At 69.3% G+C, this 56,929-nt stretch carries 56 protein-coding genes and 1 riboswitch (2 of these 57 running past the window's edge); of the genes, 25 read left to right on the top strand and 31 right to left on the bottom strand.

All coding sequences use genetic code 11. The features are described 5' to 3' along the window. Window positions 1–188, top strand: the 3' portion of a protein-coding gene (locus tag QM714_RS04680) for a type II toxin-antitoxin system Phd/YefM family antitoxin (RefSeq protein WP_415098062.1). Its footprint begins 76 nt before the window's first position; only the last 188 of its 264 coding nucleotides appear in the window; the start codon falls outside the window, past its left edge; its stop codon occupies window positions 186–188. Continuing rightward, window positions 185–448 carry a type II toxin-antitoxin system RelE family toxin gene (locus QM714_RS04675; RefSeq protein ID WP_415098060.1) on the top strand — a complete coding sequence of 88 codons (264 nt, stop codon included), beginning with the start codon at window positions 185–187 and terminating at the stop codon, window positions 446–448. The genes QM714_RS04680 and QM714_RS04675 overlap by 4 nt, the downstream gene beginning before the upstream one ends. Before the next feature lie 11 nt (window positions 449–459). Here QM714_RS04675 and QM714_RS04670 read toward each other — a convergent pair whose 3' ends face one another. The 4 genes from QM714_RS04670 to QM714_RS04655 form a co-directional block, all read right to left on the bottom strand. Beyond that, window positions 460–1,089 carry a hypothetical protein gene (locus QM714_RS04670; protein ID WP_415098058.1) on the bottom strand — a complete coding sequence of 210 codons (630 nt, stop codon included), beginning with the start codon at window positions 1,087–1,089 and terminating at the stop codon, window positions 460–462. Window positions 1,090–1,192: 103 nt separating this feature from the next. Further along, window positions 1,193–2,164, bottom strand: a complete 972-nt coding sequence (locus QM714_RS04665) for an SRPBCC family protein (RefSeq protein ID WP_415098056.1) — start codon at window positions 2,162–2,164, stop codon at window positions 1,193–1,195. A gap of 16 nt (window positions 2,165–2,180) precedes the next feature. Further along, window positions 2,181–2,480 (bottom strand): ArsR/SmtB family transcription factor, encoded by a 300-nt coding sequence (locus QM714_RS04660; RefSeq protein ID WP_415100975.1) that lies wholly within the window; start codon window positions 2,478–2,480, stop codon window positions 2,181–2,183. A gap of 300 nt (window positions 2,481–2,780) precedes the next feature. Then, on the bottom strand, window positions 2,781–3,344 hold the full coding sequence (locus QM714_RS04655; RefSeq protein ID WP_415098054.1) for a sigma-70 family RNA polymerase sigma factor: 564 nt from the start codon (window positions 3,342–3,344) through the stop codon (window positions 2,781–2,783). 43 nt (window positions 3,345–3,387) lie between these two features. Here QM714_RS04655 and QM714_RS04650 point away from each other — a divergent pair, with 43 nt between their 5' ends. Genes QM714_RS04650 through QM714_RS04640 form a run of 3 tightly spaced genes read left to right on the top strand, consistent with a single transcriptional unit; the run spans window position 3,388 to window position 5,525 of the window. Continuing rightward, a complete protein-coding gene (locus QM714_RS04650; RefSeq protein WP_415098052.1) occupies window positions 3,388–4,599 on the top strand; it encodes an inorganic phosphate transporter in 1,212 nt (403 codons plus the stop codon). A gap of 11 nt (window positions 4,600–4,610) precedes the next feature. Next, a complete protein-coding gene (locus QM714_RS04645) occupies window positions 4,611–4,901 on the top strand; it encodes a hypothetical protein (RefSeq protein WP_415098050.1) in 291 nt (96 codons plus the stop codon). A 6-nt stretch (window positions 4,902–4,907) separates the two neighbouring features. Continuing rightward, window positions 4,908–5,525 (top strand): DUF3349 domain-containing protein, encoded by a 618-nt coding sequence (locus QM714_RS04640; protein WP_415098048.1) that lies wholly within the window; start codon window positions 4,908–4,910, stop codon window positions 5,523–5,525. A gap of 11 nt (window positions 5,526–5,536) precedes the next feature. Here QM714_RS04640 and QM714_RS04635 read toward each other — a convergent pair whose 3' ends face one another. Next, window positions 5,537–5,746, bottom strand: coding sequence for a hypothetical protein (locus tag QM714_RS04635; protein ID WP_415098046.1), 210 nt, complete (start codon window positions 5,744–5,746; stop codon window positions 5,537–5,539). Here QM714_RS04635 and QM714_RS04630 point away from each other — a divergent pair. Further along, on the top strand, window positions 5,739–5,930 hold the full coding sequence (locus QM714_RS04630) for a hypothetical protein (protein ID WP_415098044.1): 192 nt from the start codon (window positions 5,739–5,741) through the stop codon (window positions 5,928–5,930). The two genes, QM714_RS04635 and QM714_RS04630, sit on opposite strands and share 8 nt — an antisense overlap. Before the next feature lie 15 nt (window positions 5,931–5,945). On the opposite strand, the gene QM714_RS04625 is transcribed toward QM714_RS04630, so the two are convergent. Both QM714_RS04625 and QM714_RS04620 read right to left on the bottom strand, forming a co-directional pair. Beyond that, window positions 5,946–7,370 carry a trimethylamine methyltransferase family protein gene (locus QM714_RS04625; RefSeq protein ID WP_415098042.1) on the bottom strand — a complete coding sequence of 475 codons (1,425 nt, stop codon included), beginning with the start codon at window positions 7,368–7,370 and terminating at the stop codon, window positions 5,946–5,948. Next, window positions 7,367–9,079, bottom strand: coding sequence for an NAD-dependent malic enzyme (locus QM714_RS04620; RefSeq protein ID WP_415098040.1), 1,713 nt, complete (start codon window positions 9,077–9,079; stop codon window positions 7,367–7,369). The genes QM714_RS04625 and QM714_RS04620 overlap by 4 nt, the downstream gene beginning before the upstream one ends. A gap of 58 nt (window positions 9,080–9,137) precedes the next feature. Here QM714_RS04620 and QM714_RS04615 point away from each other — a divergent pair, with 58 nt between their 5' ends. Beyond that, window positions 9,138–11,612, top strand: coding sequence for an FAD-dependent oxidoreductase (locus QM714_RS04615; RefSeq protein WP_415098038.1), 2,475 nt, complete (start codon window positions 9,138–9,140; stop codon window positions 11,610–11,612). Between the two features lie 137 nt (window positions 11,613–11,749). Beyond that, the gene (aqpZ, locus tag QM714_RS04610) at window positions 11,750–12,472 is read left to right on the top strand and encodes an aquaporin Z (protein WP_415098036.1); all 723 of its coding nucleotides are present in this window, start codon (window positions 11,750–11,752) and stop codon (window positions 12,470–12,472) included. Window positions 12,473–12,492: 20 nt separating this feature from the next. On the opposite strand, the gene QM714_RS04605 is transcribed toward aqpZ, so the two are convergent. The 3 genes from QM714_RS04605 to QM714_RS04595 all read right to left on the bottom strand — a co-directional run bounded on the left by QM714_RS04605 (window position 12,493) and on the right by QM714_RS04595 (window position 14,410). After that, window positions 12,493–13,107, bottom strand: coding sequence for an energy-coupling factor transporter transmembrane component T family protein (locus QM714_RS04605; RefSeq protein WP_415098034.1), 615 nt, complete (start codon window positions 13,105–13,107; stop codon window positions 12,493–12,495). Window positions 13,108–13,120: 13 nt separating this feature from the next. Beyond that, the gene (locus tag QM714_RS04600) at window positions 13,121–13,750 is read right to left on the bottom strand and encodes an energy-coupling factor ABC transporter ATP-binding protein (RefSeq protein ID WP_415098032.1); all 630 of its coding nucleotides are present in this window, start codon (window positions 13,748–13,750) and stop codon (window positions 13,121–13,123) included. A 66-nt stretch (window positions 13,751–13,816) separates the two neighbouring features. Next, complete coding sequence (locus tag QM714_RS04595; RefSeq protein WP_415098030.1) at window positions 13,817–14,410, bottom strand: biotin transporter BioY; 594 nt, start codon at window positions 14,408–14,410, stop codon at window positions 13,817–13,819. Between the two features lie 48 nt (window positions 14,411–14,458). Between QM714_RS04595 and QM714_RS04590 the strand changes: the two genes are divergently transcribed. The 14 genes from QM714_RS04590 to gcvP all read left to right on the top strand — a co-directional run bounded on the left by QM714_RS04590 (window position 14,459) and on the right by gcvP (window position 27,662). Further along, window positions 14,459–15,046: a TetR/AcrR family transcriptional regulator C-terminal domain-containing protein gene (locus QM714_RS04590; protein ID WP_415098028.1), complete on the top strand. Its 588-nt coding sequence runs from the start codon at window positions 14,459–14,461 to the stop codon at window positions 15,044–15,046. 21 nt (window positions 15,047–15,067) lie between these two features. Then, window positions 15,068–16,441, top strand: a complete 1,374-nt coding sequence (locus QM714_RS04585) for a hemolysin family protein (protein ID WP_415098026.1) — start codon at window positions 15,068–15,070, stop codon at window positions 16,439–16,441. Continuing rightward, window positions 16,438–17,487 (top strand): hemolysin family protein, encoded by a 1,050-nt coding sequence (locus QM714_RS04580; RefSeq protein WP_415098024.1) that lies wholly within the window; start codon window positions 16,438–16,440, stop codon window positions 17,485–17,487. The genes QM714_RS04585 and QM714_RS04580 overlap by 4 nt, the downstream gene beginning before the upstream one ends. 57 nt (window positions 17,488–17,544) lie before the next feature. Continuing rightward, entirely contained in the window at window positions 17,545–18,147 is a 603-nt protein-coding gene (locus QM714_RS04575; protein ID WP_415098022.1) for a CDP-alcohol phosphatidyltransferase family protein, read from the top strand. After that, on the top strand, window positions 18,140–19,003 hold the full coding sequence (locus QM714_RS04570; protein ID WP_415098020.1) for a DUF881 domain-containing protein: 864 nt from the start codon (window positions 18,140–18,142) through the stop codon (window positions 19,001–19,003). Before QM714_RS04575 ends, QM714_RS04570 begins: the two co-directional genes overlap by 8 nt. Next, window positions 19,000–19,332: a small basic family protein gene (locus tag QM714_RS04565; RefSeq protein WP_415098019.1), complete on the top strand. Its 333-nt coding sequence runs from the start codon at window positions 19,000–19,002 to the stop codon at window positions 19,330–19,332. The genes QM714_RS04570 and QM714_RS04565 overlap by 4 nt, the downstream gene beginning before the upstream one ends. Beyond that, a complete protein-coding gene (locus tag QM714_RS04560; protein WP_415098017.1) occupies window positions 19,325–20,053 on the top strand; it encodes a DUF881 domain-containing protein in 729 nt (242 codons plus the stop codon). Before QM714_RS04565 ends, QM714_RS04560 begins: the two co-directional genes overlap by 8 nt. A gap of 43 nt (window positions 20,054–20,096) precedes the next feature. Beyond that, a complete protein-coding gene (gene gcvH / locus QM714_RS04555; protein WP_415100973.1) occupies window positions 20,097–20,483 on the top strand; it encodes a glycine cleavage system protein GcvH in 387 nt (128 codons plus the stop codon). A gap of 39 nt (window positions 20,484–20,522) precedes the next feature. Then, the gene (locus QM714_RS04550; protein ID WP_415098016.1) at window positions 20,523–21,050 is read left to right on the top strand and encodes an FHA domain-containing protein; all 528 of its coding nucleotides are present in this window, start codon (window positions 20,523–20,525) and stop codon (window positions 21,048–21,050) included. 3 nt (window positions 21,051–21,053) lie between these two features. Further along, window positions 21,054–21,788 (top strand): MerR family transcriptional regulator, encoded by a 735-nt coding sequence (locus QM714_RS04545; protein WP_415098015.1) that lies wholly within the window; start codon window positions 21,054–21,056, stop codon window positions 21,786–21,788. Between the two features lie 36 nt (window positions 21,789–21,824). Beyond that, a complete protein-coding gene (locus tag QM714_RS04540) occupies window positions 21,825–22,292 on the top strand; it encodes a bifunctional nuclease family protein (protein ID WP_415098014.1) in 468 nt (155 codons plus the stop codon). Between the two features lie 163 nt (window positions 22,293–22,455). Then, window positions 22,456–23,778 (top strand): IS4 family transposase, encoded by a 1,323-nt coding sequence (locus QM714_RS04535; RefSeq protein WP_415097970.1) that lies wholly within the window; start codon window positions 22,456–22,458, stop codon window positions 23,776–23,778. 210 nt (window positions 23,779–23,988) lie between these two features. Then, entirely contained in the window at window positions 23,989–24,585 is a 597-nt protein-coding gene (locus QM714_RS04530) for a MerR family transcriptional regulator (protein ID WP_415098012.1), read from the top strand. A gap of 39 nt (window positions 24,586–24,624) precedes the next feature. Then, a riboswitch (glycine riboswitch) is annotated at window positions 24,625–24,732 on the top strand. Between the two features lie 98 nt (window positions 24,733–24,830). Then, entirely contained in the window at window positions 24,831–27,662 is a 2,832-nt protein-coding gene (gene gcvP / locus QM714_RS04525) for an aminomethyl-transferring glycine dehydrogenase (protein ID WP_415098010.1), read from the top strand. A gap of 11 nt (window positions 27,663–27,673) precedes the next feature. Here the strand turns inward: gcvP and QM714_RS04520 are convergent, their stop codons facing one another. The 6 genes from QM714_RS04520 to QM714_RS04495 are packed head-to-tail and all read right to left on the bottom strand — an operon-like array spanning window position 27,674 to window position 38,907. After that, window positions 27,674–30,640, bottom strand: a complete 2,967-nt coding sequence (locus QM714_RS04520) for an AAA family ATPase (RefSeq protein ID WP_415098008.1) — start codon at window positions 30,638–30,640, stop codon at window positions 27,674–27,676. Next, window positions 30,640–31,803 carry an exonuclease SbcCD subunit D gene (locus tag QM714_RS04515; RefSeq protein WP_415098006.1) on the bottom strand — a complete coding sequence of 388 codons (1,164 nt, stop codon included), beginning with the start codon at window positions 31,801–31,803 and terminating at the stop codon, window positions 30,640–30,642. The genes QM714_RS04520 and QM714_RS04515 overlap by 1 nt, the downstream gene beginning before the upstream one ends. 51 nt (window positions 31,804–31,854) lie before the next feature. Next, a complete protein-coding gene (locus QM714_RS04510) occupies window positions 31,855–32,691 on the bottom strand; it encodes a formate dehydrogenase accessory sulfurtransferase FdhD (RefSeq protein WP_415098004.1) in 837 nt (278 codons plus the stop codon). Next, window positions 32,688–35,138 carry an aminopeptidase N gene (gene pepN, locus QM714_RS04505; RefSeq protein WP_415098002.1) on the bottom strand — a complete coding sequence of 817 codons (2,451 nt, stop codon included), beginning with the start codon at window positions 35,136–35,138 and terminating at the stop codon, window positions 32,688–32,690. Before pepN ends, QM714_RS04510 begins: the two co-directional genes overlap by 4 nt. Window positions 35,139–35,147: 9 nt before the next feature. Beyond that, window positions 35,148–37,322 carry an MMPL family transporter gene (locus QM714_RS04500; RefSeq protein WP_415098000.1) on the bottom strand — a complete coding sequence of 725 codons (2,175 nt, stop codon included), beginning with the start codon at window positions 37,320–37,322 and terminating at the stop codon, window positions 35,148–35,150. Between the two features lie 58 nt (window positions 37,323–37,380). Continuing rightward, the gene (locus QM714_RS04495) at window positions 37,381–38,907 is read right to left on the bottom strand and encodes a gamma-glutamyltransferase (protein WP_415097998.1); all 1,527 of its coding nucleotides are present in this window, start codon (window positions 38,905–38,907) and stop codon (window positions 37,381–37,383) included. Between the two features lie 90 nt (window positions 38,908–38,997). Between QM714_RS04495 and QM714_RS04490 the strand changes: the two genes are divergently transcribed. Together QM714_RS04490 and QM714_RS04485 are read left to right on the top strand one after the other, a co-directional pair. Continuing rightward, window positions 38,998–40,752: a hypothetical protein gene (locus QM714_RS04490; protein WP_415097996.1), complete on the top strand. Its 1,755-nt coding sequence runs from the start codon at window positions 38,998–39,000 to the stop codon at window positions 40,750–40,752. 31 nt (window positions 40,753–40,783) lie between these two features. Further along, window positions 40,784–41,422: a pyridoxamine 5'-phosphate oxidase family protein gene (locus tag QM714_RS04485; protein ID WP_415097994.1), complete on the top strand. Its 639-nt coding sequence runs from the start codon at window positions 40,784–40,786 to the stop codon at window positions 41,420–41,422. A 677-nt stretch (window positions 41,423–42,099) separates the two neighbouring features. Here the strand turns inward: QM714_RS04485 and QM714_RS04480 are convergent. From QM714_RS04480 to QM714_RS04445, 8 genes are all read right to left on the bottom strand, one after another. After that, window positions 42,100–42,393, bottom strand: a complete 294-nt coding sequence (locus QM714_RS04480) for a DUF4242 domain-containing protein (RefSeq protein ID WP_415097992.1) — start codon at window positions 42,391–42,393, stop codon at window positions 42,100–42,102. Between the two features lie 68 nt (window positions 42,394–42,461). Next, window positions 42,462–42,719 carry a LuxR C-terminal-related transcriptional regulator gene (locus tag QM714_RS04475; RefSeq protein ID WP_415100971.1) on the bottom strand — a complete coding sequence of 86 codons (258 nt, stop codon included), beginning with the start codon at window positions 42,717–42,719 and terminating at the stop codon, window positions 42,462–42,464. Window positions 42,720–43,944: 1,225 nt separating this feature from the next. Next, complete coding sequence (locus QM714_RS04470; protein ID WP_415097990.1) at window positions 43,945–45,042, bottom strand: AAA family ATPase; 1,098 nt, start codon at window positions 45,040–45,042, stop codon at window positions 43,945–43,947. A gap of 45 nt (window positions 45,043–45,087) precedes the next feature. Next, window positions 45,088–45,756 (bottom strand): peptidylprolyl isomerase, encoded by a 669-nt coding sequence (locus QM714_RS04465; RefSeq protein ID WP_415097988.1) that lies wholly within the window; start codon window positions 45,754–45,756, stop codon window positions 45,088–45,090. A 28-nt stretch (window positions 45,757–45,784) separates the two neighbouring features. Next, window positions 45,785–46,732: an ABC transporter ATP-binding protein gene (locus QM714_RS04460; protein WP_415097986.1), complete on the bottom strand. Its 948-nt coding sequence runs from the start codon at window positions 46,730–46,732 to the stop codon at window positions 45,785–45,787. A gap of 1 nt (window position 46,733) precedes the next feature. Continuing rightward, window positions 46,734–47,558, bottom strand: a complete 825-nt coding sequence (locus tag QM714_RS04455) for an ABC transporter permease (protein ID WP_415097984.1) — start codon at window positions 47,556–47,558, stop codon at window positions 46,734–46,736. After that, window positions 47,551–48,354 (bottom strand): ABC transporter permease, encoded by an 804-nt coding sequence (locus tag QM714_RS04450; protein ID WP_415097982.1) that lies wholly within the window; start codon window positions 48,352–48,354, stop codon window positions 47,551–47,553. Before QM714_RS04450 ends, QM714_RS04455 begins: the two co-directional genes overlap by 8 nt. After that, a complete protein-coding gene (locus QM714_RS04445; protein ID WP_415097980.1) occupies window positions 48,351–48,881 on the bottom strand; it encodes a YbhB/YbcL family Raf kinase inhibitor-like protein in 531 nt (176 codons plus the stop codon). Before QM714_RS04445 ends, QM714_RS04450 begins: the two co-directional genes overlap by 4 nt. 41 nt (window positions 48,882–48,922) lie before the next feature. Here QM714_RS04445 and QM714_RS04440 point away from each other — a divergent pair, with 41 nt between their 5' ends. Further along, complete coding sequence (locus tag QM714_RS04440) at window positions 48,923–49,744, top strand: TrmH family RNA methyltransferase (RefSeq protein ID WP_415097978.1); 822 nt, start codon at window positions 48,923–48,925, stop codon at window positions 49,742–49,744. On the opposite strand, the gene def is transcribed toward QM714_RS04440, so the two are convergent. From def to QM714_RS04405, 7 genes are all read right to left on the bottom strand, one after another. Continuing rightward, complete coding sequence (gene def / locus QM714_RS04435) at window positions 49,722–50,327, bottom strand: peptide deformylase (RefSeq protein ID WP_415097976.1); 606 nt, start codon at window positions 50,325–50,327, stop codon at window positions 49,722–49,724. The two genes, QM714_RS04440 and def, sit on opposite strands and share 23 nt — an antisense overlap. A gap of 34 nt (window positions 50,328–50,361) precedes the next feature. Further along, entirely contained in the window at window positions 50,362–50,652 is a 291-nt protein-coding gene (locus tag QM714_RS04430; RefSeq protein WP_415097974.1) for a YiaA/YiaB family inner membrane protein, read from the bottom strand. 90 nt (window positions 50,653–50,742) lie between these two features. After that, window positions 50,743–51,915, bottom strand: coding sequence for a galactokinase (gene galK, locus QM714_RS04425; protein WP_415097972.1), 1,173 nt, complete (start codon window positions 51,913–51,915; stop codon window positions 50,743–50,745). Between the two features lie 30 nt (window positions 51,916–51,945). Next, window positions 51,946–53,268, bottom strand: a complete 1,323-nt coding sequence (locus QM714_RS04420) for an IS4 family transposase (protein WP_415097970.1) — start codon at window positions 53,266–53,268, stop codon at window positions 51,946–51,948. A 662-nt stretch (window positions 53,269–53,930) separates the two neighbouring features. Beyond that, window positions 53,931–54,605, bottom strand: coding sequence for a VIT1/CCC1 transporter family protein (locus QM714_RS04415; protein WP_415097968.1), 675 nt, complete (start codon window positions 54,603–54,605; stop codon window positions 53,931–53,933). 54 nt (window positions 54,606–54,659) lie between these two features. Beyond that, entirely contained in the window at window positions 54,660–56,444 is a 1,785-nt protein-coding gene (locus tag QM714_RS04410; RefSeq protein ID WP_415097966.1) for an acetyl/propionyl/methylcrotonyl-CoA carboxylase subunit alpha, read from the bottom strand. After that, window positions 56,441–56,929, bottom strand: the 3' portion of a protein-coding gene (locus tag QM714_RS04405; RefSeq protein WP_415097964.1) for an aldolase/citrate lyase family protein. 1,932 nt of this gene lie beyond the right edge of the window; only the last 489 of its 2,421 coding nucleotides appear in the window; the start codon falls outside the window, past its right edge; the stop codon is at window positions 56,441–56,443. The genes QM714_RS04410 and QM714_RS04405 overlap by 4 nt, the downstream gene beginning before the upstream one ends.

Genomic DNA, 56,929 nt, shown 5'->3' with positions numbered 1-56,929 from the left:
CGATCTACCTGACCCGACGTGGGCGGCGGGTTGCCGCCGTGATCGATGCCGAGGATCTCGACAAGCTCATCGCAGCGGCAGAGGACCTGGCGGACATCGAGGCCGCTCGGGCGGCTCGTGAGGAACTGGCCACAGGCGACGAGCCGGTCCCGTGGGAGCAGGTCAAGGCTGACCTTGGACTTTCGTGACATATCGGACCGAGGTTGCCCCGGCCGTACTGCGACAGTTGCGCAAGCTCGATCGTGCCGCACAGCGGCGTGTCCAAGCCGCGATCGATCTGCTCGCTGACGAACCGCGCCCGCGCGGCGCGAAGAAGTTGGGCGGCGGAGCAGGGGAGTGGCGAGTCCGGACGGGTGAGTATCGGATCGTCTACGAGATTCATGACGGAGTGTTGCTGGTGCTTGTGGTGGCGGTTGGTCATCGGCGGGACATCTATCGACGGCGTTGAGGCAGCCCGACTCACATCATCGGCGGTTGACCGAGTTCAACGACGCCGTGGCGATGCCGGCTTCGGCCGCGACACCTCGCACCGAGAGGCCCGAGAGTCCGTCGCGCTCGAGCACGCGCAGCGAGGCCGCCGCGTGGCACCGCCGCGGGCTTCCTCGGCCAGATGGTGTAGCTCACGGCCCACACGGTGTCGAAGCCGAGGATCAGCCCGAGGATCTGGAACACCGCCACGAGCTCCGAGGTGCGCTCTGGGTCGCCGACGAGCAGGATGAGCGCCCCGATCAGGGCCGCAGCCACGGCAGCCGCCAGCATGGTGAGCAGCACGTCTTGCCAGCACTTGAGGGTGTAGCGGAGCCCGGTCAGGCGTTCGGGCTCGGGCACGCCGGCGAAGTAGTGGTCGAAGCGGAGGTCGGTCCAGGCGACTATGCGCTTGCCGTAGGCGACGGAGATCCCGATGTAGATCGCCGCGAGGCCATGCTGCCAGGAGGCGGTGCCGCCTCCGAGCAGGTCCACCGCGACCAGGGCGAGTAGCGCCACGTCGATCACCGGCGCGAGGATCAGCAGCGTCGCGCCCAGCCGAGGGCGTCGCAGCAGATAGCGCGCCACCAGTCCGGCGAGGATCGTCACCCAGAACGCGACCACGCACACCACGATCGCGGTCAGAATCGCCCCTCGCCCCTCGCTTCGTCTCTACGGCAGGTATTAGCACGAATGTACTAGCAAGACTTGCCGCAGGTGCGAGGTGCTAGCCGAGCGCGGTGCTCTCCAGCCGCTGGTAGCTGGTCTCCATGCCGTCGGTCATCCCCGTGGCGAGGATGGTGTCGCGGAGCTCGACGTTCGGGTAGGTGATCAGGATCGAGAGAAGTGTGCCGCCCTCGACCGGGATGAGGGTGAGCTCGTTCGTCGTACCCTCCCCGGGCATGCCGATCATGCGTTCGGTGGTCACCGAGCGGTACGGCGCCGCCGACTCGAGCACCTCGCCCTCGAAGCCGAACCTGTCCTCGCCGCCCTCCCGCTCCCACTCGTAGCGGTAGGAGCCACCGACCTGCTCACTGGTCTCGCAGACGGGCATCGTCCAGCCGTCCGGGCCGAGCAACCACTGCTGCAGCAGCTTGGGATCGTGGTGCGCCCGCCAGATCGCTTCCGGCGTGCCCTTGATGACGCGGCTGACTCGCACCTGGGTGTCGGACAGGATCTGCGCGAGCACGGGCAGCTCGGCGGCGAAGGTCCGCAGGTCGGCGAGCACGGCGTCGATCTGCGACATGGCATGTCTGGTGCCGTCCTCGATACCCATCGCGACGAGCTGCTCGAGGTCCTCGAGGCTGTCGAAGTGGGTGACCATGGTCAGCCGCGAGCCGGAGTCGGTGGTGGAGAAGTCGAAGACCATGCGCGTGGTCGGCATCTCCTTGTTGGGTTCGCCATCGACCGCGGCAAAGCCGTCGACGATCTCGAAGGAGTCGATCGGGTCCACCGAGAGGAACTCCCAATAACCGCCGTGCTGGTCGCCCTCGGGGCCGGTCATCGTGTAGAGACTCCTGCCGCCGGGGTAGAGATCGTGGCGAGTGAAGGTCGCGGGATAGGTCGGCGGGCCCCAGAACTTCTCCAGTTGGCGAGGGTCGGCGTAGGCGTCCCACAGCCGCTGCTGTGGCACGGCGAAGTCGGCCACGATCGTCATCGTGAGTGCGGCCGGGTCCTTGCTGATCGAGGTGACGGGCATGGTCTCGCTTTCTGTTCTACGAGGGGTCGTCCAGGAGAAGTGCATCGAGGCGGTCGATCCGCGACCGCCAGATCTGTTCGTAACGATCCAGCAGGCTCTGTGCGCGCCGGAGCTGTTCGGGGTTGCCGCGAACGAGACGCTCTCGCCCGCTCTTGTGCTTGGTCACGAGCCCGGCCCCCTCCAACACGGCGATGTGCTTCTGCACCGCCGCCCAGGACATGTCGTAGGCGACGGCCAGCTCTGACACCGACGCCTCGCCTGCGAGCGTTCGGCGGACGATGTCGCGGCGGGTGGCGTCGGCGAGCGCCCGGAAGATCCGGTCAACCTCGTCGTCGGAGAAGCTCAGTAAGCTGATCTACAACCATTTGGTTGTACGTTATGCTGCAAGCGAACGACCGTCAACCCGCGCGGAGGTCAGCCCTCTTGCTGGACGACCTCGAACCCGAGCACGTCGACGCCGGTCCCTCGGCGGCGGGATAGTCCGAGAGCATCGCCACCAACCCGCGGGCTACCACCTCTTGGCGGCTGATGACGGCCACGCGCACTGGCGCCGCCGGATGCTCCACTCATGCACTCCTTCACACGGGCCCTCGCCTCGGTGTCGTCGCCGAGGAGATCACGGCGCAGGTCGCCCACGGTCCGGGAGAGCAGGCGAGAGACCTGCATCTGCGTCACCCCGATGCGCTTGCCGATCTGCTGTGGGGTGAGGTGGTCCTCGGGTCTGGAGGGCGCGGGCCTGGAGCTCCTGGATCCAGCGAGGTGGGCGCACCATCCAGCCGCGGTCTCGGAAGTAGCGGCGCAGCTCGCCGCGGATGGTCGGCACGGCGTAGGTGAGCAGGTCCTTGCGCATGGTGGGATCGAAGTGGGCGACCGCCTTGGTCAGGCCCTCGTAGGCGACCTGGACCAAGGCGTTCAGCGGGACACCGCGATTGCGATACCGCTGCGCGACAGCCTCGACCCCCCGACGATTGATCAGCACTAGCCGCTCGCGGAGCTCGTGCGCGGCCTCCGCATCGCCGGTCCTCGAGCAAGGTCGGTTCGACCACGCCGCCGTGCGAGGTGTTTCGGCGCCGGGCCTTCCCCTAGCGCGTACCCCTGGCGAAGGCGGTGAAACCCCGAACGGGGAACGGCAGGCAAGAGCCCGGCGAACACTGGGTGAACGACCGCTCGAAGAGCCCATTTCGGCTTGTCCCGGCGTGGGCTGCGCTCCGAGACTGGGGCCCGTGGAGGCACACATTCTGCTTGCTCTGGTCATCATCGTCGCGCTGAGCTTCGACTTCACCAACGGGTTTCACGACACCGCGAACGCGATGGCGACCTCGATCGCCACCGGTGCGCTGCCGCCTCGGGTGGCTGTCGCACTGTCAGCGGTGCTGAACCTGGTGGGTGCGTTCCTGAGTGTCGAGGTGGCGCTCACCGTGACCAATGCGGTGATCAAGATCCAAGATTCGACGGGCGCGCCAGACCCCTCGCTGACGGCCGGTGGCGGGGGAGCGCTGCTGCTCATCGTGCTGTCCGGCCTGATCGGTGGCGTGGTGTGGAACCTGCTCACCTGGCTGTTGGGCCTCCCGTCGAGCTCGTCCCATGCACTGTTCGGCGGGATGATCGGGGCGACCGTCGCTGGGCTCGGTTGGACGGGGGTCAACTGGGCCGGCGACGGTTCCAAGCTCGACGGGGTCATCGGCAAGGTGATCTTGCCGGCGGTGATGTCGCCGGTGCTCGCGGCGCTGGTCGCCGCGGTCGGCACTTGGTTGGTGTTCCGGGTGATCGCGAATCTCGCCATCGGTCGCACCGAGCGGGGCTTCCGCTGGGGACAGGTCGGCAGCGCGTCGCTGGTCTCCCTCGCCCACGGCACCAACGACGCCCAGAAGACGATGGGCGTGATCACCCTCGCCCTGCTCGCCTCGGGCTCGTGGCATGACACGACCGCGGTGCCGCTCTGGGTGAAGGCAGCCTGCGCGCTGGCGATCTCGCTCGGCACCTACTGCGGAGGCTGGCGGATCATCCGCACGGTCGGCAAGGGCCTGGTCGAGATCAGCACTCCGCAGGGCATGGCCGCCGAGAGTTCGTCGGCTGCGGTGATCCTGGCCTCGAGCCATCTCGGCTTCGCCCTGTCGACCACCCACGTCACCTCTGGATCCATCCTCGGCTCGGGCCTTGGTCGTCCTGGCGCGAAGGTTCGCTGGGGTGTCGCCGGGCGGATGCTGGTCGCCTGGCTGATCACGCTTCCAGCAGCCGGGACGGTGGGCGCGTTGATGTGGTTCATCGGGCACCTGTTCGGCCACGTGGTCGGCCCGGTGGTGATGGTCGGCCTCTTGATCGGCACCTCACTGCTCATCTGGCGGCGCTCGCAGCAGAAGCCCGTCGGTGCCCACAACGTCAACGACGCCTGGGACGAGGAGTCCCAGCCCACCAGCCCCACCATGGCGGCGTGAGGAGCTAGACGATGTTCGACTTGTTCATGGAGGCCGCCTGGCAGGTGGCGATCGCCGGCCTGGTGTTGGGTGTAGGACTGCCGTTCGTCTTCGCCCTCGGCGTCCGCCAGATGGTGCTCGCCGGACCAGGCCAGGACGGTTTGCCCGCAACCGCACCGGGACTGCACCGTGCGCTAGGCGTGCTCTGCTTCTTGCTGGTCGCGCTGGCTGTTCTGCTGGGACTCGCCGTCATCCTCGCCGGCGGCTTCGGCAAAGAGGTGAGCTTCGAGCACATCTACCCGACCCTGGTCCCGAAGGGCTGATCTGAGATGGCCGTTCTCGAAGACGTCGTACGCCGCGTGCTGGGTTGGCTTCGCCAGGGTTACCCCGACGGCGTGCCCAGCCAGGACTATGTGGCGCTCTACGGGATCCTGCGCCGCCACCTGACCCTGGAGGAGATGGACCATCTGGTTCATGCCCTCGAGGCCGAAGCGCAGTCTGGCTACACCCACCTGTCGGCTGCGCTGATCGAGAATCGTGCCGAGGACGTCCTCCAGGGACCGGTGCTGGAGGACGACCTCGCTCGCGTCTCGGCCCGACTCGCCGCAGCTGGCTGGCCGCTGGCCACGCCAGATCGACCGATCGCCCCGCCGGCGTCCGGCGGTATGGTCGCTCGGGTCTTGTCCTGGCTCCAAGAGGGCTATCCCAGCGGCGTCCCGTCACAAGACGTCACCCCCCTGCTGGCCTTGCTCCGGCGTCGACTCAGCGATGAAGAAGTGGCGACCGTCAGCCACGCGCTGATCGACGCTGGCACGATGCCTCCCGACCGCGTGGACGTCGGCACCGCGATCGCGTCGGTCACCTCAGAGTTGCCGTCCGAGTCCGACATCCAGCGTGTGCGGCGCTACCTGCTTGAGCACGGCTGGCCCACGGACCTCGCTGTTTGACCTTCAGCCCTTCACCTTGGCGAGGAACTCAGTGAGCAACTGGTGGACTGCGTCGGGCACGATGCGCCGGCTCCGATCGCCACAGCTGCATCAGGCCCAGCCGGAGTGAGTCGGGCATAGGCCTCGTCCTCGGGATCCTCCTCGGACTGGTCGCTCTCCGGCTCGTCTTCCTCCGAGTCGTCGACCAGGCCACCCGGGTCGAGGTTCGCGCTGATGGACATCAAGGAGCGGGTGGGTCATGGCCACCAGGAGGCCGACGATGGCGCCGTCGCTGAAGCCGACCACGTGCGTGCTGGCGATGCCTGTGTGTTCGCCGGTGTGACGGGGCTGTGGCTGGTGCCGGTGCTCGCGGTGGGGATCGCGCTCGCCTTCGTGGCCGCGCTGCTGATCGACGTCCGTTCCTGACCCGCGCCGGAGGCCTTAGCCCTCCAGCTCGGCGCTGCGCCGGTCGACGTACTCCCGCAGCTCGGCGTCGACGTCGTCGGGGATCCCGGGGTCGACGTAGGAGGCCAAGACCTTCTTCCACTCCTGGGTCGCCACCTGCTCGGCCCGCAAGGAGCCCTGCTTCTCCCAAGTGGGGAACGCCTGGGAGCGGAACAGCGGGCTCATGAAGACATCGGTGCGAAAGCGAGCCAGGGTGTGCTCGTGAGCGAGGAAGAGGCCCCCCGGCCCGACCTCGGCGATGGTGTCGAAGGCGAGCTCGTCGTCATCGACGGTCAGCCCATCGCGGAGTCGCTCGAACATCCGGATCACCTCGAAGTCCAGCGCGAACTTCTCGTACGACGCCACCAGGCCGCCCTCAAGCCAGCCCGCTGCGTGGACGACCAGGTCGCAGCCGGCCAGATAGGTCGCCCATAGCGACATGGTGCTCTCGGTGGCGGACTGGGCGTCGAGCGGGATCCCCGAGCAGAGCCCGCCGCCCCCGCGCAGGGGGAGGCCGTAGCGGCTGGCCAGTTGACGGCCCGCGAGGGTGGTGAGCACCGACTCGGGCAGGCCCAGAGACGGACCGCCCGAGCGCATGTCGACACCGTTGAAGAAGCAGCCGAGCACACACGGAGTCCCCGGGCGGATCAGTTGGGCCATCGCCACGCCGGCGAGGGTCTCGGCCACGAGCAGGGACAGACCCGCCGCCAGCGTGACCGGAGCCGAGGCGCCGGCCAGAAGGAACGGGGTGATGGCCACCGGCTGGCCGACCTCGGCGCAGGCCGCGAGCGTCTGCACCATCAGCTCGTCCCAGACCAGCGGACTGTTCGGGTTGACGATGCCGATCACCATCGGCCGGTCGATCAGGGCCTCCCGACCGCCCGCGGCGATGGTGGCGAGGGTGAGGGAGTCGCGGGTCTTGGGTCCGCTGGTGCCGTAGAGGATGAACGGACGATCGCTCCAGCGAAGGATGGAGTAGTCCATCTCCAGGTGCCGGCTGTTGTAGTCCAGGTCCTGCGCCTCCGTGGTCCCGCTCTGCAGGACGGGAAGCACGTCGGAGGCGTGGGCAAGGCGCACCAGCTCGATGTGGTCGGCGATGCTGCCGTCTCGTCTGCCGCGCTCGTTGTCGTGGGCGAAGGGTGGCCCGCCGACAGGGGAGTGCACCAGGCTGCCGCCGCCGATCTCCACCCTGCGCTCGGGGTTGCGGCCCTGCAGGGTGAACCGGTCGGGCGCGAGCTCGAGCTGCGTCACCACCCAGTCCGGGTCCCAGCGCACGCGGGTGCCGTCCACGCTCTGGCCGGCCTCCGTCAGGCGGCGGCACATGTCCTCGTCATGCACCTCGATGCCGACCTCGGTCAGGATCCGCATCGCCTGGGCGTGCACCCGGTCCAGGTCGTCCTCGCTGAGCGGGGAGAGGTTCATATCGGCTCGACCTCGGGGTAGTCGGGTTGCCACATCCGGGCATAGACCTGCTGGATCGGATCGTCGAGGGGGCGCTCGGCGACACCCTCGTCGGCCGCGGCCCGCGCGACGGCGACCGCCACCGTTGCCGAGACCATGCGTAGCTCGCTGATGCCAGGCAGCAGGGAGGCGCCGGGCCGGTAGGCGTTGACCAGCCCGGCGAGCGCGTCGGCGGCGGCGTCGACCATGCCTTCGGTGACCCGCTGCGCCTGGCAGGCAGCGACGCCCAGGCCGAGCCCAGGGAAGATCAGCGCGTTGTTGGCCTGGGCGATGGTGTAGCGCACGCCGTCGTGGTCGACCCGGTCGAACGGGCTGCCGGTTGCGATCAGAGCCCGGCCGTCGGTCCAGGCGAGCAGGTCGGCGGGGGTCGCCTCCGCGCGGCTGGTCGGGTTGGACAGCGGCATGATGATCGGCCGCGCACAGTGGGCGGCCATCTCCTTGACGACGTCCTCGGTGAAGGCGCCGCCTCGCGTGGAGGTGCCGATCAAGATGGTGGGTCGGACCTGATGCACCACCTCGGCCAAGGTGATCTGGCTCGGGTCGGCCACCTGCCAGGAGGCGACCTCGCTCCGGGTGCGGGCGTAGGGCCGCTGGAAGTCCAGCAGCTCGGGCTGGTCGTCGACGTAGAGACCGTTGATGCCGATCGCATGGAACCGGCTATAGACCCGCGCCGGGTCGCTCTCCGAACGCAGCATCCGGTCGCGCACCAGGTTCGCGATCCCGATGCCGGCGCTGCCGGCCCCGAAGATGACGACACGATGGTCGGCCAGATCCATCCCGGTGACGTCGACGCCGGCCAGGATCGCGGCTAGGACGACTGCCGCCGTGCCTTGGATGTCGTCGTTGAAGGTGCAGATCTGCTCGCGATAGCGGGCCAGGATCTTGTGCGCATTGCCGGGCCCGAGGTCCTCCCAGTGCAACATCGCCCGAGGGAACAGTCGGGTAGCGCAGCGGACGAAGTGGTCGACGAAGTCGTCGTACCGCTGACCGCGCACGCGTGCATGCCGATCGCCGAGATAGAGCTCACTGCTGAGCAGGCCGAGGTTGTCGGTCCCCACGTCGAGGACGATCGGGATCGCCCGACGCGGATGGATGCCGGCGGCCGCCGTGTAGAGGGATGCCTTGCCGATCGCGATCTGGATGCCGCCGATGCCTTGGTCGCCGATGCCGAGGATGCCCTCGGAGTCGGTGACCACGAGCAGGTCGACGTCGTCGGAGCCGAGGCCGTAGTTGAGCAGCGACTGCTCGACGTCCTCGGGCCGATCCAGCGACAGGAAGACCCCGCGCGGTCGGTTGTACTCGTGGCTGAACCGCTCGATCGCCTCGCCGATCGTCGGGGTGTAGACGATCGGCAGCATCTCCTCCAGATGGTCGCTGAGCAGGCGGTAGAAGAGCACCTCGTTGCGGTCTCGGAGGTTCGACAGGTGCAGATACTTGCCGAGAGGAGTCGTGGTCCGCCGGAACTGCTCGTAGACCCGACGCGTCTGCAGCTCGAGCGGGGTGACGCCACTGGGCATCAGCCCGACCAGGCCCAGTGCCCGGCGCTCCTCGTCGGTGAAGGCCGTGCCGCGGTTGGTCATCGGGTTCGACAGCACAGCTCGGCCTCGGGTGCGGATCTTGAGGATGCTGGCTCCGGAGGAGGTGTCCTGCTCGTAGTCGCGAAGAGCCACGAGGAACAGCCTAGCCAGGCTGGGCCTGGTGAAAGAGGCCTGGTGAATACTGTTCGCCGTGGCCCGGATCCCCAACGCTCAGACCAGCGAGTTGCCCCAGCGTGCCCGTGTCGTCATCGTCGGAGGCGGGGTGATGGGAGCCAGCGTCGCCTATCACCTGGCCCACCTCGGCGTCACCGACGTGCTCCTCCTCGAGCGGCACCAGCTCACTGCTGGTACGACGTGGCACGCGGCGGGTCTGATCACCAGCGCTGGGATGACTGACGAGACCGCTGTCTGGATGGCGCGCTACTCCCGGGACCTCTACACCAAGTTGGAGGCGGAGACCGGGCACTCGACCGGCTTCCGGTCGATCGGCCACCTGCATCTGGCGTGCACACCCGAGCGGCTCGAGACGCTGCGCCGCGAGCGAGCCTTCCAGCGTGGCTTCGGCGTGGACAACGTCGAGGTCTCCGCGGCCGAGGTCGCCGAGCTCAGCCCGATCACCCGGGTCGACGACATCCTTGCCGCGTCGTACGTCGCCGACGAAGGACGCGCCGACCCGGTCGGTGTCGCGACGGCCCTAGCCAAGGGCGCCCAGGCGCTCGGTGTCACCGTCCGGACCGGCATCTCGGTGACCGGGATCCGGGCTGACGAAGGTCGGGTGACGGCCGTTCTCACCGACCACGGCGAGGTCGAATGCGAGACCGTCGTGCTGGCCGCGGGCCTGTGGACGCGGGAGTTGGGGCGGCGTTGCGGCGTCGACGTACCCCTGCAGGCAGCGGAGCACTACTACCTGCTGACCGAACCGATGGAGGGAGTTCACCGCGATCTCCCGGTCGTGGAGGACCCGGACCGCTACGGCTACTTCCGTGAGGAGACCGACGGCCTGCTGGTCGGGCTGTTCGAGCCGCGTGGTGCGGTGTGGCACCTCGACGGCGCGCCCCCCGACTTCGCGTTCGGCACTATCGAGCCGGACTGGGATCGGATGATGCCGTTCCTGGAGAGCGCGATGTGGCGCTACCCGGGGCTCGAGGGAGTGGGGCTGCGGACGTTCTTCTGCGGACCGGAGTCGTTCACCCCGGATGTGCATCCGCTGCTCGGCCCGACGCCGGAGGTCGAGGGGGTCTTCGTGGCCGCCGGCATGAACAGCCTCGGCATTCTCAGCGGAGGCGGCGCGGGCAGTGTCGTGGCGCAGTGGATCCTGGACGGCCGCGCACCGGTCGATGTCACGCACTACTCCGTCGAGCGAGCGCTGCCCTACGAGACCACCCGCCGCTTCCGTGGGGAGCGGGTGGAGGAGTCGCTCGGCGTGCTGTTCGGTGACGGCGTCTGGCCGACGTTCCAGTGGCGCAGCGGTCGCGCCGTACGCCGTTCGGTGCTGCACGACAAGCTCGCCGCCTGCGGAGCGCGATTCGGCCAGTCGGCGGGCTGGGAGTACCCCCTCTACTTCGGCGATCCCGCCGAGCCACCCGCCGATCCCGAGCCCACCTGGCAGCGCACCCGGGCCTTCCCAGTCGTCGCCGAGGAGCACCGCGCCATCCGGGAGGCGGTCGGCGTGATGGACATGTCACTGATGTCGAAGTTCCTGGTCCAGGGACCCGACGCCGGCGGTGTCCTCAACCGGCTCTCGGTCAGCGAGGTCGACAGCGACCCGGGCCGGGTCGTCTACACCCAATGGTGCGACGAGGACGGCGGCCTGCTGGCCGACCTGACCGTCACCAAGCTGGCTGCCGACCGGTTCCTGGTCGTGGTCAGCGACGTCATCCATCGTCGGGTCGAGGCCATGCTGCGTCGCGCGCCTCAGCCCGGCGAGGTCGCGATCACCACCGACGTCACCGCCGGCATCACGCTGCTGTCGGTGCAGGGGCCGCGCTCGCGCGACCTACTCGCCTCCCTGTCCCCCCACGACTGGTCCGATGCCGAGTTCCCCTACCTGACCGCACGGGAGGTGGAGGTCGCCTCGTCACGATTCACCGCCCTGCGGGTCACCTATGTCGGCGAGCTCGGTTACGAGCTGCACGTCCCCGCCGACCAGGCGGCGTCGGTGTGGGAGGCGCTGGTCGAGGCCGGAGAGGAGTTCGGACTGCGCCCCGTCGGGCTGCTCGCGATGTCGTCGCTGCGTCTGGAGAAGGGCTACCGCGACTACGGCGTCGACATCGAGAACACCGACGACCCGCTCGTCGCAGGCCTCGCCTTCACCGTCGCCTGGGACAAACCCGGAGGCTTCGTCGGCCGCGACGCGCTAGTGGCCCGTCGAGGTGACCGGAGCGCTCGGATGGTGCAGGTCCAGGTGGACGACGCCGAGCCACTGCTGCACGGCGGTGAGCCACTGCTGCGCTCGGGGGAGTGGGTCGGCTACGTCCGAGCCGGGGACTTCGGGCACACGCTCGGCTGCTCGGTCGGCCTCGGCGTCGTCGAGCATCCTGGGGGAGTGACCGGCGACTGGCTGCGCGAGGGCGGCTTCGAGGTCGACGTCGCCGGCACCCGCTACCCCGCCACCTTGTCGCTCCGCCCGTTCTACGACCCGGGCCGGGAGCGCATCCTGAGCTGACGGATGGTGGATCCCGACGAATTGCACGGCACTCCGGCCACGTCGCTTGCTCCCATCGGTTGAGAACCGTCACGATTATCGCGAAGGCGCCGGAACCAGCTCGGAGAAGGGCGCCCCATGACACGGAGGGGACAGCTATGCACACGATGTCTCAACGCTTGGCCGCGGAGTTCTTCGGCACATTCTGGCTCGTCTTCGGTGGCTGCGGCGCCGCGATCTTCGCCGGGAGCGCGATCGGGTTCTACGGCGTCGCACTCGCCTTCGGCCTGACTGTGGTGACGATGGTCTACGCCGTCGGCCACATCTCCGGCGGACACTTCAACCCGGCTGTCACCCTCGGGCTCGCCATGGGCAAGCGGTTCGAGTGGAAGGACGTCGTCTCCTACGTCGCCACCCAGGTCGTGGCGGCGATCGTGGCCGCGACGGTGCTGTGGGTGATCGCCCACGGCGTGGATGGGTTCTCCTCGACCGACTCCGGCTTTGCCGCGAACGGGTACGGCGACCACTCGCCCGGCGGCTATGCCTGGTGGGCGGTGCTCATTGCCGAGGTTGTGTTGACGATGTTCTTCCTGCTGGTGATCCTCGGCGCCACCGACACCCGTGCTCCCAAGGGCTTCGCGCCCTTGGCGATCGGCCTCGCGCTGACCCTGATCCACCTGATCAGCATCCCGATCTCGAACACCTCGGTGAACCCGGCCCGATCGATCGGACCAGCCCTTTTCGCCGGCGGCGACGCGATCGTGCAGCTGTGGCTCTTCATCCTCGCCCCGGCCGTGGGTGCGCTGATCGCAGGCTCGATCTACGGCACCCTCTTCGGTGGCGAGGACGCGGTGCCGCTCGAGGCCGCCGAAGAGGGCTGAGGTCAGGGCCTGGAGCGGCGTCAGTCGTCGCCCAGCCCGCGGGCGTGCAGGGCGTCGCCGGTCTCTTGGGCGCGGGCGACGACCCGGATGACGAACGGTGCGAGGTAGGCGCGCGGGCTGCGGCTCAGGCCGCGCGCCCGGGCTGCGTCCCGCGTCTCCAATGCGAGCGCCAGCATGCCCGGCAACGACTGGATGGCCAGCCCGATTGTCAGGGAGACCCGCTCTGGTGAGACCCCGACCCGACGGAACGGCCGCAGCCAGCGGACCACGGCGTCGAGCATCGCATTGACCGGGGTGGTCACACTGACCACGACCGCGGCCAGCGCAAGCGCGAGCAGGTCGACGAGGGTCTCGATCGCCTTGTCCCGCCCGAACAGCCACCATTGGAATGCCGCGACGAACGCCGCGAACACCAAGATCGCTCGGGAAGCCCGGACCAGGGTCGCCACCCGCACCCTGGCCACGGCAGCGAGGAGGAGCGCCACTCCGAGGAAGACCCAGGCCGCCGGCATGCTGCGGACCAGCACGATGGCGAGGCTGAAGAGGGCGAGCCCGATCAGCTTGACCCCGACCGGCAGTCGGTGCAGGAGGCTGTGCCCGGGCTGATAGACCGTGGCCAGGATCGGGCTGCTCACCGCTGGTGTCCGCTCATCCCACGAGCGCCTGGTAGTGCTCGACGGCATCGTCGGCCGCGCCGTCGTAGGCGAGATCGCCCTCGGCCAACACCAGCACCCGGTCGCAACGGCCGGCGAGCTCTAGATCATGGGTGACCAGCACCAGTTGCTGGTCGAGACCGAAGAGCAGGTCTGCCACTCGCCGGGTGTTGGCCAGATCGAGCAGCGTGGTGGGTTCGTCGGCCACGAGTACGGCGGGCTCGACGGCCAGCACTCCCGCCAACGCGAGGAGTTGACGCTGCCCACCGGAGAGAGTGTGCACACTGGCGTGCGCATGGTCGGCGAGTCCGAACCGGTCCAGCACGGCCAGCGCCCGGTCACGCCGCTGACTGGCCTGTCGCTCGGTCCGGCGCAGTGAGAGCTCGACGTCCTCCACGCAGGTCGGCATCACGATCTGGGCAGCCGGGTCGGTGAAGCAGAAGGCCACCCGCCGTCGCACCTGGCTGCCCTGACGTGCCACGTCCAGGCCGTCGACGAGCACCTGTCCGGAGGTTGGCGTCGTGAGCCCGTTGAACAGCCTGGCCAGCGACGACTTGCCGGAGCCGTTGGCGCCAACGACGCCGATCCGGTGCTCGGTCAGGGTGAGGGTCAGCGGCGCGAGCACGACCCGGTCTCCGGTGGGAGAGTCGACCGTCAGGCCGGCGTCTCGGAGCTTCGAGGACCGGCACGGTCAGCGCGGGTGCAACAGCCGGGGGAAAGCCCGGTGCACCTCGGCGGCGATGAGCGCAACCAGGGTGGTCTTGATCAGGTCGCCCAACCAGAACGGCAAGTCGTAGAGCACCGCCTGGCGCAGGCTGACGTCGAAGTAGAGCTTCATCCCGATGATGCCGAGCGGGTGGATGACCAGCACGCTGCCGGCGAAGGAGCAGAAGAAGACCACCAGGGCACGGGTCTTGCCGGTCCGCCCGGCGACGTACTTCACCAAGAACCCACCGAGCAGCGCGGCGAGCGGGAAGGCGTACAGATACCCCGCCGTGGGGCCGGTGAAGACCCCGAGCCCGGAGGAGTGCTCGGCGAACACGGGCAACCCGACGGCGCCGAGCACCAGATAGAGGGCGACCGCGAGGAAGCCGCGCAGCGGCCCGAGCAGGCAGCCGGCCAGCATCACGCCGAAGGTCTGCAACGTGATCGGGGTGCCGCTGCCACCCACGGGGATCGCGCCGACATAGGCGCACACCGAGATGAAGGCCGCGAACGCGGCGATCAGGGCGAGGTCGGTGGTGCTGAAACGTCGAGCGGTGGTGGGGGCCGTGGTGTCGGTCATTGTCATCTGCTTCCTCCTGAACGGTGTTCAGGTTAGAGTCGAGGACCGATGACGCGCAACAACCGGCACGATGTGGTGGCGCAGGCCCTGCGGATCTTGGACGACTACGGCCTGGCCGATCTGACCATGCGCCGGTTGGCCGGTGAGCTGGGGGTCCAGCCGAGCGCGCTCTACCACCACTTCCCCCACAAGCAGCAACTGCTCGGTGCGGTGGCGGACGAGCTGCTGGATCGGCGGATGCCGGAGTGGCCACGGCCCACCACGCTCGACTGGGCCGAGCGGGCCAGCGCGATCTGCAGGGAGTTGCGGGAGGCGATGCTGGCCTATCGCGACGGTGCGGAGCTGGTGTCCACGGTGCATGCCTTCGGGCTCGGAGCGGCGCGGCCGGGCGAACAGCTTGCCGAGGTCCTGCTCGACGCCGGGCTCAGCGACCAGACGGTGCCGACCGCCACCCGCACCCTGCTCCACTTCGTCTTCGGCCACACCCTGGACGAACAGACCCACCTCCAGGCCGCGGCGGCCGGCGCGCTCACCGATCAGCCCTGGGTCGACTCCGACTTCGAGCTCGGCCTGGCGATCGTGGTGGATGGTGTCCGTCTGCGGGTCGAGGTAGCGTTCCCTGGGTCGCCCCGCTAGAGAAGGACCACCACCCCGGCCATGATCGCCGCTCTCCTGCTGGTCGCCTCCGTCGTGTTGGTGCTCGCCGCCGGTGTCTTCGTGGCCGCCGAGTTCGCCTTCGTCACCGTGGATCGCAGTGCGGTGGAGCGGGAGGCCGAGGCCGGCGACCCCAAGGCTCGCGGGCTGCTCAGTGCGCTCCGGTCACTGTCCACCCAGCTGTCGGGAGCGCAGATCGGCATCACCATCACCAACCTCGCCATCGGCTATCTCGCGGAGCCGGCGATCGCCGATCTGGTCGACACTCCGCTCGAGGCGCTCGGCGTGCCGCCGGGGGGAGTGCGCCCGATCGCACTGGCGATCGGACTGGTGACGTCCAGCCTGGCCACCATCTTGTTCGGCGAGCTCATCCCGAAGAACCTCGCCATCGACCGGCCGATGGCGACCGCGCGGGCGACTCAGGGCTTCCAACGCAGGTTCACCCGGGTGATGGCCTGGCCGATCAAGGTCCTCAACGGCTCCGCCAACGCCGTGGTCCGCAGGCTCGGCATCGAGCCGCAGGAGGAGCTCCGCTCGGCGCGCAGCTCGACCGAGCTGGCGAGCCTGATCGCTCGCTCAGCTGACCAGGGCACCCTGGACGCCGGGACCGCGGAGCTGTTCGAACGATCCGTGGAGTTCAGCGGCCGCACCGCAGGCGAGATCATGACGCCTCGCGTGCGGACCCACTCGGTCGAGGACGGCGACCGGGTCAGCACCGTGCTGGAGCTGGCCCGGGAGACGGGCCATTCGCGCTTCCCCGTGCTCGACGCCGAGGACGACGTGGTCGGCACGGTGCACGTCAAGCATGCGGTGGCGCTGCCCGTGCCGGAGCGTGCCACGACCCGGGTGCGACACATCATGGTCAAGCCGATCCTGGTCCCGGACTCGCTGCGACTCGACCCGTTGCTGAGCCTGCTGCGCGACGACGGCTTCCAGATGGCCGTCGTCTTGGACGAGTACGGCGGCCAGGCCGGCGTCGTCACCCTCGAGGACGTCGTGGAGGAGATCGTCGGCGACATCGCCGACGAGCACGATCCGCGTGGCGACCGGGCCCACCAGCTGCGCGACGGATCGTGGTCGCTGTCCGGGTTGCTGCGGCCCGACGAGGTGGAGGACATCGCCGACGTGGAGCTCCCACAACACGACGACTACGACACCATCGCGGGCCTGGTGCTGCAGACGCTGGGCCGCATCCCGCTGGTGGGTGATGTCGCCGAGGTGCCGCTCCAGCCGGAGGCGGCCGACGAGGACGACGAGGACGACGAGCCCGAGCCACGGGTGGCACTGCTCCGGGTGGAGCGGATGGATGGGTTGCGCATCGACCGTCTGCGCCTCACTGTGCGCACGGTTTCTCGTGAGCAGGGGGAGCCGTCATGACCGGCGTCGGTGCCCTGGTGCTCTCCTTGGGCCTGCTGATCGGCAACGCCTTCTTCGTGGGTGCGGAGTTCGCCTTGATCTCGGCCCGGCGCAGCCAGATCGAGCCACGAGCGGCGGCCGGCTCCAAGCTGGCCAAGTCGACGCTCAAGGCGATGGAGAACATCGCCTTGATCATCGGTGTCAACCAGATCGGCATCACGGTCTGCAGCCTGGTCCTCGGTGCGGTGGGGGAGCCCGCGGTGGCACACCTGCTCGAGCCGGTCTTCGACTGGATCCGCCTCCCCGCCGAGGCGGTCCACCCTACGTCCTTCGTGATCGCCCTGCTGATCGTCGTCTCCCTGCACGTCGTGATGGGGGAGATGGTGCCGAAGAACATCGCCCTGGCCGGCCCGGAGCGCGCCGCACTCGTCCTCGGCCCGGCGGTGTGGGCGATCGCCCAGGCGCTGCGCCCCGTCGTGGTCGTCATCAACCAGATCGCGCGGTGGTTCTTGCGCCGGATGGGCGCCGAGCTGCAGGACGAGGTGAGCTCCACCTACACCCGCGAGGAGGTGTCCGCCCTGGTGGAGCAGTCCCGCGGTGAGGGACTGCTGGCTCAGCATGAATACGACCGCCTCTCCGGCGCGCTGGACTTCACCGAGAAGACCGTCGCCACCGTGGTGATGCCGAAGGACACCCTGACCACCGTGCACCGTGGCGCGACGGCCGCCGAGGTCGAGGAGGTCTGCGCCGCCACCGGCTACAGCCGCTTCCCGGTGGTCGGTGACGACGGTGAGCTGCAGGGCTACTTGCACATCAAGGACGTCCTGCAGTACGACGACGCGCACCGCGACGACCCCATCGCCGACTCGTGGATCCGACCGTTTGCGGTGGTGTCCTCCGACGAGTCGCTGCGAGCCACCCTGGAGGCGCTCCAGCGACGCGAGGCACACATGGCCAGGGTGGTCGACCAACAAGGGGTCGAGCTCGGCCTGGTCGCGCTCGAGGACGTCATCGAGGAGCTGGTCGGCCAGATCAAGGACGCCGTGCACCACGAGGATAGGGTGTGAGTCGCGCTCCCGACCCCCACGGAAACGACAGGTTCTCCCGGAAACGACAGGCTCTCCGTGCCCGACACCCCTCCCCGCTCGACCCGGGTCTGGACCGTGCCCAACACGCTCAGCATGGCCCGGCTCCTCGGCGTACCCCTCTTTTTGTGGCTCGTGCTCGGGCCAGAGGCCGACGGCTGGGCGCTGGCGCTGTTGGCCCTCTCCGGGGTGACCGACTTCCTGGACGGCTACCTTGCTCGCAAGCTCGACCAGCGGTCGGCGTTGGGAGAGGTGCTCGACCCGGTCGCTGACCGGCTCTACATCTTGGCGGTGGTCATCGGCCTCGCCTTGCGCGACATCATCCCGTGGTGGCTGGCGATCATCTTGCCGCTGCGTGATCTGCTGTTGTGGGTGCTGGTGCCGTTCCTCCGCACCCGCGGTTACAGCGCACTGCCAGTGCACTTCTTGGGCAAGGCCGCCACGTTCAACCTGCTCTACGCCTTCCCGCTGCTGCTCTTGGGCGACGGCCAGGGATCGGTGGCGGTGCTGGCCCGCGTGTTCGGCTGGGCGTTCGCCATCTGGGGCGTGGCGCTCTACTGGTGGGCCGGCATCTTGTACGCCTACCAGGTCTACCGCCTGCTCAGTGACGACCAGCGGAGGGCTCCCGAGGCCCATGCCTGAGCCTCCTCCCACTCCGCTGCCCGAGCACGTCACCATGCCCTTGTTGACCCTGGTGACACGGAACTCCTTGGACCAGGACTACGCCTACGTCGCGGCTCGGCGAGCGGGCTCAGCGAGCGGCCCGCCGAACCGTCGCACCGTGATCGCCTTGATGGTGGTGCTGGCCGGCTTCGGTGCGCTCGTCTCCACCGCGGCCGCGCAGCGGACCCGGGAGGCGGCCGTCGACGAGACCAGCCGGGACTCACTGGTCGCCCAGGTGGAGGCGCAGCGGACCGAGCTGAGCAACCTGCAGGACCGCATCGGCGCACTGCAGACCTCGACGACCGACGCCCAGCAGCGACTGGAGGAAGTGGAGGCCGAGGTCACGCCGGCGCTGGCCAAGCTGCGCCGCCTGCAGGCGCGCACCGGCTACGGCGAGATGGCGGGCGCCGGAGTCCGGATCATGGTGGACGACTCCCCGAGCGGGAGCGAGAGCGGTGCCGTGCGCGACACCGACCTCGCCCTCCTGGTGGACGCCTTGTGGGGAGTGGGGGCCGAGGGCATCGCGATCAACGACCAGCGGCTGACCGCACTGTCGGCCATCCGCAACGCCAACGTCGCGATCCACGTCAACGGCCGTCCGCTTGCGCCGCCGTACGTCGTCGAGGCGATCGGCGATCCCCGCACCCTGCAGGCCAACCTGGTCAACAGCGAGCGCGGCCAACGGTTCTTCGCGCTTGCCAGTGGGCTCGGCCTGCAGGTCGACATGACCAACCAGGACGACCTCGACCTGCCTAGCGCCACGCTGCCGACCCTGCGGTACGCCGCCGCGGGCTCGGATGTGGAGAATAGGCGCGACAAGGAGGACGCACCGTGATCGCCATCCTCGGCCTGGTGGTGGGCGTTGTGCTGGGGTTGCTGTTCCAGCCCGACATCCCCGCCTGGTTCCAGCCCTACCTGCCGATCGCCGTCGTCGCCGCGCTGGACGCGGTGCTCGGTGGCCTGCGGGCGCTGCTGGACGGGATCTTCGACGACAAGGTCTTCGTGGTCTCCTTCCTGAGCAACGTGGTGATCGCCGCCGCGATCGTGTTTCTCGGCGACAAGCTCGGCGTGGGTGGCCAGCTCTCGACCGGCGTCATCGTGGTGCTCGGCATCCGGATCTTCTCCAACGTGGCCGCGATCAGGAGGCATCTGCTCCGTGCCTGATCCGGTGTCCGAGGAGGTCTCCGGCCGGCGTCGTCTGTGGGACGCGCTGGTCAGACCGTCGCGCGGTCAGCTGGCCGTGGGGCTGCTGCTGGCCGGGCTGGGCTTTGCAGGGGTCACCCAGGTCCGGGCGACCGAGGTGGACAACACCTACGCCGGCTATCGGGAGCAAGATCTCATCGACCTGTTCGACACGATGACCGACACCACGGAGCGCACCCAGACCGAGATCGCCAAGTTGGAGCGCCAGAAGAAGGACCTCAACAACAGCGTCCGCAAGCACGAGGCCGCCCTGGCCCAGGCTCAGCAGAACGCCGACACGTTGAGCATCTTGGCGGGGACGGTGCCGGTGCGCGGGCCGGGTCTGCGGATCACCATCACCCCGGGGGACGGCGAGGTCAGGGTCGACTCGCTGCTGGACACGATGCAGGAGCTTCGCGCCGCCGGCGCCGAGGCGATGCAGTTCAACGAGAAGGTGCGGGTTGTCGCGCAGACCTCCTTCGCCGAGGCCTCCGCCGGGGAGGGCACCAGCGCGATCCTGGTCGGCGACACCCCACTGACCCCGCCGTACGTCATCGACGTGATCGGCGACCCTGCCACCTTGGCGTCCGCGCTGAGCTTCCCCTCCGGGCCGACCCAGCAGCTCGAGGGCGATGGCGCGACCGTCGATGTCGAGCGACTCGACGAGGTGAGGATCGACAGCCTCAGCACGCCGTCGTCGTGACGATAGGGTGCCGACAACGGCCACCGCAGTGAAGGAGATGTCTGTGTATCCCGATGACCTCAAGTACACCGCCGAGCACGAATGGGTTCGGTTGCCGGGCGAGGCAGCCGGCTCGGTGCGCATCGGCATCACCCACTACGCCCAGGACTCCCTCGGCGACATCGTCTACGTCTCCCTGCCCGAGATCGGGGACGGGGTGACGGCCGGTGCGGCGTGCGGTGAGCTGGAGTCGACCAAGTCGGTCAGCGACATCTACGCCCCGGTCAGCGGTGAGGTGGTGGCGCGCAACGACGCTCTCGATGCCACTCCGGAGCTGGTCAACAACGACCCCTATGGCGGCGGCTGGCTCTTCGAGGTAGTGCCGACGCCGGACACCGACCTGGATACGCTGCTCGACTCCGCCACCTACCAGGGCACATTGGAAGGTTGATAGGTTCGTCCGGAACCGGATCTGCACAGGAGAGACCGAATGCCCTTCTGCACCAATTGCGGGCGGCAGAACCCCGATGACGCGCGGTTCTGCTCGCAGTGCGGCACTGCGCTGGTGTCTCCCGACGAGGTCGGCCCCGCAGCCGAGGCGCCCGTCGACGCGACCGCGACGCTGAACCTGGGCGGTGGCCAGGAGAAGGCGGAGGCATCGTCGGACCGGGCGTTGAGCCCGATCGACGCGGCCGCTGTGGACGCGCTCCCGGTCGGCCATGCCCTCCTGGTCGTGCAGCGCGGACCTGGCGCGGGCAACCGCTTCCTGCTCGATCTGGACCTGGTGACTGCGGGCAGACATCCCGAGAGCGAGATCTTCCTCGACGATGTGACCGTCTCACGGCGGCACGCGGAGTTCGTCCGGAGCGGCGCGGAGTTCAGTGTGCGTGACGTGGGCAGCCTCAACGGCACCTACGTCAACCGGGACCGCATCGACCAGGTCGAGCTCAAGGACGGCGACGAGGTGCAGATCGGCAAGTACCGCCTGGTCTTCTATTCCGGACATGTGAACGGTTAAGACGTGTCGGCGCCGGCCTCCCATTCGCCTCGCGCGCGGCTGAACATCGGCCAGGTCCTCGAGTTGCTGCGCCCGGACTTCCCGGGCGTCGCCATCTCCAAGATCCGGTTCTTGGAGGAGCAGGGGCTGATCAAGCCCGACCGGACTCCCGCGGGGTATCGGAAGTTCTCCGCCCAAGACGTGGAGCGCCTTCGCTACATCCTGCGGATGCAGCGCGACCACTATCTGCCGCTGCGCGTGATCGGCGAGCACCTGGACGCCCTCGACCGCGGCTTGGAGCCACCGCCCATCGAGTCGGTCGTGCCCACCGTGCCCAAGGTCGCCCTGACCGCGGACGGGCTGCCGAGCCCCGAGTCGTTCGGTCGACGCAGCGACCTGCGGGTCTCCCGACGCGAGCTGCTCAAAGTCGCCGGCATCTCCGAGGAGCTGCTCGCCGACCTGGAGAAGTTCGGTCTGGTCTGCCCACTGACGGGCACCACGCACTACGACAGCGACGCCTTGGTCGTGGCCGAGACGGCTCGCCAGCTGGCCGAGTTCGGCCTGGAGCCGCGTCACCTGCGAGCGTTCAAGACGGCTGCCGACCGTGAGGTCGGGCTGGTGGACCAGGTGCTCGCACCCGGGCGGCACAGCCACGATCCCGCGGCACGGGGTCAGGCCGAGGAGGCCGCTACCGAGATCGCGGCGCTCTCGGTGCGCCTGCATGCGACCCTGGTGAAGGCAGGCCTTCGGCGCTCGTGATCTGGCCGGGTAGTCCGGGCTGGGTAGGCTGGCGGGGTGCACGAAGTCGATGTGATCGGCGTCCGCGTCGAGATGCCCTCTCAGCAGCCCATCGTGCTGCTCCGCGAGGTCTCCGGCGACCGTTATCTGCCCATCTGGATCGGCGCGGTCGAGGCGACCGCGATCGCCTTCGCCCAGCAGGGCGTGGTGCCCCCGCGTCCGCTCACCCACGACCTGCTCAAGGACGTGCTCGAGGCCACCGGCAACAATCTGACGGAGGTGCACATCACCGACGTCAAGGACGGGGTGTTCTACGCGACCCTGGTGCTCGCCTCGGGGGTCGAGGTAGGTGCGCGTCCTTCCGACTCCATCGCGCTGGCGCTGCGCACCGGCTCGCCGATCCGATGCGCCGAGGACGTCCTCGCCGAGGCGGGCCTAGCCGTGCCCGAAGAGGAGGAGGACGAGGTCGAGCGGTTCCGGGAGTTCTTGGACCACGTCACCCCGGAGGACTTCGAGGGAGACTAACCCCAATGCCGCGCAGTTAGCGATGTGACTGGTGTGGCGAGTGTGGCGTCGGCGTGTCGTCGGGTAGAGCAACAGAACTCCTCGATAGGCAGGGGATGTCCTGACAAGACGCCCTGCTACCGATGGAGTTCTGTTGCGTTCTCAGTCTGTCACGTCTGATCCGGTGGATCCGTTCTCTGCTGGCCATCTGGGCGAGTTGACGCGGATCGTCTCCTTCGATCTGGTCGACGCGGCGATCAGCGCCGCGGGGGCGACGCAGAAGCGGCTGCGGCGCCTGCCCACCCGGGTGGTGGTGTACGTGCTGCTGGCCGGGGTGCTGTTCGCCGACGTGGGTTATCGCCAGGTCCTGCGGCGTCTGGCCGCCGGCGCGGACCTGAGCATCCGGGTGCCGGGCAGCTCGGCGTTGTCCCAGGCCTTCCGGCGGATCGGAGTGGGTCCACTGCGGGAGTTGTTCGACCTGGTCCGCGGCCCGGCGGCCGGTGCTGCCCGTTGGCGTGGGTTGCTGGTGTGCGCCATCGACGGGACCACGATGTGTGTGCCGGACACCGACGTCAACGCTGCGGCGTTCGGTCGGGCCACCGGCCGCCCGGACGCCCCGGGCGGCTACCCGATGCTGCGGCTGGTGAGCATCCTCGCGTGCGGCTCACGCACCCTCATCGACGCCGTGTTCGGGTCCTACCGGGTCGGGGAGACTACCTACGCATCCCGCCTGGCGCGCTGTCTGCGGCCCGGGACGGTGCTGCTCGGTGACCGCAACTTCGCTGCCGCGGCCCTGATCGAGCAGTTCGCCGCCACCGGCGCGGACCTGCTCATCCGGTGCAAGGACAACCGTAGGTTCGCCCTCGTGGACCGCCTGGGCGATGGCACCCGCATCGCTGTCCTCGGTGGCATCCGGGTGCGGATCATCGACGCCCAGATCATCGTGGACCTGAAAGACTCAGGCACCCAGCGCACCGGCACCTACCGCCTGATCACGACCCTGACCAACCCGCAGCGGTACCCGGCACGGGAGATCGTCGAGCTCTACCACCAGCGGTGGGAGATCGAGACTGGCTTCCGCGAGACCAAGTCCACGATCTTGGACGGGAGGGTCCTACGGGCGCGCACACCCGCCGGGATCGCCCAGGAGGTCTACGCCGTCCTGATCGTCCACCAGGCTCTGCGGACCGCGATCGCCGACGCTTCCCTGGCTCACGGTGGCATCGCACCCGACCGGCTCAGCTTCACCATCGCACTGACCACCGCCCGCGACACGATCCACCGCGCAGCAGACGTCCTCGCCGAGGCCGGCACCGACCTGACCGGCCGGATCGGGGCAGCGGTCCTGGACACAGTTCTGCCCGCCCGCCGAGCCCGCTCCAGCCCCCGAGTGACCAAACGCGCGATCTCCAAACACCGCGCCAAAGGCCCCATCGACCGGACGAACTACCAGACCCGAATCACGACACACCTACTGCCGACCCTTGACCCGAGCCAAGATCCTTAACTGCGCGGCATTGAGACTAACCCTCGGCCTGAGGTTGAGAGTTCCGACACGCCGCGGCACCGCGTTGACCGAACGGAGTGAGGGGCCTACCTTGAAGTGTCTCTGTTGTAACTCCACCGTTGTGGTTGTGTCGCCCGTGCGGCCCGCCTGACGGCCCTTCCCCCGGGGGTTACGCACAACGGAGTAGTCGACGAAAGGGTCGATGCAGGCGTGAACGAGAACGAACACACAGCAGACCTGACCGCAGGTGCCGAGGCCGCTGACCTCGCCCAGGAGCAGGGCCTGCTGTTCACCGACGACGTCTCGCCGCTGCCCAGCGACACCGGCTACCGCGGCCCCACCGCCTGCAACGCCGCTGGCATCACCTACCGTCAGCTGGACTACTGGGCCCGCACCGGTCTGATCGAGCCGACCGTCCGTGGCGCGAAGGGCTCCGGGTCGCAGCGGCTCTACTCCTTCCGAGACATCTTGCTGCTCAAGGTGATCAAGAGACTGCTCGACGCCGGCATCTCCCTCCAGCAGATCCGCACCGCGGTGCAGTTCCTGCGAGAGCGCGGCACCGACGACCTGACTCAGGTCACCTTGATGAGCGACGGCGCCACGGTCTATGAGTGCACCAGCAACGACGAGGTCATCGACCTCCTGCAGGGCGGTCAGGGCGTCTTCGGCATCGCCATCGGCGGCGTCTGGCGCGAGATCGAGGGCACCCTCGCCGAGTTGCCCTCCGAGCGCGCCGAGGATGTCGCCGAGGCCACCTCACCCGGCGACGAGCTCGCCGCTCGCCGCGCCGCCCGCCAGATCGGCTGAGTGCTCGGCAGCGGGCCGGTGGTAGATTCGTCCCGCTGACGATCCCGCGCGGGAGAGTCTCGGTGGCGAACAGATCGTTCGTCATCGAGCGCCGAAGGGGCAACACATCCCCGTCAACCTCTCAGGCGCCAGGACTGCGCGGGTCAGGCAACTCTGAAGGGGCACCGACAGAGGGGGAGCCTTAGCCGCCCACCCCTCAGGAGCAGTCGGTGACCCAACCGGTGACCCAGCCCGATTCTCAGTCCGTGTCTTCCTTCGCCCGTCGTCACCTCGGGCTCGGCCCGGCCGACATCGAGGTCATGCTCGACCGGCTCGGGCTCGCCTCCATCGAGGAGTTGATGCAGGCAGCGCTCCCGGAGGCGATCAGGTCGACCGAGCCGCTGGAGTTGCCCGCTCCGCTCAGCGAACGCGCCGCGGCCGGCGAGCTGCAGGCGTTGGCCGGTGCCAACCGGCCGGCCGAGGCCATGATCGGACTCGGCTACCACGCCACCCTGACGCCACCGGTGATCCGCCGCAACGTGCTGGAGGACCCGAGCTGGTACACCGCCTACACCCCCTACCAGCCCGAGATCTCGCAGGGCCGGCTCGAGGCCCTGCTCAACTTCCAGACCATGGTCGGCGACCTGACCGGACTGCCCACGGCGAACGCCTCCCTGCTCGACGAGGCCACTGCTGCGGCCGAGGCGATGACCCTGGTCAGGCGCGCCAACAGGAAGGCCTCCGGGCCGTTCGTCGTCGATCGCGACGTGCTGCCCCAGACCCTCGAGGTGCTGCACACGCGGGCTGCGGGTCTGGGCATCGAGATCGTCGTGGCCGACCTGGCCGACGGACTCCCGGACGGCGAGCTCTCCGGCGTACTGGTGCAGTACCCAGGGGCCTCCGGCCGCGTGCGCGACCCTCGGTCGGTGATCGAGCAGACGCATGAGCGGGGCGCGTTGGCCGTCATCGCGGCCGACCTGCTCGCGCTCACCCTGCTGGAGTCCCCGGGCACGTTGGGTGCCGACGTAGCCGTCGGGTCCTCGCAGCGGTTCGGTGTGCCGCTCTTCTACGGTGGTCCGCACGCCGGCTTCATGGCGGTGGCGGCTGGGTTGGAGCGGCACCTGCCCGGTCGACTGGTCGGTGTCTCGGTCGACGCCGAAGGGCGGCCCGCCTACCGACTCGCGCTGCAGACCCGCGAGCAGCACATCCGGCGGGACAAGGCCACCTCCAACATCTGCACCGCCCAGGTGCTGCTCGCGGTGGTGGCCTCGATGTACGCCGTCTACCACGGCCCCGACGGCCTGCGCGCCATCGCCAGCCGCATCCACGACCACGCCAGCACGATCGCCGACGCACTCGTCGCCGGCGGCTTCGGCGTCGAGAACGACACCTGGTTCGACACCCTCACCGTCGCGGTTCCGGGCCGCGCCGGGGAGGTCGTCACCGCCGCCCGCGGCCTCGGGCTGCACCTGCGACTGGTGGACGAGGACCGAGTTGGCATCTCCGTCTCGGAGGTCACCACCTCGACGACCGTCGGCGCGGTGCTGCGCGCCTTCGGGCTCACGGTCGACACCTCGGCGGGAGCCGTCGAGGTTCCGTCACGACTGCCCGAAGCGCTGGTGCGCACCACCGACTACCTGACCCACGAGGTGTTCCACGGCCACCACAGCGAGACCCAGATGTTGCGCTATCTGCGCCGGCTCTCGGCTCGCGACTATGCACTCGACCGCGGGATGATCCCGCTGGGCTCGTGCACGATGAAGCTCAACGCCACCGCCGAGATGGAGCCGATCAGTCTGCCCGGGTTCGCCGACCTGCACCCGTTCGCCCCGGCGGACGACGCGGCGGGCTACCGCAAGCTGGTCGCCGATCTGGAGGGCTGGCTCGCCGAGATCACCGGTTATGACGAGGTCTCGATCCAGCCCAATGCCGGCTCCCAGGGTGAGCTGTCGGGACTGTTGGCGATCCGGGCCTACCACCACGCCCGCGGTGACGAGGGCCGCGACGTCTGTCTGATCCCGAGCTCGGCGCACGGCACCAACGCCGCCTCGGCAGTGATGGCCGGCATGCGGGTGGTCGTGGTGGCAGCCACCGAGGACGGCTCGGTCGACCTCGACGACCTGCGCGCGAAGTGCGCGGAGCACGCCGAGACGCTGGCCGCCATCATGGTGACCTATCCGTCCACCCACGGCGTCTACGAGGACACCATCACCGAGCTGTGCCGCATCGTGCACGAGCACGGCGGGCAGGTATACGTCGACGGCGCCAACCTCAACGCGCTGCTCGGCTATGCCCGCCCCGGGGCGTTCGGCGGCGACGTGTCGCACCTGAACCTGCACAAGACGTTCGCGATCCCGCACGGCGGTGGCGGCCCCGGGGTGGGGCCGGTCGGCGTGCGCGCCCACCTGGCGCCGTACCTCCCTTCACACTCGATGCATCCGGAGTCTGCCAAGCGTGCCGGCATCGGCGCCGTCGCGGCCGCACCTTACGGCTCGGCGGGCGTGCTGCCGATCTCCTGGGCCTACATCCGGATGATGGGCGCGGCTGGGCTCACCCTGGCCACCGCGACCGCAGTCCTGTCCGCGAACTATGTGGCCGCCCGGCTCGAGGAGCACTTCCCGGTGCTCTACCGCGGCGAGCACGGCCTGGTCGCGCACGAGTGCATCCTCGACCTGCGCCCGCTGACCAAGGACAGCGGCGTCACCGTGGACGACGTGGCGAAACGGCTGGTGGACTACGGCTTCCACGCGCCCACCATGTCGTTCCCGGTCGCGGGCACGCTGATGGTCGAGCCGACCGAGTCGGAGGACCTGGCCGAGCTGGACCGCTTCTGCGATGCGATGATCGCGATCCGGGGCGAGATCGACCGGGTGACCGCCGGCGAATGGACGGCGGAGGACGCACCGCTGCGGCACGCGCCGCACACGGCCCGCGCCGTGGTTGGGGACTGGCCGCACGGCTACTCCCGAGAGGAGGGCGTCTTCCCGGCCGGCGTCGACCCGGACAAGTACTGGCCACCGGTGGCTCGGATCGACCAGGCGTACGGCGACCGGCACCTGGTCTGCGCCTGCCCGCCTCCCGAGGCGTTCGCGGAGTAGCCGGTCCAGCTTCAGCTGGGTCGAACCAGCTCGACGGTCGATCCTCGGCGCTGCTTGCGCACCGCGAGCTGGGTGGGGATGCGGTCCTTCATCTCGGGCACGTGGCTGACCACGCCGACCACTCGGCCGCCGTCGCGCAGGGTGTCGAGGGTGTCCATCACGTCGTCGAGGGTGTCGGCGTCCAGGGAGCCGAAGCCCTCGTCGACGAACAGGGTGTCCAGCTCGGCGCCGCCGACCTCCTGGGTGATCACGTCGGCGAGCCCGAGCGCGAGGGCGAGCGAGACGACGAAGGTCTCGCCACCCGACAAGGTGGCCGGGTCGCGGGCCTCGCCGGACCAGTCGTCGCGGATCAGGAGGCTGAGCCCACCCCTGGTCTCGCCGGCGCCGCGGCGGCCGGTGTGCTCGAGGGTGTAGCGCTGATCGCTCATGGTGGCCAGCCGCTGGTTGGCCGAGGCGACCACCTGGCCTAGTCGGTGGGCGAGCACGTAGGCCGAGAGGCGCATGGCCAGTTTGTTGTCCGGCGACTTCCCCTCGACGAAGGAGGCCATCCGGGTGGCCAGCTCGAGGTCGGACCGCACCGGCTGCCACGCAGTCAGGGCCGAGTCGAGCGAGTCGGCCAGGCCACGGACGCGGAGGCTGCGTCGGGTGGCGAGCTCCGCGGCGGCGTGCGCGGTGGTCTGCTCCTGGGCGGCCGCCTCGGCGGTTGCACCGAGGTCGGTCAGGTCGGGAGCGGGCTCCGCGGCGGCCGCGGTGACGGTGTCGTCGGCCAGGATCGCCCGGGTGGCCGCGAGCGCCGTCTCGTGCGCTTTGATCCCAGCCGCTAGTGCCTCGGAGGTCTCTGCATCCACGGCGCTGGCCAGCGCCTCCTCGGTCGCCTCGAAGCCGGCCTTGCGGGCGGCCGCAGTGGCCCGTCGGACAGCGGCCCGGAGCCCGGACTCGGCGCGGTCGAGGTCGGCCTTTGCGGTGAGAGCCGCGTCAATGAGTGTGACGTCCTGGTCGAGCCGGTCGGCGAGTGCCGCCGGGTCGACATCGTCGCCGCCCAGTCCCTGCCGAAGCTCGTCGGTGATCGCAGCGATCTCGTCTGCTCGCGCGGTGCTGGCGGCGGTTAGAGCGGCCCGCTCGCTGCCGAGCGTGGCCAGCCGGTCGCCGACCAGCTGCCCACGCCGCTCCAGGTCGGCGACCTGGTCGACCAGGTCCGGCATGGTCTCTGCCTCGGCCCGCAGGGCGGCCAGTCGAGCGGTCTCGTCGGCGCTGAGGGACAATAGTTGCTCGACGCCGGCGCCGGCGCGTTGATCGGCAAGCGCTGCCCGGGTCTCCAGATCGCGGACGCGGCTGTCGTGGACGTGGCGCAGTGTCTCGGCGTCGTCGAAGCGTCGCTGCGCCGCTCGCTCGGTGGCGGCGTCGGGCGCACCGGTGAGTGGTTCGGCCGGATGTGGATGCTCGTGGGAGCCGCAGACTGGACAGTGGTCGCCGCTGGCGAGCTGGCCCGCGAGCTCGGCGGCCATCCCGGTCAGCCGCCGCTCACGCAGGGTGAGCAGCTCCTCGCGGAGCTGCTGGCTGGTGTCGATGACGCCCAGCAGCTCCACCCGGGCTGCGGCAAGCTCGTCGAGGAGGCGCACTCGATCGCGAGCGGCTTCGACTCGGACCTCCAGCGCCCGGACCGACTCGGCTTGGGCTGCCACCGCCTGGTCGGCCCGGCGAGCGCCGTCCAAACGCTGCCGGGCGTCGGCGAGGAGCCCGGGCAGCGCGGCCCGCTCCTCGATCAACGCTGCCTCCTCCTCGGCGAGCACGCGGCCTGTCTCGTGGTCGGTCGCCTCGACGCGGAGCAGGTCGGCGCGCCTGGCTGCCCTGGGCGCCAACGCGCGGACGGCTGCTGCCCGTGCGGTGAGCGCCGCCTGCTGCTCGGCGAGGGCAGTGACCTGGTGATCGGTGTCGGCGAGCTTGTTCAGCGCCGCCTCGACGTGGCTGCTGGCCAGGTCCACCTCGATCCGCGCTTCAGCCTCGGCCTCGGCGAGCCCGACCACGGCAACGGCTCGGCGAGCTGCTTCGAGCTGTGCCCGCTGGCGGTCGAGCTGTGGCTCCTGGGCCGCCAGCTCCGCCAGCCGGGTGGTGGCGGCGGTGTGCTCGTGTTGGAGGCGAACCAGCTCACGGGCGGCATCGAGCTGCTCGTCGGCCGCCCGGGCCTGGTCGGTGACGCTCGCCAGTGCTGTGGCCGCCCGCTGCGCTGCGGTGGCGGTCGTGGCGGCCAGCCGATCTGCCCAGGCTGTCAACGGATCGCTGCCTTCGGCTGTCACAGGGTCGGGCGGTGCGACGTCGGCTGCCTCGCTGAGCCGGCTGGTGAGCTCGGCGACCGCTCGCTCGTGGCCCCGAGACTGCTCGGCCAGGGCGAGCCGGTGGTCGCGGAGCCAGCGCTCGACCTGCTCGAACCGACTCGTGCGGAAGAGCTGCTGCAGCAGCTTGTGTCGGTCCTCCGACCGCGCCCGCAGGAACGTCTGGAACCGACCCTGCGGCAATAGAGCCACCTGGGTGAACTGCACCAGGGTGAGCCCGACCAGACCAGAGATCAGATGGCCGGCCTCGTCGAGACGCGAGGTGAGCGGCTGCCATTGCCCGTCCACCCGCTCGACGACGGTGACGGTGGCCTGCTGTGGGGTGGTGCCGGAGCCGCGCTTCTTGGGACGCTGCCACGCCGGCGCGCGGGTGATGACGAACCGCCGGCCGGCGAGGGTGCACTCCAGCAGCACCCGGGGCGCGACCTCGGGCCCGGCTTGGTCCGAGCGCAGCCGCCGCGCGGAGGCACGGTCGCCGGGCACGTCGCCGTAGAGCGCGAAGCAGACGGCGTCCAGCACACTCGTCTTGCCTGCCCCGGTCGCGCCGCTGAGCAGGAACAGGCCGGCCTCGGTGAGGGCGTCGAAGTCGACGGTGACGGTGTCGGCGAACGGGCCGAACGCGGTCGCCTCGAGTCGATGCAGGCGCATCAGGACCCCGTGAGGAGCATGTCGGTGTCTGGATCGTCGGTGCAGGCGTCGCAGGCGCTGAGCAGGAGCGCCGACTCGGCAGCGTCGGCAGGGACGCCACGCAGGTCGGTGACGAAGTCCAGGGTGATCTCGTGGTCGCTGCGCCCGCGGAGTCGGGCGACTGGCGTCGCCTCCAGGGGAGCATGGGTGGGCTCGAAGGTGAGCAGCAGGGTGTGCGGGAAGCGCTCGCGGAGCTGCTCCATCGGCCGGGCCGGGCGAAGGTCGTCGGTCAGGGTGACCTGGACCCAGGCGTCCTCGTGTCGGTCGAGGGCGGGATCGGCGAGCAGGTCGGCGAGGTCGCCGCGCAGCCGGCACAGCGGCCGCGGCACCGGCGTGGGGACGAAGGACGCGCTCACCGACCCGGCGGTGTCGAGATCGATCAGCCACGAGCCCTTCTCGTGACCCGCCTCGGAGAAGGAGTAGGCCAGCGGTGATCCGCTGTAGCGCACCCGGTCGGTGAGCACGTGCGGGCCGTGCAGGTGCCCGAGAGCGGTGTAGTCGATGCCGTCGAAGACGCTGGTAGGCACCCGGGAGACACCGCCGACGCTGATGTCGCGCTCGGAGTCGCTCGGCTGGGCACCGGCGACGAAGGCGTGCGCGAGCACGATCGAGCGGATGCCCGTCGGCCGCTGGGCCAGGTCGGCGCGGACCCGCCGCATGGCCTCGGTCAGCGCTGCCTCGTGGGAGCGAGTCGAGAGCCGCCACGGCTCGCGGACCGCGTCGGGGTCGAGGTAGGGCAGGCCGTAGATCGCGACCGGCCCGTGGTCGTCGTCGAGCGTGATGGGGACGTCGACCGCGCTCGCATCGGTGCGGATGAAGACGCCGGCGGCATCGATCAACCGGGACCCGAAGCCGAGCCGCTGAGCGGAGTCGTGATTGCCCGAGGTGACCACCACCTTGGCGCGGGAGGCGGCCAAGCGGGCGAACGTCTCGTCGGCGAGGCGCACCGCATCCACCGGCGGCAGGGCACGGTCGTAGACATCGCCGGAAACGACCACCAGATCGACGGACTCCGTGTCGACCACCTCCAGCAGGTGGTCGACGAAGGCGGCCTGGTGGGTGAGCATCCCCTCACGATGGAACGACCGGCCCAGATGCCAGTCGGAGGTGTGCAGGATGCGCATGAGACGAACCTAGAAGGGCGGTCCGACACAACCGCGGAGCCCACGCCGTCCCTAGGCGTACTGCACGCAGCGGTCCGGTGCGGTGAACCCGTAGAGGCCGAGGCCGGCGTCGCGGGCCAGCTGCACCGACATGCTGGTCGGGGCGCCGACCGACACCAGGCAGCCGACTCCCGCAGCGACGGCCTTCTGGGCGAGCTCGAAGCCTGCCCGGCCGCTCACCACCAGACAGGCGGCCGCGGGGGGCTGCCCGGACAGCACCCGGGTGCCGATCACCTTGTCCACGGCGTTGTGCCGGCCGACGTCCTCACGGATGGCAAGGGCTCGTCCGTCGTGGTCGAACAGCCCGGCGGCGTGCACGCCACCGGTCCGAGCGAAGGTGGTCTGCTGGTCGCGCAGCAGCGCGGGCAGGCGGCGGACGATCTGCGGGGTGGGCAGCGGGCCGCTCCACGGCCCGGCTCGGGGCACGTCGAGGACGGCCGCGATGGTGTCCTTGCCGCAGACCCCGCAGGCCGACCCGGCGCCGAGCAGGGTGTGTCGGTGGCCGGGGTCGCGCAGCGGCTGTTCGGTCAGGGTGAGGGTGACGACGTTGAACTCCTCCTCGGGGGAGAGGTCGACGTCGGTGCAGTAGGCCACCGTGCGCAGGTCGCCGGGCCGGATCAGGCCGTCGTTGACCGCGTAGCCTGCCGCCAGCTCGAAGTCGTGCCCGGGGGTGCGCATGGTCACCCAGATCCGTCGTGGCGGGTGACGCGGCCACCCCATCCGCAGTTCGAGCGGTTCCTCGGTCGCGAGTCGGTCCTCGCGTCGGGTGCTGCTGCCTTCGCGGTGCTCGGTGACCTGGGTGCGCAGCGTCGGTCCCGGTCGGCGCGCCCGGATCCGGTCGGCGGTCATCCTGCCCTGCCGAAGGTCTGCAGGGTGCGCAGTCGTCGGGCGAGCGCGTCGGCCTGGTCGACGACGGCGCGCCGAATCCCCGGATCGACGGACTCGTCGGCCGCCAGCTCGTGGGCGCGGTCCAGCGTGCGCTCCGAGAGCGAGGTCCGTGGGAAGAAGTTGCCGGCGGCCTCGGCAAGCACCCAGCCGCTGCGCACGGCGACGGTGCGCGCTACCTCGGCGACGTAGCGCTCGACGTACGGCTCGGTGAGCTCTTCCTGGCCTGGCCGCCACAGGCCGAGGGCAGCTGCCTCGAGGTCGTAGTTCGGCGCGTCGAGCTCGCCGGTGAAGTGTTGCCAGGCCCACGCCTTCGCTGTCGGGTCGGGCAGCGAGCACACAGCGCGGATGTGGGCGACGTGTGACTCGGCGGTGTGTTCGGCGTCGAGGTCCCGGTCCAGCTCGACCCGGTCGGTCGCGCCGAGGTCGGCGAGGCGGGCGAGGATCAGCCAGCGCAGATCGAGATCCACCTCGAGGCCGGTCGGCAGCTCGGCTCCGGTGAGCCAGCCCCGGAGCAGGTCGGGGTTGGCGCAGGTGCGCACGGCCAGTTGGAAGGCGGCGAGCTGGAGCTCCGAGCGGGGTGCTGCCGTGGCACCACGGGCTCGCGCCGCCAGATGCAGGCGGTTGAGGGACACCGGTCCTGCCAAGGACGCGAGTCCGTTGATCTTGTCGCGGAGGAGCACCAGCGCCGCGTCACTGGTCTCCGTGGGCACGGCGGCGGCGGCCACGTCGACCAGGGCGCTCGGGGCGAGCTCGGCATCGTGGAAGGTGTTGAGCAGCGAGGTCCACGATCCTGCGCGCACCATCGGATCGAGGGTGGTGGGCAGCAGGGTCACCAAGCCGGCCACCGAGGCGGGGTCGAGGTGCGTCACCGCCCAGCTGTCCTGATAGGGGTCCAGCACGACGACGGCATCCGCAGCGTTCGGCAGCGGCGCCGGCGCGTCCCCGACCACCAGGTCGCTGATCGCCCAGCCCTCGTCTCGGCCGACCGCGACCCGAACGGCATGGCTCCGAGACCCCGGTCGACCCGCAGGGGGAGTGCGGCGAACCACGCCTCCCGCACGGTCGAGGCTGAGCAGGTCGACGCCGGCGGTCATCAACCACTCGTGCGTGAAGTCGGTCAGCTCGGCGCCGCTGGCCCGCTCCCAGCTGGCGACCAGATCGGCCATCGTCGCGTTGCCGAAGAAGTGCCGCTCGAAGTGGTCGACCGTGCCGCCGAGGAAGGCCTCGTCACCGAGCCGGGTGGCAAGCTGCTTGAGGACGGCGGAGCCCTTGGCGTAGGAGATGCCGTCGAAGTTCTGCAGGGCGGTCGTGGTGTCCTCGGCGCCGTTCCCGGCTACCGGGTGCGTGCTCGGCGAGCGGTCAGCGATCAGTCCCCACTGCCGGCGCGCATAGGCCTGGTCGGCCCAGGCGTCGTCGTACTCCGTGGCGTCGGCGATCACCCGCACGCCGAGATACTCCGCGAAGGACTCGTTCAGCCACAGGTCGTCCCACCAGACCGGGGTGGTCAGGTTGCCGAACCACTGGTGGGCCATCTCGTGGGCGATGGTGGTGGCCCGACCGACCCGTTCCGACCGGGTGACTCGGCTGGTGAAGATCATCGTGTCTCGGAAGGTGACGCAACCGGGATTCTCCATCGCGCCGGCGTTGAACTCCGGGACGAACGCCTGGTGGTAGTCACCGAACTGATAGCGGATCCCGAAGAGCCGGTGGAGCTCGTCGAAGCTCTGCTTGGTCACGGTCAGCATCTCCGCGGCCTCCCGATCGAGCTCCCGGGCGATGCTGGCCCGCGCCGACAGGCCCAGTGCGATGCCGTCGTGTTCGTCGGCGATGACGTGGAAGGGACCGGCAACCAGGGTGACGAAGTACGTCGACAGCGGCTGGCTGGTGGCCAGCTCCCACTGGCCCGGCTCGACCTGGGTGGCCGGGGTGTTGCCGATCACCGTCCAGTCGCGGGGGGCGCGCACGTGGAGGGTGAACGGAGCCTTCAGATCGGGCTGGTCGAAGCAGGCGAAGACCGATGGCGCGGCGTCCATGAAGGTCATCGCGTAGACGTAGTGCTTGCCGTCACCCGGGTCGACGGCACGATGCAACCCCTCACCGTCGTTGCGATAGCCCATGGTCGCCTCGACGACGAGCTCATGCTCGCCTGGCGTGGTCTGCAGCGGCAGTCGCCCGCGATCGAGCGTGTCGGGATCGAGCAGTCGACCGTCGAGGGCGGCCGACACGATCGCGCGGGGTTGGAGCTCTACGAAGGTCGGGCCGCCGGCGGAGGTGAACCGGATGGTCGTCCGGGAGCCGAACTCCCGCTCGCCGCGGTCGAGGTCCAGCGCGACGTCGTACGACGACACCTGCAGCAACGCCGCACGCCGCCGGGCCTCGTCGTGGCGGAGGCTGAGGTGCGGCGTCACGCGGCAACTCTAGTGCGAGGGACCAGGTGAGTGGCCGTGCGCGAACCGCCCGTGCTGCTCCCACCACCGTGCCAGCGGCCCGGGTGCCCACCAGTTGAGCCGGCCGAGCAGGCGCATGGTCGCCGGCACCAGCAGGGCCCGGACCACGGTCGCATCGAGCAGGACGGCGACCAGCATGCCGACCCCGACCATCTTGATCATCACGATGTCGGAGGTGGCGAAGCCGCCGATCACGACCGCGAGCAGCAAGGCTGCGCTGGTGATGATCCCGCCGGTGTGCTGAAGACCGGCCGCCACGGCGGTGGTGTTGTCCTGGGTGAGGTCCCACTCCTCGCGGATCCGGGAGAGCAGGAAGACTTCGTAGTCCATCGACAGGCCGAAGAGGATCGCCAGCATCAAGATGGGCTCGGTGGCATCGAGGAAGCCCTCGGGGGTGAAGTCGAGCACGCCGGAGAGGTGGCCATCCTGGAAGATCCAGGTCACCACGCCGAAGGACGCGGCGATCGAGACGGTGTTCATCAAGATCGCCTTGATCGGGAGGACGACCGATCCGAAGGCGACGAAGAGGAGCACCATCATGATCACCGCGACCATCCCGGCCATGGCGGGCAGTCTGCTGAGGATGGCGTCGACCAGGTCGACGGTCGAGGCGCTGGCGCCGCCGATGTCCACCGTGCTGCCGGAGGGGGTCTCGACGTCGCGGAGATCCCGGACGCGCTGCTGAGAGGACTCGGTCTCGCTGTTGCCGGGCCAGGTGGCCCGGATCAGTGAGACGTCCTGGTCACCGCCCGTCGAGCGGGCGACCACGGCGGCGGACTGGATGCCGGCCACCTCACCGAGACGGTTGGCATAGCTGCGCACCTCGGCGCGTTCGCCTCCACTCACCAAGACCTCGGCCGTGGAGGTCTCGCCGCCGAAGTCCTCGCGGAGCAGGTCCATGGTGACCCGGCTCGGAGCGTCGGTCGGGAGTGCTCGCTCGTCCACGGCTCCGAACCGAGCGCTCAGAATGGGACTGCCGAGGAGCAGCAGGAGCGCGGAGATGACGACGATGTAGGCGACCGGACGCCGCATCACGCTGTGGGCCAAGGCGGCCCAGCGGTGGTTGGCACGAGAGTGTCGCCCGGTCCGCCGGCGCCGGATGCGGCCCCAGTCGATGCGCGGGCCGAGCAGGACCAGCACGGCGGGCAGGATCGTCAGCGACGCCGTCATCGCGACCAGGACGGCGGCCACGCCGCCGTACCCCATCGAGCGGAGGAAGTCGAGCGGGAAGAGAAGGAGCGAGGAGAGTGACGCAGCCACGATGACGCCGGAGAAGAACACGGTGCGTCCTGAGGTCGCCATGGTGCGCACCAACGCCTCACGCCGGTCTCCGGTCTGGGCGGACCCAGGCTGGGCCAACTCCTCACGGAAGCGGCTCACGACGAAGAGCGCATAGTCGATGGCCAGGCCCATCCCCATCAAGGTGATCACGTTGATGGCGAACACCGAGACGTCGGTGACCTCGGTGAGGGCGCGGACCAGGCTGAACGCCCCGACGACCGCCACGCCGCCGACCATGGTGGGCATCAGCGCGGCCGTCACGCTGCCGAAGATGATCAGACTGAGGATGAACACCAACGGCATCGAGATCGTCTCGGCCCGGGCGATGTCGGCCTTCACCTGGGAGTCGACGTCGTCGAAGAGCGCGAAGCCACCACCGACGTGTGTGGTCAGACCCTGGGCAGACAAGTGGTCCTCGATGCTGCGGTAGGCCCGGAGCCGACCGCCGTCGTCGACGCCACCACCCGCACCGCCCGTCAAGGCCAGCAGGACCTGAGTGGAGTGCTGGTCCTCGCTGACCAGCGCCGGCGAGCCGGTGCCGTAGTAGGTGAGCACGACCGTGTCGGGCGCCGCCGCGGTGACTCGGTCCACGACGTCCTCGACCGCGGACCGGAAGCCGGCATCGTCGACGGTCATCGTGTCACTGTGGTAGACGACGACCACGTCGACCGCCTGGTCGGGGAAGTGCTCGCGCAGGGTGTCCTCGGCACGCCAGGACTCTGACTCCGGCACGAAGAACCCGCCGTCGCTCAGCGCACCGAAGACGCCCAGCCCGTAGGCGGTCGCGGCCACGACCACGACGAGTGAGCTGGTCAGCACGGTCCAGGGACGACGCGCGACCAGCCGCCCCCAGGCCTCGATCACTACCGTCCCCCGATCACCACAGCCCCGATCACTACCAGGATTCTGCCTGGTGAGCCGGCTATTCGGCGCGGGTGCCCACGGCGGCCTCGCGGCGGGAGTCGCCGGCGGCGCCGAGACCGCCCTGCTCGTCGAGGTACGCCGCACCGACCCCGCCGAAGTACATGTGCGGCTCGGGATACTCGTGACCGGGCAGCCCCGAGGCGGCGACCGCGGCGGCGAGGTCGGATCCGCGTTCGTACTCCACCCGCCAGCGGCCCTCGACCTCACGCACATGGAGCCGGGGTGCCTCGATGGCGGTCCGGGGATCGACCTGGCCGAGACAGATCTCGCCGAGCACCTGCATCAGGGCGGTAGTGATTCGATCGGCCCCGGGGGAGCCGATGGCGAGCGCGGACCGGCCTGGCCCGCGACCGGTGGTGGGCGCCATGTTGGACGCGAGCCGGGTGCCGGGCGCGGTCGCGTGCAGCCCGAGCCGGTTGAGCTCGACCTCACCCAGGCAGTTGTTGAGCAGGACGCCGGTGCCGGGGATCGACATCCCGGCGCCGTAGCCCGAGCTCATCGTCACCGCACAAGCGGTGCCGTCGGCATCGATGGCGGACACGTGCACCGTTGACGACGAGCCGCGCAGCGCCTCCAACCCGTGCTCCGCGACGCGCCGCAGCAGGCTGGTGCCGTCGGCCTCGAGGTCTCGGGAGAGATCGTGCACGGCCACCCGATAGCCGAGCACGGCGCGCTGGATCTCGATCATGTCGGCCCAGGTCGGGCGGCCGCAGCGGGCCAGCTCACCGAGCATGATGGCCAGCATCGTGCCGCCGACGGAGGGTGGCGGGCTCGTCGCGACCCGCCAGGCCCCCACCTGGGAGACATGTGCCGGGCGCACCACTGGCCGATAGCTGAGCAGGTCCTCGTGCGTGATCAGGCCACCATGGGCCTGCATGTCCCGGGCCAGTGCCATGCCCACCGGGCCCGAGGTGAACAGCTCCGGCCCCTGATCGGCGAGTCGATCCAAGGTGGCCGCCAGCAGGGAGTTGCTGGTCGGCTCGCCGCCTTCGAGCAGACCGCCGTCGGGTCGGGTGACCAGCGCATGTGCCTCGGGGTCGTCGCCGAACAGCGAGTCGGCCGTGTAGGAGAGATAGCGCGCCGCAGACGGGCTCATCGGGTAGGCCCGGGCCGCCTCGGCCGCCGGCCGCACCAGGCGCTCCCACGGCAACCGCGCATACCGGTCGTGGGCGACGGCGAAGCCCGGCACCAGGCCAGGAAGGGCGACCGAACCGTGTCCGGCGAACAAAGTCACGCCGCCGCCGTACGACGTGCGGATCTCGCGCAGTCCGCGGCCGAACCGCTCGGCCGGTGCGCCACGCCCCGGCATCTCGACGTTCGCGTCGACGACGATCGGATCACCGTCAGCCGGCCAGATCGCGATGAAGGCGCCGCCGGCGATGCTGACCATTCCGGGCTCGGTCGCCGCCGACACCAGCGCTGTGGTCAGTGCGGCATCGACCGCGTTGCCCCCGTCGTCGACCACCTCGAGACCAGCGTGCAGTGCCTGATCACCCGTTGCGGCCACCGCGACCCCTGTACCCATGGCAACATCATCGCAACCGATTCGTGCCGGCGGACGTCCCTACTCCTGAAGGGGCCCTCATGCGGCCACACAACAGACGGGGGACAGACGATGAGCAAGACACACGCGCGGGGGATGCGGGCACCGGCCCGGCGAGGCTGGCGCTCGGCAGCGGCGGGCACCGCGGCGGTGATGGCGTTGACGGGGGTGGCCGTGGCGGGTGGGACGCCGTCCCCTGCTGCCGCGGCGACCTGCGACGAGGCCTATCCCGTGGCCGATCTGACGGAGCACCAGGCCGTGACCGGCCTGACGGTGTCGGAGGGCACGACGCCCGACGGCTTCACCGGTGAGGTGCTCGGCGTGGTCCAGAACGGAATCTCGCCTGGGGTCGACATGATCATGGTGCGACTCACGTCATCCGAGATCGATCGGGTGGGGGGGATCTGGGCGGGCATGTCCGGCTCGCCGGTGTACGCCGACGACGGTCGCCTGATCGGCGCGGTGGCCTACGGGCTCGCGTGGGGACCTTCGCCGGTGGCCGGCGTCACGCCGTACGAGGACATGGGCAACTACATCGACGCGGCAGCGCGGGTGCCGGTCGGACGCACGGCCGCCCAACGGGTGGCGAGTGCTGCCGGCATCAGCGCCGCCAAGGCGGCACAGGGCTTCGAGCAGTTGCCCCTGTCCGGTGGCGTCACCGGCCTGTCGTCGCGTGATCTGGCCAAGCTCACCTCTCGGCCCAAGCATCAGTACGCCGGCATGTCGGCTGAGGCAGCCACCGTGGGCACCACTGCCTCGGCCACGGCTGCAGACATCGTGCCCGGCGGAAACCTGGGCTTCGCCGCCAGCTATGGCGATATCTCGATCGCTGCGCTCGGCACGGTGACCTCGGTCTGTGGCGACCGGGTGGTGGGCTTCGGCCATCCGGCCACCTATGCGGGCAAGATCGTCGCGGGGCTGCAGCCGGCGGACGCGATCTACGTCCAGGAGGACCCGGTGTCGGCTCCGTTCAAGGTGGGCAACCTGGCGGCGCCGGTCGGCACGATCACCGACGACCACAAGACCGGCATCACCGGCACCGTCGGGCCGCTCCCGGACACGCTCACGGTCACCTCGACGGCCTCCTACGGCACTCGCTCACGGACCGGGTCGAGCGATGTGTACATGCCGGACTACGCCGCGACCACGACGCTGTATCAGCTCTACTACAACGCCGACAGCGTGATCGACGCTGCCATCAAGGGGTCGGAGCTGGCCACCTGGACGATCGCCGGCACCGGACCGGACGGGAAGCCGTTCAGTCTCGACCTGGGCGACCGTTACCGCTCGACCTACGACATCGCCGACGCTGGCGTCTGGGACGTGCCGGACCTGGTCTGGATGCTGAGCCGGATCGATGGCGTCACGATCGACTCGGTGACTGCAAACGGTGCGTACTCCGACAACACCGACCGCTGGCGAGTGGCGACCGTCGCCTACCGCTCGCACGGGACCTGGGTCAAGGTCAACCGGCACAAGCCGATTCGTGCGGTGGCCGGCGAGGAGTTGCGGCTCCGCGTGGGCCTGAAGGCTGCCGACGGGTCGACCAAGAACACCACGATGTCCTTCGACCTGGCCGAGAAGCTGGCTGGCAACCGTGGCTATCTGCAGGTTCTCGGCGGCGATCGGGTCAGGTCCGGTCTGTACTCCGCCGACAGCTTCGAGGATCTGATGGACCTGGCCGACGGCTGGGTGCGCAACGACCAGACCGCAGGCTTCCTCTACGTCGACACCGGACGCCGAGGCCGAGAGATCAAGGCGACATCGCCGGCGGAGGATCTCGTCGTCACTGGCGGCAAGCGCTACATCAGGGTCGTCGTGCGCTGACTTCGGTTGGGGGCGCCGTACGCTGCGGGTCATGGACGACGACCTGCGCGTGCGGCGCCTGCCGGAATACCAAGTCGAGGATCGCGTGGCCCTCGACGAGATCTTGGACGAGGCGCTGATCGCGCACGTCGGGGTCGTGCGCGACGGCCGGCCGGTTGTGCTGCCGTTCGCATGCGCCCGCGAAGGCGACCACCTGCTGCTGCACGGCTCGACCGGTGCCGGCGTCTTCCGGATCGCCGCCGAGCAGCCCGTCTGCGTCACCGTCACCCACCTGGACGGCCTGGTCTTCGCGCGCTCACTCTTCGAGAGCTCCATGCACTACCGCTGCGCGGTGATCCTCGGCAATGCGGAGGTGCTGGAGGGCGCCGAGCAGTACGACGCCCTGACCCGGCTTTCCGAGCATCTCATGCCGGGACGAACCGCCGAGGTCCGCGACCACACCCGCAAGGAGCTGGCGGCCACCCTGGTGCTGCGAGTGTCCCTGGATCGGGCCAGCGTCAAGATCGGCCACAGCGCCGCCGACGACCCTGACGACGGTGAGTCCCGCTCGGTCTGGGCGGGGATCGTGCCACTGTCCGTGGTCGCCGGAGACCCGATCTCCGCCGACGACGTCCCGCCCGAGGTGCCAGTGTCGGCCTCGGCGCACGCGGCGGTGGCACGCACCCGCTGACCACGGTGCCGGCGGCTCCGCTGGCGACGGTCGGGCGAGCTCCGCCGCGGCCTGGGTTCGCTGCCGGGTTTCTGGTCGCCTTGGGTTGCGACCGATTGGGCAGCGACCGGAGAGGTCCTGGGTGGCTGGGGTTGCTGGCCGGGTCGCTGGTGCTGCCTGGCTCTCGGGTGCGGGGAGTGCGTCTGCCGCGGTGTTCTTGCGTCTGCCGCGGTCTTGTAGTGGCAAAGTGCCTCGTATTCCGGGTCCTCAGCCACCATAGGACCGCGGGAGATGGGTCGGGGCCACCACAGCACCGCGGCAGACGGGCGGGGATGCAGCTTCGGCCCAAACGATGCACCCATCCCCGGGACAGGAACGGCTCTGGTTCCCAGGGGTGACACGGGTTGCTGCTTCATCAAGGTAAGTGGTTGAAGCGTCACCTCTCATGGCGTACACGCAATGAGAGGTGCAGGCCTACCGAGATACCTTGATGAAGCAGCGACGGCAGTGACGGGGGTGGCCACCAGCGACCAGCGACCAGCGACCAGCGACCGTGACGGGAACCCGGACCACCGGCTTGCCTCTCCGTGTGGGTGCTCTGTCGGTCGCAACCCCACGCGACTAGGAAGTCGGCCGCCGGCCGGAACCCGAGGACAGCTCTCCCGGCCGGCACCACGGGCCGCCCTCCCGCCAGGTCCCTACGAACCCTCCTTCACCTCGTGCACCTCGTCGGCGACGAGGCCGTGCGCCTCGCGGTGCACGGTGTTCGCGGCGTCGGGGGAGGGGGCCTCGACGAGACAGAAGATCGTGTTGGTGGCCTCGTCGACCCAGTAGCGGCGGTAGTTGACGTCGTACTTGTCCTGGATCTGCAGGTCGGCCATGTGGGCCTTGGCCACGTCGTCGGCGGTCACCGGGCCGTCGAGGTGGTGGACGTCCATGTAGAGCGGCACGAGGTGGTCTCCTTCGGTGATCGGTGTGACCGAGTTGGTCATCTGCGACCGTAGGAGAGCGATGTCGAGCGCGGATCGGGTGAACTGCCTAGGTTTGCGACGTGCACTGCCTAGGTGCTGGGGAGAGAGGCGCGTGCCCGAGCGGCAGCTGCGCCGCGCGAGCCCACGCCGAGCTTGGCCAAGACGGCGGACACATGGTGGTCGACGGTTCGCGACGACAGCACCAGACGATCGGCGATCTCCTCGTTGGTCAGCCCCTCGCAGAGCAGCGTGAGGATCTCGTCCTCGCGAGGGGTCAGCCCGAACGGGTGGGCGCGAGTGCTGGATCGGGCACCGCTCGGCACCGCACGGTGGCCGAGGTCCTTCATCCGCCGACGGGCTCGGTAGGCGGCGGCTGGGCCGCCGAGCGTCTCGAAGCGGGAGATCGCCTCGCGCAGGTCATCGTCACGTGGCGAGTCGGCCAGCGCCATGGCGGCCTCGTAGGGGCAGGAGAGCCGATCCCACTGGGCGGCCGCGTCCCTGAAGGCGCCGGTGAGCCAAGCAGCCCACGGCTCGGGTGGGGGCGAAGCGGGACTGGCCGCATCGAGGAGTCGCTGCTCCCAGACGCTCAACTTCGCATCTTGGAGGTACTCCATCGGGGTCATCTTCGCGCGGGCGGCGCACAGGTCCGCTCGGGCAGCGTCGTCATCGCCCGCCAGCCAGTGCGCCTCGGCACGCGCCAGCCTGGCGTCGGCGATCCAATCGGGCTCATCGACCCCGTCGGCGTCTCGGACAGCGGCGTCCAGCACCTCGAAGGCGCCGGGTGCTCCGCGACGGGCCAGGATCAGCCCTCGGGTGAACTCCGACGTCAGCAGGTTGACCGGGCTGGCCTCGGTAGCGAGCACCCGGGCGGCGAGCTCCATCGCCTCGTCCCAGCGGCCTTGGTCCAGCAGGGCGATCGCCCGGTGTCCGCGCAGGCAGGTGCTGTAGGTGGTGATGTCGCGCTCGTCGCAGTAGGCGATGCCGTCGCGCCAGAACCGCTCGCCCTCGGCGAATCGATACTCCGCGGCATAGAAGGTGTAGGTGTTCGCGTAGGCGCGCGCGGTCTGCGTCTCTCCGCCCGTCGCCAACCCCAGCCGCAGTGCCTCGTGCATGGCGGGCGTCCAGTCCTCGCGCCTGGTGAACCGGAGGTAGGCACTGTTGTTCAAGATGTCACTGTGCAGCGCGCTGTCGCCCAGGGCTTCGGACATCCGCAGCGCTCGGTCCATCAACTGGTCGGTTCGAGCCGGGTCGCCGGCCCAGGTCGAGAAGGCGTACGACGACAGGGCGCGGGCAAGCTCCGGATCATCCCCGAGGGGCTCGAGCAGCTCGATTGCCCGTGCCTCGGCAGCGAGTGACTCGGGCCCGCGGCACAGGCGCCACATCACGGTCATCAACTTGCGGTAGGCGTGCCCCTCGCGGCGCTGCTCTCCCAGTGCATGCCAGATCTCGATCGCGCTCTGACGCGCGTCGACGGCCTCCTCCCAACGGTCCACGATGGCCAGCACGTCGGCGTACTCGTCGTTGAGCTCACCCAGGCTGAACGGGTCCTCGGGTGGGAACCGCAAGGCACGCTCATACTGAGCAGCTGCCGCCCGATGGGCGCCGAGCGCCGCCGCTTGACGGGCAGCGGCGGGTGCGTGCCGGCGCACCATGGCAGCGTCGCCGGCACCCTCCGCGTGGTGGGCCAGCCGGGCATCGTCGTCGCAGTCGGCCCCGAGCGTGTCGAGCAGTGCTCGGTGCCCGGCCACCAGACGATGGGCCGGGATCGTCGATTCGACCGCGCGGCGCGAGAGCCCATGCCGGAAGCGCAGCATCTCGCCGTCCGCGGTGAGCAGGCCCCGCGGCAACGAGCGCGTCGAAGTCCTCCGGGGTGGCGTTCGCGGCCGAGCTGACTAGCTGGGTGTCCACTCGAAGAGCGGCGAGTGCGGCGACTTCGAGGGTGGTGCGAGTCGACCCGCCCACCGTCGCCGCGCGGGCGAGCACCGCATCCCTGACACTGCCGGGCACGTCGGTGCCCTCGTGGCCGAGGACCTCCACCAAGAAGAACGGGTTCCCGCCGGTGAGCTGGAGCAGCTCCTCGGGCCGATGTGGCCCGCCCGACGCCAAGCGCCGAACCCCGTCCATGGACAGTGGCGGCAGGTCGATCCTGCGGGTCGACCGCTGAGTGCCGAGCTCGCCGAGCGCCACTCGCAAGGGGTCGGTCGCAGGGAGTGCGTCGTCGCGGAAGGTCACCAGCAGCAGCACCGGCAGCCGGCGCAGTCGTCGGCCGAGGTAGCGCAGCAGGTCCAAGGTCGCATCGTCAGCCCAGTGGACGTCCTCAACCACGATGACAGTGAGGCGGTGCCGCTGAGTGAGCCACGCGAGCACCTCGTCGAACACCCGCTCGCGGGGCAGCTCGCCGTCGAGGAGATCGCCGATGCCGGTGTCTCCGTGGGCAGCAATCTCTCGAGCGATGTCCCGCAGCGGTGCCAGTGGTCTGGGAGTGAACAGGCCGTCGCACGCCCCCCAGAGCCAGCTGGCATCGCGTAGGTCGACCTGGAGCTCCTCGAGCAGGGAAGACTTGCCGATCCCGACCTCACCCGAGACCAGGACCAGTCGGCCGTCACCTGACCGGGCTTCCTCGGCATATTCGTTCAGCGAGGCGAACTGCGTCTCGCGCTCGAGCAGCATGCGCCCAGTGTGCTCCGCGTCGTGGCTCTCCGTCCACGGCGAGGATCAGGAGGTGCTGATCGACTCGATCGTGACGGTCTTGTCGGGGTGGCCGTCTCCCTGGCCATTGGCGTTGTCGGTGCCGGCCTTGGCGACCTTGCGCACCACCGCGAGCCCGGCGTCGTCGATCTTCCCGAAGACGGTGTAGTTCGGGTCGAGCTGGCTGTCGTCGTACACGATGAAGAACTGCGAGCCGTTCGTGTCGGGCCCGGCGTTGGCCATCGCCAACGTGCCTGCGCCGTAGGTCTCCTGCCCGGAGAGCTCGTCGGCGAACGAGTAGCCCGGACCGCCGGATCCTGTGCCGCTGGGATCGCCGCACTGCAGCACGAAGATCCCGGCCGTCGTCAATCGGTGGCAGTCGGTGCCGTCGAAGTAGCCCTGCTCAGCCAGGGACAGGAAGGAGTTGACCGTGCACGGCGCATTGTCGCGGTCCAGCTCGACCCCGATATCGCCCTGGCTAGTGGCCAACGTGGCCGTCGCCGTGCCGGACTCGGGTGCCTTGGTCGGCGGCGTGCTCGCCTCCTTGGCGGGGCTGGTGCCGTCGCTGGGATAGTCACAGGTCACCGTCGGCACATCGGGGTTGGCAGTGTCCCGGGCGCTGGAGTCATCGCTGCCCGAACAGGCCGCGAGCAGTGGCAGGGCGAGCAGGAGCACAGGTACGGCGCGACGCAGCATGGCCCCGATGGTAGGTGCTCGGTCGTTGCTACCTCGAATACAGGTCCCGGATGACGTCCTCGATATCGGGCTCGCGCAGGGAGAGGTCGGCCACGTCGTACGACGCGGCGACGGTGGCAACGATAGGAGCGGCGCTCTGTCCGGCGGGGAAGGAGAGCCACTGGCGCGGCCCTTCCACCCGGGTGACGACGGCGCCGGGCACGTCGATCGGCGGCGCCTCGTCGACGAGGTCCACCACGAGTGTTCGCTGGGAGTCGACCTGACGCTGCAGAGCGGTCAGCGAGCCGTCGAAGACCAAGGCGCCGTGGTCGATGACGAGGACACGCTCGCAGAGCGCCTCGATGTCGTCGAGGTCGTGAGTGGTGAGCATGAGCGTGGTGCCGCGCTCGACGTTGAGCGTGCGCAAGAACTCCCGCAACCGGCCCTTGCTGACTACGTCGAGGCCGATCGTCGGCTCGTCGAGGTACAAGATCTCCGGGTCGTGTAGCAGCGCCGCTGTGATATCGCCGCGCATCCGCTGACCCAGCGAGAGCTGGCGGACAGGAGTGTCGAGGAGATCCTCGAGCCCGAGCAGCTCGACGTACGTCGTGAGATTGCGGCGGAAGGCCGAGTCGGGGACGCGATAGATCTTCTGCAGCAGCTCGAAGGAGTCGCGCAGCGGCAGGTCCCACCACAGCGTGGTGCGCTGGCCGAAGACCACCCCGATCCGCTTCGCCAGCTCGACCCGTTGTCGTTGGGGGTCGAGCCCGGCCACGCGGAGCCGCCCAGAGGTCGGGACCAGGATGCCGGTGAGCATCTTGATGGTGGTCGACTTGCCGGCGCCGTTGGGGCCGATGTAGCCGACCATCTCGCCGCTGTCGACCGTGAAGGAGAGGTGCTGGACGGCGTGTACCGCCGTCGACTGCCGCCGCAATCCGCCGGAGCGCTTGCGGACCACGAACGTGCGGGCCAGGTCCTCGACCTCGATCAGGCTCATCTCACGACCCCGTCGAGGTGTAGTGGCGCACGCCGGTGCGCCAGACCAGGAGCGCGAGGAGGACCAGGACGACGGCCGCGACGGGGGAGCAGAACTGCAGCCAGTCGGGCAGTCCGAACGGATCGCTGCGACCGAGTAGGTAGAGGCAGGGATACCAGTTCACGAAGGCGATCGGCAGCAGGAAGGTCAGCGACCGGGTCAGCTCACGGGGGAAGATGGTGAGTGGATACTGCGTGATCGTCGCGCCGCCGTAGGTGAAGGCATTGGCGAACTCCGAGGCGTCGGTCGTCCAGAACTGCACACACGAGAACATCACGAAGAGGGCGAAGAAGATCGCCGATCCGGCCAGGACCATCATGAGGGCGACCAGGACACGGGACGGGGTCCAGTCCACGAAAGTGGCCGCCCAGCTGAAGACCAGCACCGCTTGGCTGATCCGGCCCAGGCGGCGCAGCGTGAAGTTGTCCGCGCAGACCTGCAGCAGCAACGGGAGCGGCTTGGTGAGCATCTGGTCGAGGCGACCGGTGCGCACGTATTCACCGACTCGCTCGACGCTGCCGATCAGGGTGTCGGCGATGCCCAGGCCGAGCGACGAGGCGCCATAGAGCAGCGCGACTTCGCGGAACGTGAAGCCGCCGAGCGCGTCTAGGTGGGCGAACATGATCGCGATCCCGATGATGTCGAGACCGGTGATGAGGAAGTTCGCCACCACCAGCGTCAAGAACGACGTCGGATAGGCCCAGGCCGCCCGGATCCATAGCCAGGCGATGTCGGCGTAGCGCCGGGTGAGTGTCGGCCACCCGGCGAGGCTCGCCGGTTCAGCCACCTTGCACCACCACCTTGCGGGTCGCCGCGTGCAGCACCAGGTGGCACAGCGCGAGCAGGACGATCACCCAGAGCGCCTGGAAGGCCAGCGCGGCGAGGAGGTCACCGCCCTGGTGCCGGCCGAGCCAGACGTCGATCGGGACCTGGATGTAGGCCGCCCACGGCAGCGTCTGCGCCATGGTGCCGAGCCAGCCGGGGAAGAGCACCAGCGGCAGCGTCATGCCGGTGAAGAACACCGCGAAGGCGCCGGCGAGCACCTTGATCCCTTGCGCGTCGAGCAGCCAGAACGCCGTGGAGGCGACCAGGAACCGGATGGCAAAGCTCACCGTCACCGCCAACGGAAGGCTGATCGCGAAGCCGACGGCTGCCGTCGGCGACGACGGCAGCGCGATGCCGAACAGCACGGCACCGATCAGGGTAGGAGCCAGACCCCGGGTGAGCAGGTGGTACGCCGACCTGCCGAGGTCACCTGCGAGGTACCACCCCACCAGGCCCACCGGTCGGTAGAGGTCGATGGCGACGTCACCGGTGCGGATCCGCTCGGTGAGGTCGTCGGTGGTCCCGCCACCCCAGACGGCCACGGTCATCAGCAGTGCCTGGGCGAGCCAGACATAGGTGACCGCGTCGGCCGCGTCGTACCCACCGGCCTGCGGGCTGGCGTGCCACAGCGCGAGGTAGGCGTAGGAGTAGATGACCCCGAAGACCGAGTTGGTGAAGATGCCGGCGAGGGTGGCCGCCCGGTAGGTGGAGTACCGCCGGAACGAGCGCAGGGCTACCGCAGCATGCAGCGAGCTCAATGCTGGTAGGTGCCGTAGATGATGGCACGCCCCAGAGTCTTGAAGGCCAGGTTGAACGACACCACCGCGGCGCTGGCATCGGAGTCCACGCCCAGGCTGTCCTCGCCGACCGCGTGGACCACGAAGTAGTAGCGGTGCACCTGGTCGCCCTCCGGCGGCGCGGCGCCCATGAACGCCTTCGGGCCGCCGTCGTTGCGACACATGAACGCACCGCCCGGAAGGCCAGCGCCACCCTCGGCACCAGCACCGGTGTCCAAGGAGGTGCAGCCGGCCGGCAGATCGACCAGGACCCAGTGCCAGAAGCCGGACGGTGTGGGCGCGTCGGGGTCGAAGCAGGTCACCACATAGGAGCGGGTCCCTTCGGGAGCACCCGACCAGGACAGCTGAGGCGAGGTGTTCCCGAGAGCGGCCACCTGGTCGTCCTTGAGCGGCTGACCGTCGGTGACGTCGGCGCTGGTCACCGAGAACGATGCAGTGGCCGGGAGCAGGTCATAGGGATTCGGCGTGACGGGACGTTCGAGGCTCATGCTTCGGACTCTAGTGGAAGTGGAAGTGGGAGAGTCTGCTCATGGCCGAGATGGTGCGGGTCACCGATCCGACGGATCCCCGGTTGGCGGACTACCGCGACCTGCGCGACGTCGCGTTGCGGCGCTCACTCGAGGCGGCCGAAGGCCTCTTCCTCGCCGAGGGTGAGAAGGTGGTCCGGCGCGCCCTGGAAGCCGGTCACCAGGCCCGTTCCTTCCTGATGGCGGAGCGGTGGTTGCCTGGCCTGGCCGACCTGCTCGATCGCTCCGCTGCGCCCTGCTTTGTCGTCACCGAGGCGCTCGCCGAGGAGGTGACCGGGTTCCACGTCCACCGTGGGGCGCTGGCGTCGCTACACAGGCTTCCGCTCCCGACGGTAGAGGAGGTGCTGGCTGCCGTCGTACGACGACCTCTCGGCCGCCGCAGAGTGGTGGTGCTCGAGGCACTGGTCGACCACGGCAACGTCGGCAGCGTCTTCCGCAACGCCGCGGCGCTCGGCGTCGACGCCGTGCTGGTGAGCCCCCGATGCGCCGACCCGCTCTACCGCCGGGCCGTCAAGACCAGCATGGGCAACGTGTTCGCGGTGCCGTGGACTCGCACCGGGCCGATCCGGCAGACGCTCCTCGAGCTGCGTCAACACGGCTACACGACCGTGGCACTGACGCTGTCCGAGGACGCCATCTCACTCGACGAGCTGGTGGCGCTCGACCGGCCCGACCTCGCCTTCGTCTTCGGCACCGAGGGCGCCGGCGTGGAGCCGCGCACGGCCGCGGCCGCCGACTATCGGGTCCGGATCCCAATGGAGGTCGGCGTCGACTCACTCAACGTCGCTGCCGCTACCGCCGTCACGTTCTACGCGACTCGGTGACCCCCGTCGGCCAGTCCGCCGGATAGTCCGGCGAAGCCTTGTCGTGCGCCTTCTGCAGGCGCTTGCGCGCCTTGGCCGAGATTCGGTCGCCGAACACCGTGCCGTAGAGATGGTCGGTCTCGTGCTGGAGACACCGGGCCAGCAAGCCGTCACCGGCGTAGCGCACCGGCTCGCCGTCGAGCCCGACGCCGGTGACCTCGGCCTGGTCGGGCCGGGCGCAGTTCACGAACGCGCCGGGGAAGGAGAGACAGCCTTCCTCGCCGTCGTCGAGGTGGCGGTCCTTGCCCTCCGGCAGGACGAGGACAGGGTTGCAGACCACACCCGCGACATGCTCTCCAGCGGCGTCAGGGCAGTCGAAGACGAACATGGCTAGATCGACGCCGATCTGGCAGGCCGCGAGGCCGACCCCGTCGGCGGCGTACATCGTGGCTGCCATGTCGGCGGCAAGCTCCCGCAGCTCGTCGTCGAAGACGGTGACCTGCTGCTGGGGCCGGTGCATCACCGGCGCCCCCCAGCGAGTCATCACGCGAACCCGCCCGCCTGCGGGAAGCGCGGGCGGGCGGGTCTCGGTCTCGCTGGGCATGGACCGCAGCGTACCTAGCGGCCAGGGGATCGGTTCAGACGGTTGGCGGTGTGAAGGGGTCGTGGTCGGCGAGGATCTTGTCCAGTCGGGCCCGGTCGAGGCGGGCGACGACGTACTGCTCCTCTTGGGAATCCCGGACGACCTTGGCGAGGGTCAGCGAGGAGCTGGTCAGGAACAGGGTGCCGAGCGCGAGGAACGCGCGGACCCAGGGATCGCCAGGCATGAAGTAGATCCCGACGACCATGGTGATGAGGGCCAGACCGAAGGCGACGGCGGCTTGAAGGAAGAAGGCGCTGGTGTTGCGCGGGGCAGTGGGAGTGGTCATGACAGAACCTTCAGCCACGGGCCGTCGGCCTGGCACCGCTCTGAGTACCTGAATCGGCCTGAGTATGCGTACTGCTCGGGGTCGGAGCTCCTACTCGACCGAGACGCCGGCCGACGGCTCGGGCACGAGGAAGGCGGGCGGTGTGTGGTCGGCTGCCGCGAAGGCGGCCTCGATGGCCTCGGCGACCGCCGACAGCTCCGTCGTCGGCATCAAGGCGATGGCGGCGCCGCCGAAGCCGCCCCCGGTCATCCGGGCTCCCACGGCGCCGTGCCGCATGGCGGTGTCGACGACCAGATCGAGCTCGACACAAGAGACCTCGAAGTCGTCGCGAAGAGACACGTGCGAGGCCCAGAACGCCCGACCAACCCGTGCCCAGTCTTGCGCCGTGGCGGCAGCGACCACCTCGCGGACCCGCTCGATCTCGGTCACGACATGACGAGCCCGGCGACGCACACGCTCATCCGTGAGTGCGCCGACGTCGTCGAGGGAGGCCTCGCGCAGCGACTCCAGGCCGAGCTCCGCCGTCGCCCGCTCGCAATCGGCACGGCGGGCGGCGTACCCCCCGTCGATCAGCGCATGGCTGACTCGGGTGTCGATCACCAGCGGGGACAACCCGGCCTCCGCCAGCGCTAGCGGCACCTGGGTCCGGGAGCCGTCGGCGAAGTCGAGGAGCAGCGCATGGCCGACCTGCCCGAACAAGGCCACGCTCTGGTCCATCCCGCCGGTCGGCGCTCCGGCGACCTCGATCTCGGCGCGCATGCATGCCGGCAGCAGAGCGGCGCGGACGTCCGCGGTGAGTTCGCCGCCGGTCAGCGTGACGATGGCGGCCGCGACCGAGCACTCCATGGCAGCCGAGCTCGACAGCCCGGCTCCGACCGGCACCGTGCTGTCGACGAAGAGGTCCAGACCGGGCACGTGGTAGCCGAGGTCGGCCAGTGCCCAGATCACACCTGCCGCATAGGCCGCCCACCCCTGCGGCCGACCGGGGCCGACATCGGCGATGGTGCCCTGCCAGGGCTCGTCGGCCTGCCGACTGGCCATCCGGAAGAGGCCATCGGCGCGCGGCGCGGCTGCGGCGTACGTCGCGTGGGGGAGGGCCACCGGAAGGCAGAGGCCGCGGTTGTAGTCGGTGTGCTCACCGATCAGGTTCACCCGACCGGGGGATCGGCCCACGACCGTCGACTCCGAGCCGTAGGTCGTCCGGAAGGCCTTCCGCGTCGACTCGCTGAGTTCGGCGGGCGTCCCCGGCTTGAGCAGGATCATGCGCCCGACCCTAGTGGCAATGCCGCGCAGTTAAGGATCTTGGCTCGGGTCAAGGGTCGGCAGTAGGTGTGTCGTGATTCGGGTCTGGTAGTTCGTCCGGTCGATGGGGCCTTTGGCGCGGTGTTTGGAGATCGCGCGTTTGGTCACTCGGGGGCTGGAGCGGGCTCGGCGGGCGGGCAGAACTGTGTCCAGGACCGCTGCCCCGATCCGGCCGGTCAGGTCGGTGCCGGCCTCGGCGAGGACGTCTGCTGCGCGGTGGATCGTGTCGCGGGCGGTGGTCAGTGCGATGGTGAAGCTGAGCCGGTCGGGTGCGATGCCACCGTGAGCCAGGGAAGCGTCGGCGATCGCGGTCCGCAGAGCCTGATGGACGATCAGGACGGCGTAGACCTCCTGGGCGATCCCGGCGGGTGTGCGCGCCCGTAGGACCCTCCCGTCCAAGATCGTGGACTTGGTCTCGCGGAAGCCAGTCTCGATCTCCCACCGCTGGTGGTAGAGCTCGACGATCTCCCGTGCCGGGTACCGCTGCGGGTTGGTCAGGGTCGTGATCAGGCGGTAGGTGCCGGTGCGCTGGGTGCCTGAGTCTTTCAGGTCCACGATGATCTGGGCGTCGATGATCCGCACCCGGATGCCACCGAGGACAGCGATGCGGGTGCCATCGCCCAGGCGGTCCACGAGGGCGAACCTACGGTTGTCCTTGCACCGGATGAGCAGGTCCGCGCCGGTGGCGGCGAACTGCTCGATCAGGGCCGCGGCAGCGAAGTTGCGGTCACCGAGCAGCACCGTCCCGGGCCGCAGACAGCGCGCCAGGCGGGATGCGTAGGTAGTCTCCCCGACCCGGTAGGACCCGAACACGGCGTCGATGAGGGTGCGTGAGCCGCACGCGAGGATGCTCACCAGCCGCAGCATCGGGTAGCCGCCCGGGGCGTCCGGGCGGCCGGTGGCCCGACCGAACGCCGCAGCGTTGACGTCGGTGTCCGGCACACACATCGTGGTCCCGTCGATGGCGCACACCAGCAACCCACGCCAACGGGCAGCACCGGCCGCCGGGCCGCGGACCAGGTCGAACAACTCCCGCAGTGGACCCACTCCGATCCGCCGGAAGGCCTGGGACAACGCCGAGCTGCCCGGCACCCGGATGCTCAGGTCCGCGCCGGCGGCCAGACGCCGCAGGACCTGGCGATAACCCACGTCGGCGAACAGCACCCCGGCCAGCAGCACGTACACCACCACCCGGGTGGGCAGGCGCCGCAGCCGCTTCTGCGTCGCCCCCGCGGCGCTGATCGCCGCGTCGACCAGATCGAAGGAGACGATCCGCGTCAACTCGCCCAGATGGCCAGCAGAGAACGGATCCACCGGATCAGACGTGACAGACTGAGAACGCAACAGAACTCCATCGGTAGCAGGGCGTCTTGTCAGGACATCCCCTGCCTATCGAGGAGTTCTGTTGCTCTACCCGACGACACGCCGACGCCACACTCGCCACACCAGTCACATCGCTAACTGCGCGGCATTGACCCTAGTGGAGCGAGTGGGCGACGCCGATCGCCGTACCACAGCAGCCAGGGGCCGCGCAGCGGGTCACGCGAAAGTTTGACCATCGCATCCCTTGACCCGTGCCCGGGCCGGACGCACCATGGTGTGGCAAGTCCGGCGACAGATGTGGGGTCTGGCCATGGGGTGCACGTGTTCGTTCTGCTACACGAAGGTTCCGAAAGGGGACGCTTTCGTGCGGTCGGTCGCGTTTCGGCAGGTGACCTACTGCCGTGACTGCTGGGAGGAGCGCAATGCTCCTCCGGTCGAGGTGCCGCATCCACGGCATGCCACGGACATGGTGTCTGAGGCCGAACCGGTCTAGACCAGCACGGGGGCGCGTTGATCCCTTCGGGCAGCCTGAGCCCGTGGGCCGCATGGAACGGACGGCCGGAGTCGTCCCCGGCCACGTGTCGTACGACGTGGGCGCGTTGTCACTGGCCACCACCTGCGACACGATCTGCGTGCCTAGACGCTGTGCGACGCTAGTCGAGGAGCTGACCGACGCCGGCGGCCAGGACGATAGTGGCGACGCCGATCACGACGGTGCGCATGACCGTCCGGACCGGACTGGTGTTCCCGATCGTGGCGCCGACCCAGGATGTGATCGCCAGTGCTGCGACGACCGCGATCCCGGTGCTGAGCAATCGGCTGTGCGCCGGGACCATCAGGCTGATCAGGATCGGCAACACCGCGCCCGCGGCATAGGCAAGTGCCGACAGCCCGGCCGCGATCAGCGGTGGCCGGAAGTCGTCCTCGTCGACGTCGAGCTCCTCCTCGATGTGTGCACCAAGCGGATCGACCGCCATCAGCTCGGCAGCCACCTGCTCGGCGAGGTTCTCCGACAGACCCTTGTCGACGTAGATCGCGGCCAACTCGGCTTGCTCGGCGTCCGGCGACAGCGCGATCTGGCGCCGCTCGTCCTCGACGGCTTGCATCGCCGCATCGCGCAGGTAGGCACTCTCGGTGAACCGCGCGGCGCCCGTCGTCACACTGCCCACGACCAGCGCCACCGCCGCAGAGATCAGTACCGTATGGGTGCGGACGTCCGCGGCCACCAGCCCCTCCACGATCCCGGCCGTGGAGATGATGCCGTCGTTGACCTCAACCACGAACTCCCGCCACGACCGCGGCGGCGGGCGGCGTGGTGAGGTCGACATGACGCCATTGTGGCCGAGGACGACGCCTCGCCGTTCGGTGTCCGAGGGGGGACTTCAACCGCGCGGGGAAACCTCGACTACGCACAAGACCGCGCCCTGTGCTGGTGTGTCACCGACGGCGACGTTGACTCCTGAGACGCGGCCGGCGACCGGCGCGTAGATCGGATTCTCCATTTTCATGGCTTCGACGACTGCAACCAAGTCGCCCTTCATGACCAGGTCGCCCTCGCTGACGGCTAGATGGACGAGGGTTCCCTGCATGGTGGTGGTGACGGTGCGGTCGGATCCTTCGTCGTCCTGATCGCTGGCAGACACACAGGTCATGTCCCGCGCCGCGAGTCGGATCTGTTTCGCGCGCGATCCGAGCGCGTGGAGCCCTGGGAGGCGGACTCTGTGGACCCGCCGCCCGATCCTGACAGCGACACTGGTGGCGTCAGATTGGTCCTCGGCCCACATCGGGATCTGGTTGTCAAACTCCGTCTCGATCCACCGCGTGTGGACATCGATCCTCTCCTCCGAAGTGAAGGCGGGGTCGTGGATCACTGCGCGATGGAATGGGATGACGGTCGGGAGGCCCCCCAACTCGATGTCATCGAGCGCCTTTCGGCTCCGGATGAGTGCCGTGTCGCGATCCGGACCGGTCACAATCAACTTTGCGAGGAGCGAGTCGAACTCTCCGTTCACCATCGAACCGTCGCGGATTCCAGCGTCGACTCGAATGCCCTCGCCAGTGGGCCATCTCAGCCCCGAGACGGTGCCAGTCCTGGGGAGAAATCCATTGCCAGGATCCTCACTGTTGATTCGGAACTCGAACGAGTGACCCGTGGGCTCGGGGTCTGCGCCTCGGGACAGCGGCCTTCCGCTCGCAACCCGGAGTTGTTCGGCGACTAAGTCCCATCCAGTGGTCTCCTCGGTCACGGGGTGCTCGACCTGCAACCGCGTGTTCACCTCGAGGAAGGTCACCGTGCCGTCATCTGCGACGAGATACTCCACGGTGCCCACACCCACGTAGTCGGCCTTCCGGAAGATCTGCTTGGCGGAGCTCACGATGCTGCTGAGCTGTGACTCAGTCAGGAACGGCGCGGGAGCCTCTTCGACGAGCTTTTGATGTCGTCGCTGGAGGGAGCAGTCTCGGGTACCCGCAACGACGACGTGACCCTGTCGGTCTGCGACCACCTGTGCTTCGACGTGTCGGCACCGGTCCAGATATCGCTCAAGAAGGCACTCTCCCCTACCGAAGGCAGTGATTGCCTCGCGGGTAGCGGAGTCGAACAGTTGAGGGATCTCTTCGATGGCGCGCACGACCTTCAGCCCTCGTCCTCCGCCACCGAACGCAGCCTTGATCACGATCGGGAGACCGTGAGCTCTCACGAAGTCGCGAATGTCCTCGACTGTGTCTACGGGCGCGTCTGTCCCGGGCACAAGCGGTGCCCCGACCTCTTGTGCAATTCTTCTGGCGGTGACCTTGTCGCCAAGGATCCGGATTGTGTCGGGGTCTGGGCCGATCCACACCAGTCCAGCTGCGATCACGGCTTCTGCGAAGTCGGCGTTTTCGGAGAGGAACCCGTATCCGGGGTGGATGGCGTCCGCACCCGCGGTGTGTGCGGCGCTGAGGAGCTTGTCGACGTCGAGGTACGACTCTGCGGCCGTGACTCCGCCCAGTGGGACCGCTTCGTCGGCGAGAAGTAGGTGTGGTGAGTCTCTGTCGGGTTCGGCGTACACGGCGATTCCCCTGAGGCCGACCTTCTGAACCCCACGGATGATGCGGACCGCGATCTCGCCTCGGTTGGCGACCAGCACGCGCCTGAACGCTCGGTCGCTACCGTGGTGGCTGCTCATGGGCGGGTCTTTCGGGCCGCCGTGAGACGGGTGGAGGAACCTGCGAGTTGATCGTGTTCGCCGTGCTGCTTGGCGCGCGCTAGCACCTCCGATGCAACTCGCAGGTGCACGGAATCCACCATCGCGCCGTCGATCATCCCCAGTCCCGACTCGGCAGCATCTCGTACAGCACGCGCTCGCATGATCTCTTCTTCGCTCGGGGTGAAGACCTCATGTGCAGTGGCTACCTGTGCGGGATGTAGGCAGATCTTCCCGGCGTAGCCCAGGGCAGCACCGCTCATGGCGTCGTCTCGGAAGGGTTTCGGGTCGCGAATCGTCAGGACCGCTTGGTCGACTGCAGGAACGCCACAGAGGCGTGCGGCGAGGACCACTTCTGAGCGTGCGTGGAGGACCTCGATGCCGGAGCTCGTCCGGCGTCCGCCGACGTCGGCGATGTAGTCCTCGGCACCGAAGTAGGCTGCGTCTACCGGTCCATCGAGAAGGTC

It is taken from the genome of Nocardioides sp., assembly GCF_047602075.1.
Classification (GTDB): domain Bacteria; phylum Actinomycetota; class Actinomycetes; order Propionibacteriales; family Nocardioidaceae; genus Nocardioides.
This window is presented reverse-complemented; position numbering and strand designations above follow the sequence as displayed.

Bases quoted from the DNA above. Each gene is read 5' to 3' on its own strand.
- QM714_RS04485 (WP_415097994.1), top strand. From the start codon at position 40,784: ATGGACGACGACCTGCGCGTGCGGCGCCTGCCGGAATACCAAGTCGAG.
- QM714_RS04445 (WP_415097980.1), bottom strand. From the start codon at position 48,881: ATGAGCCTCGAACGTCCCGTCACGCCGAATCCCTATGACCTGCTCCCG.
- QM714_RS04490 (WP_415097996.1), top strand. From the start codon at position 38,998: ATGAGCAAGACACACGCGCGGGGGATGCGGGCACCGGCCCGGCGAGGC.
- galK (WP_415097972.1), bottom strand. From the start codon at position 51,915: ATGATCCTGCTCAAGCCGGGGACGCCCGCCGAACTCAGCGAGTCGACG.
- QM714_RS04515 (WP_415098006.1), bottom strand. From the start codon at position 31,803: ATGCGCATCCTGCACACCTCCGACTGGCATCTGGGCCGGTCGTTCCAT.
- QM714_RS04480 (WP_415097992.1), bottom strand. From the start codon at position 42,393: ATGACCAACTCGGTCACACCGATCACCGAAGGAGACCACCTCGTGCCG.
- QM714_RS04570 (WP_415098020.1), top strand. From the start codon at position 18,140: ATGCCTGAGCCTCCTCCCACTCCGCTGCCCGAGCACGTCACCATGCCC.
- QM714_RS04595 (WP_415098030.1), bottom strand. From the start codon at position 14,410: ATGACCGACACCACGGCCCCCACCACCGCTCGACGTTTCAGCACCACC.
- QM714_RS04410 (WP_415097966.1), bottom strand. From the start codon at position 56,444: ATGAGCAGCCACCACGGTAGCGACCGAGCGTTCAGGCGCGTGCTGGTC.
- aqpZ (WP_415098036.1), top strand. From the start codon at position 11,750: ATGCACACGATGTCTCAACGCTTGGCCGCGGAGTTCTTCGGCACATTC.
- QM714_RS04510 (WP_415098004.1), bottom strand. From the start codon at position 32,691: ATGACCGCCGACCGGATCCGGGCGCGCCGACCGGGACCGACGCTGCGC.
- QM714_RS04590 (WP_415098028.1), top strand. From the start codon at position 14,459: ATGACGCGCAACAACCGGCACGATGTGGTGGCGCAGGCCCTGCGGATC.
- QM714_RS04440 (WP_415097978.1), top strand. From the start codon at position 48,923: ATGGCCGAGATGGTGCGGGTCACCGATCCGACGGATCCCCGGTTGGCG.
- QM714_RS04495 (WP_415097998.1), bottom strand. From the start codon at position 38,907: ATGGGTACAGGGGTCGCGGTGGCCGCAACGGGTGATCAGGCACTGCAC.
- QM714_RS04470 (WP_415097990.1), bottom strand. From the start codon at position 45,042: ATGCTGCTCGAGCGCGAGACGCAGTTCGCCTCGCTGAACGAATATGCC.
- QM714_RS04460 (WP_415097986.1), bottom strand. From the start codon at position 46,732: ATGAGCCTGATCGAGGTCGAGGACCTGGCCCGCACGTTCGTGGTCCGC.
- QM714_RS04665 (WP_415098056.1), bottom strand. From the start codon at position 2,164: ATGCCCGTCACCTCGATCAGCAAGGACCCGGCCGCACTCACGATGACG.
- QM714_RS04550 (WP_415098016.1), top strand. From the start codon at position 20,523: ATGCCCTTCTGCACCAATTGCGGGCGGCAGAACCCCGATGACGCGCGG.
- QM714_RS04625 (WP_415098042.1), bottom strand. From the start codon at position 7,370: ATGAACCTCTCCCCGCTCAGCGAGGACGACCTGGACCGGGTGCACGCC.
- QM714_RS04655 (WP_415098054.1), bottom strand. From the start codon at position 3,344: ATGGGCTCTTCGAGCGGTCGTTCACCCAGTGTTCGCCGGGCTCTTGCC.
- QM714_RS04640 (WP_415098048.1), top strand. From the start codon at position 4,908: ATGGCCGTTCTCGAAGACGTCGTACGCCGCGTGCTGGGTTGGCTTCGC.
- QM714_RS04635 (WP_415098046.1), bottom strand. From the start codon at position 5,746: ATGTCCATCAGCGCGAACCTCGACCCGGGTGGCCTGGTCGACGACTCG.
- QM714_RS04475 (WP_415100971.1), bottom strand. From the start codon at position 42,719: ATGAAGGACCTCGGCCACCGTGCGGTGCCGAGCGGTGCCCGATCCAGC.
- QM714_RS04415 (WP_415097968.1), bottom strand. From the start codon at position 54,605: ATGTCGACCTCACCACGCCGCCCGCCGCCGCGGTCGTGGCGGGAGTTC.
- QM714_RS04465 (WP_415097988.1), bottom strand. From the start codon at position 45,756: ATGCTGCGTCGCGCCGTACCTGTGCTCCTGCTCGCCCTGCCACTGCTC.
- QM714_RS04645 (WP_415098050.1), top strand. From the start codon at position 4,611: ATGTTCGACTTGTTCATGGAGGCCGCCTGGCAGGTGGCGATCGCCGGC.
- QM714_RS04520 (WP_415098008.1), bottom strand. From the start codon at position 30,640: ATGCGCCTGCATCGACTCGAGGCGACCGCGTTCGGCCCGTTCGCCGAC.
- QM714_RS04630 (WP_415098044.1), top strand. From the start codon at position 5,739: ATGGACATCAAGGAGCGGGTGGGTCATGGCCACCAGGAGGCCGACGAT.
- QM714_RS04430 (WP_415097974.1), bottom strand. From the start codon at position 50,652: ATGACCACTCCCACTGCCCCGCGCAACACCAGCGCCTTCTTCCTTCAA.
- QM714_RS04585 (WP_415098026.1), top strand. From the start codon at position 15,068: ATGATCGCCGCTCTCCTGCTGGTCGCCTCCGTCGTGTTGGTGCTCGCC.
- QM714_RS04580 (WP_415098024.1), top strand. From the start codon at position 16,438: ATGACCGGCGTCGGTGCCCTGGTGCTCTCCTTGGGCCTGCTGATCGGC.
- def (WP_415097976.1), bottom strand. From the start codon at position 50,327: ATGCCCAGCGAGACCGAGACCCGCCCGCCCGCGCTTCCCGCAGGCGGG.